The sequence below is a fragment of the Variovorax sp. WDL1 genome (assembly GCF_001541225.1).
Lineage (GTDB): Bacteria > Pseudomonadota > Gammaproteobacteria > Burkholderiales > Burkholderiaceae_C > Variovorax.
In genome coordinates, this window is the sequence record NZ_LMTS01000030.1 from 1 (window position 1) to 55,701 (window position 55,701).

At 61.6% G+C, this 55,701-nt stretch carries 57 protein-coding genes and 4 pseudogenes (1 of these 61 only partly in view); 31 read left to right on the forward strand and 30 right to left on the reverse strand.

The features are described 5' to 3' along the window. Position 1 precedes the first annotated feature (1 nt). From APY03_RS06385 to APY03_RS06395, 3 genes are all read right to left on the reverse strand, one after another. Complete coding sequence (locus APY03_RS06385; RefSeq protein ID WP_083944189.1) at positions 2–916, reverse strand: efflux RND transporter periplasmic adaptor subunit; 915 nt, start codon at positions 914–916, stop codon at positions 2–4. Then, positions 913–2,145, reverse strand: a complete 1,233-nt coding sequence (locus APY03_RS06390; RefSeq protein WP_068675184.1) for a TolC family protein — start codon at positions 2,143–2,145, stop codon at positions 913–915. Before APY03_RS06390 ends, APY03_RS06385 begins: the two co-directional genes overlap by 4 nt. Positions 2,146–2,221: 76 nt before the next feature. Beyond that, positions 2,222–2,656 (reverse strand): hypothetical protein, encoded by a 435-nt coding sequence (locus APY03_RS06395; protein ID WP_232081419.1) that lies wholly within the window; start codon positions 2,654–2,656, stop codon positions 2,222–2,224. A 1,420-nt stretch (positions 2,657–4,076) separates the two neighbouring features. Between APY03_RS06395 and APY03_RS06400 the strand changes: the two genes are divergently transcribed. After that, a complete protein-coding gene (locus APY03_RS06400; RefSeq protein ID WP_068675056.1) occupies positions 4,077–5,204 on the forward strand; it encodes a DNA-binding protein in 1,128 nt (375 codons plus the stop codon). Between the two features lie 118 nt (positions 5,205–5,322). On the opposite strand, the gene APY03_RS41250 is transcribed toward APY03_RS06400, so the two are convergent. From APY03_RS41250 to APY03_RS06410, 3 genes are all read right to left on the reverse strand, one after another. Beyond that, positions 5,323–5,493 (reverse strand): hypothetical protein, encoded by a 171-nt coding sequence (locus APY03_RS41250; RefSeq protein WP_157103381.1) that lies wholly within the window; start codon positions 5,491–5,493, stop codon positions 5,323–5,325. An 82-nt stretch (positions 5,494–5,575) separates the two neighbouring features. Continuing rightward, positions 5,576–6,652 carry an alkene reductase gene (locus APY03_RS06405; RefSeq protein WP_068675058.1) on the reverse strand — a complete coding sequence of 359 codons (1,077 nt, stop codon included), beginning with the start codon at positions 6,650–6,652 and terminating at the stop codon, positions 5,576–5,578. Between the two features lie 145 nt (positions 6,653–6,797). Next, complete coding sequence (locus tag APY03_RS06410) at positions 6,798–7,583, reverse strand: SDR family NAD(P)-dependent oxidoreductase (RefSeq protein WP_068675060.1); 786 nt, start codon at positions 7,581–7,583, stop codon at positions 6,798–6,800. A 253-nt stretch (positions 7,584–7,836) separates the two neighbouring features. Between APY03_RS06410 and APY03_RS06415 the strand changes: the two genes are divergently transcribed. The 6 genes and pseudogenes from APY03_RS06415 to APY03_RS06440 form a co-directional block, all read left to right on the forward strand. Further along, positions 7,837–8,757, forward strand: coding sequence for a LysR family transcriptional regulator (locus tag APY03_RS06415; protein ID WP_083944190.1), 921 nt, complete (start codon positions 7,837–7,839; stop codon positions 8,755–8,757). Positions 8,758–8,955: 198 nt separating this feature from the next. Then, entirely contained in the window at positions 8,956–9,969 is a 1,014-nt protein-coding gene (locus APY03_RS06420) for a TRAP transporter substrate-binding protein (RefSeq protein ID WP_146039625.1), read from the forward strand. Positions 9,970–9,980: 11 nt separating this feature from the next. After that, positions 9,981–11,882, forward strand: coding sequence for a TRAP transporter large permease (locus APY03_RS06425; RefSeq protein WP_068675189.1), 1,902 nt, complete (start codon positions 9,981–9,983; stop codon positions 11,880–11,882). Positions 11,883–12,010: 128 nt separating this feature from the next. Continuing rightward, positions 12,011–12,931, forward strand: coding sequence for an NAD-dependent epimerase/dehydratase family protein (locus tag APY03_RS06430; RefSeq protein WP_232081436.1), 921 nt, complete (start codon positions 12,011–12,013; stop codon positions 12,929–12,931). A gap of 116 nt (positions 12,932–13,047) precedes the next feature. Next, positions 13,048–13,890, forward strand: coding sequence for a DMT family transporter (locus tag APY03_RS06435; protein WP_068675074.1), 843 nt, complete (start codon positions 13,048–13,050; stop codon positions 13,888–13,890). 30 nt (positions 13,891–13,920) lie between these two features. Beyond that, positions 13,921–14,625: pseudogene (locus tag APY03_RS06440) on the forward strand (IS5 family transposase); the annotation flags it as partial. A gap of 397 nt (positions 14,626–15,022) precedes the next feature. Here the strand turns inward: APY03_RS06440 and APY03_RS06445 are convergent. Both APY03_RS06445 and APY03_RS41255 read right to left on the reverse strand, forming a co-directional pair. Continuing rightward, positions 15,023–15,814 (reverse strand): cupin domain-containing protein, encoded by a 792-nt coding sequence (locus APY03_RS06445; protein ID WP_146039626.1) that lies wholly within the window; start codon positions 15,812–15,814, stop codon positions 15,023–15,025. Positions 15,815–16,500: 686 nt separating this feature from the next. Beyond that, positions 16,501–16,647, reverse strand: a complete 147-nt coding sequence (locus APY03_RS41255) for a hypothetical protein (RefSeq protein WP_157103382.1) — start codon at positions 16,645–16,647, stop codon at positions 16,501–16,503. Between APY03_RS41255 and APY03_RS06450 the strand changes: the two genes are divergently transcribed. From APY03_RS06450 to APY03_RS43370, 3 genes and pseudogenes are all read left to right on the forward strand, one after another. After that, on the forward strand, positions 16,646–17,875 hold the full coding sequence (locus APY03_RS06450) for an acyl-CoA dehydrogenase family protein (RefSeq protein ID WP_068675079.1): 1,230 nt from the start codon (positions 16,646–16,648) through the stop codon (positions 17,873–17,875). The two genes, APY03_RS41255 and APY03_RS06450, sit on opposite strands and share 2 nt — an antisense overlap. Positions 17,876–17,914: 39 nt before the next feature. After that, positions 17,915–18,460 (forward strand): annotated as a pseudogene (locus APY03_RS43365) (acyl-CoA dehydrogenase family protein); the annotation flags it as partial. Positions 18,461–18,612: 152 nt separating this feature from the next. Further along, positions 18,613–18,807, forward strand: a pseudogene (locus APY03_RS43370) (acyl-CoA dehydrogenase family protein); the annotation flags it as partial. A 57-nt stretch (positions 18,808–18,864) separates the two neighbouring features. On the opposite strand, the pseudogene APY03_RS42345 reads toward APY03_RS43370, so the two are convergent. The 11 genes and pseudogenes from APY03_RS42345 to APY03_RS06510 form a co-directional block, all read right to left on the reverse strand. Further along, positions 18,865–19,878: pseudogene (locus tag APY03_RS42345) on the reverse strand (CaiB/BaiF CoA transferase family protein); the annotation flags it as partial. Between the two features lie 30 nt (positions 19,879–19,908). After that, a complete protein-coding gene (locus APY03_RS06465) occupies positions 19,909–20,859 on the reverse strand; it encodes a Bug family tripartite tricarboxylate transporter substrate binding protein (RefSeq protein WP_162487241.1) in 951 nt (316 codons plus the stop codon). 31 nt (positions 20,860–20,890) lie between these two features. Continuing rightward, positions 20,891–22,543 (reverse strand): flavin-containing monooxygenase, encoded by a 1,653-nt coding sequence (locus tag APY03_RS06470; protein ID WP_068675085.1) that lies wholly within the window; start codon positions 22,541–22,543, stop codon positions 20,891–20,893. 276 nt (positions 22,544–22,819) lie between these two features. After that, positions 22,820–23,788, reverse strand: a complete 969-nt coding sequence (locus tag APY03_RS06475) for a PDR/VanB family oxidoreductase (RefSeq protein ID WP_068675087.1) — start codon at positions 23,786–23,788, stop codon at positions 22,820–22,822. Between the two features lie 86 nt (positions 23,789–23,874). Beyond that, positions 23,875–24,840, reverse strand: a complete 966-nt coding sequence (locus tag APY03_RS06480) for a Bug family tripartite tricarboxylate transporter substrate binding protein (protein ID WP_068675089.1) — start codon at positions 24,838–24,840, stop codon at positions 23,875–23,877. Positions 24,841–24,864: 24 nt separating this feature from the next. After that, the gene (locus tag APY03_RS06485; protein ID WP_068675091.1) at positions 24,865–25,614 is read right to left on the reverse strand and encodes a hypothetical protein; all 750 of its coding nucleotides are present in this window, start codon (positions 25,612–25,614) and stop codon (positions 24,865–24,867) included. A 139-nt stretch (positions 25,615–25,753) separates the two neighbouring features. Further along, complete coding sequence (locus tag APY03_RS06490; RefSeq protein ID WP_068675093.1) at positions 25,754–26,719, reverse strand: alpha/beta hydrolase; 966 nt, start codon at positions 26,717–26,719, stop codon at positions 25,754–25,756. Between the two features lie 391 nt (positions 26,720–27,110). Beyond that, on the reverse strand, positions 27,111–27,899 hold the full coding sequence (locus APY03_RS06495) for an SDR family NAD(P)-dependent oxidoreductase (RefSeq protein WP_332307378.1): 789 nt from the start codon (positions 27,897–27,899) through the stop codon (positions 27,111–27,113). A gap of 164 nt (positions 27,900–28,063) precedes the next feature. Beyond that, on the reverse strand, positions 28,064–28,972 hold the full coding sequence (locus APY03_RS06500; protein WP_068675191.1) for a LysR family transcriptional regulator: 909 nt from the start codon (positions 28,970–28,972) through the stop codon (positions 28,064–28,066). Between the two features lie 641 nt (positions 28,973–29,613). Next, entirely contained in the window at positions 29,614–30,513 is a 900-nt protein-coding gene (mmsB, locus tag APY03_RS06505; RefSeq protein ID WP_068675097.1) for a 3-hydroxyisobutyrate dehydrogenase, read from the reverse strand. 11 nt (positions 30,514–30,524) lie between these two features. Then, the gene (locus tag APY03_RS06510) at positions 30,525–30,911 is read right to left on the reverse strand and encodes a carboxymuconolactone decarboxylase family protein (RefSeq protein WP_068675099.1); all 387 of its coding nucleotides are present in this window, start codon (positions 30,909–30,911) and stop codon (positions 30,525–30,527) included. 541 nt (positions 30,912–31,452) lie between these two features. Between APY03_RS06510 and APY03_RS06515 the strand changes: the two genes are divergently transcribed. The 4 genes from APY03_RS06515 to APY03_RS06530 all read left to right on the forward strand — a co-directional run bounded on the left by APY03_RS06515 (position 31,453) and on the right by APY03_RS06530 (position 34,516). Then, positions 31,453–32,562, forward strand: a complete 1,110-nt coding sequence (locus APY03_RS06515; protein ID WP_068675101.1) for a DNA-binding protein — start codon at positions 31,453–31,455, stop codon at positions 32,560–32,562. 163 nt (positions 32,563–32,725) lie between these two features. After that, positions 32,726–33,403 (forward strand): YkgJ family cysteine cluster protein, encoded by a 678-nt coding sequence (locus APY03_RS06520; protein WP_068675104.1) that lies wholly within the window; start codon positions 32,726–32,728, stop codon positions 33,401–33,403. A gap of 103 nt (positions 33,404–33,506) precedes the next feature. Then, a complete protein-coding gene (locus APY03_RS06525) occupies positions 33,507–34,271 on the forward strand; it encodes a Fic family protein (RefSeq protein ID WP_162487240.1) in 765 nt (254 codons plus the stop codon). Between the two features lie 29 nt (positions 34,272–34,300). Further along, the gene (locus APY03_RS06530) at positions 34,301–34,516 is read left to right on the forward strand and encodes a hypothetical protein (RefSeq protein WP_068675108.1); all 216 of its coding nucleotides are present in this window, start codon (positions 34,301–34,303) and stop codon (positions 34,514–34,516) included. Between the two features lie 136 nt (positions 34,517–34,652). On the opposite strand, the gene APY03_RS06535 is transcribed toward APY03_RS06530, so the two are convergent. The 3 genes from APY03_RS06535 to APY03_RS06545 all read right to left on the reverse strand — a co-directional run bounded on the left by APY03_RS06535 (position 34,653) and on the right by APY03_RS06545 (position 35,607). Continuing rightward, complete coding sequence (locus tag APY03_RS06535; RefSeq protein WP_068675110.1) at positions 34,653–34,895, reverse strand: hypothetical protein; 243 nt, start codon at positions 34,893–34,895, stop codon at positions 34,653–34,655. Positions 34,896–34,996: 101 nt separating this feature from the next. Beyond that, complete coding sequence (locus APY03_RS06540) at positions 34,997–35,188, reverse strand: hypothetical protein (RefSeq protein ID WP_146039627.1); 192 nt, start codon at positions 35,186–35,188, stop codon at positions 34,997–34,999. Between the two features lie 80 nt (positions 35,189–35,268). Beyond that, a complete protein-coding gene (locus tag APY03_RS06545) occupies positions 35,269–35,607 on the reverse strand; it encodes a hypothetical protein (RefSeq protein WP_068675113.1) in 339 nt (112 codons plus the stop codon). A gap of 54 nt (positions 35,608–35,661) precedes the next feature. On the opposite strand from APY03_RS06545, the gene APY03_RS06550 reads away from it, so the two are divergent. After that, positions 35,662–35,865, forward strand: a complete 204-nt coding sequence (locus APY03_RS06550; RefSeq protein ID WP_068675115.1) for a hypothetical protein — start codon at positions 35,662–35,664, stop codon at positions 35,863–35,865. Positions 35,866–35,989: 124 nt separating this feature from the next. Further along, entirely contained in the window at positions 35,990–36,307 is a 318-nt protein-coding gene (locus APY03_RS06555) for a hypothetical protein (RefSeq protein WP_146039628.1), read from the forward strand. A 275-nt stretch (positions 36,308–36,582) separates the two neighbouring features. On the opposite strand, the gene APY03_RS06560 is transcribed toward APY03_RS06555, so the two are convergent. The 6 genes from APY03_RS06560 to APY03_RS06585 form a co-directional block, all read right to left on the reverse strand. Next, positions 36,583–37,818 (reverse strand): phospholipase D-like domain-containing protein, encoded by a 1,236-nt coding sequence (locus APY03_RS06560; RefSeq protein ID WP_068675119.1) that lies wholly within the window; start codon positions 37,816–37,818, stop codon positions 36,583–36,585. A 268-nt stretch (positions 37,819–38,086) separates the two neighbouring features. Further along, positions 38,087–38,359 (reverse strand): hypothetical protein, encoded by a 273-nt coding sequence (locus APY03_RS06565; RefSeq protein WP_068675121.1) that lies wholly within the window; start codon positions 38,357–38,359, stop codon positions 38,087–38,089. Between the two features lie 80 nt (positions 38,360–38,439). After that, positions 38,440–39,213: a hypothetical protein gene (locus APY03_RS06570; protein ID WP_068675124.1), complete on the reverse strand. Its 774-nt coding sequence runs from the start codon at positions 39,211–39,213 to the stop codon at positions 38,440–38,442. Between the two features lie 165 nt (positions 39,214–39,378). Beyond that, on the reverse strand, positions 39,379–39,675 hold the full coding sequence (locus APY03_RS06575; RefSeq protein WP_068675126.1) for a hypothetical protein: 297 nt from the start codon (positions 39,673–39,675) through the stop codon (positions 39,379–39,381). Between the two features lie 357 nt (positions 39,676–40,032). Then, on the reverse strand, positions 40,033–40,443 hold the full coding sequence (locus tag APY03_RS06580) for an MOSC domain-containing protein (protein ID WP_332112732.1): 411 nt from the start codon (positions 40,441–40,443) through the stop codon (positions 40,033–40,035). A gap of 109 nt (positions 40,444–40,552) precedes the next feature. Then, the gene (locus APY03_RS06585) at positions 40,553–41,227 is read right to left on the reverse strand and encodes a hypothetical protein (RefSeq protein ID WP_068675130.1); all 675 of its coding nucleotides are present in this window, start codon (positions 41,225–41,227) and stop codon (positions 40,553–40,555) included. A 111-nt stretch (positions 41,228–41,338) separates the two neighbouring features. Here APY03_RS06585 and APY03_RS06590 point away from each other — a divergent pair, with 111 nt between their 5' ends. The 3 genes from APY03_RS06590 (at position 41,339) to APY03_RS06600 (ending at position 43,555) form a co-directional block, all read left to right on the forward strand. Further along, entirely contained in the window at positions 41,339–42,157 is an 819-nt protein-coding gene (locus APY03_RS06590; RefSeq protein WP_068675132.1) for a metallophosphoesterase, read from the forward strand. 88 nt (positions 42,158–42,245) lie between these two features. Beyond that, on the forward strand, positions 42,246–43,286 hold the full coding sequence (locus tag APY03_RS06595; RefSeq protein ID WP_083944199.1) for a phosphoadenosine phosphosulfate reductase domain-containing protein: 1,041 nt from the start codon (positions 42,246–42,248) through the stop codon (positions 43,284–43,286). Positions 43,287–43,294: 8 nt separating this feature from the next. Continuing rightward, positions 43,295–43,555: a hypothetical protein gene (locus APY03_RS06600; RefSeq protein ID WP_068675134.1), complete on the forward strand. Its 261-nt coding sequence runs from the start codon at positions 43,295–43,297 to the stop codon at positions 43,553–43,555. Positions 43,556–43,709: 154 nt separating this feature from the next. Here the strand turns inward: APY03_RS06600 and APY03_RS42350 are convergent, their stop codons facing one another. Continuing rightward, complete coding sequence (locus APY03_RS42350; protein ID WP_174262852.1) at positions 43,710–43,856, reverse strand: hypothetical protein; 147 nt, start codon at positions 43,854–43,856, stop codon at positions 43,710–43,712. Between the two features lie 265 nt (positions 43,857–44,121). On the opposite strand from APY03_RS42350, the gene APY03_RS06605 reads away from it, so the two are divergent. The 8 genes from APY03_RS06605 to APY03_RS06640 all read left to right on the forward strand — a co-directional run bounded on the left by APY03_RS06605 (position 44,122) and on the right by APY03_RS06640 (position 50,164). Further along, positions 44,122–44,862: a metallophosphoesterase family protein gene (locus APY03_RS06605; RefSeq protein WP_068675136.1), complete on the forward strand. Its 741-nt coding sequence runs from the start codon at positions 44,122–44,124 to the stop codon at positions 44,860–44,862. Continuing rightward, positions 44,859–45,314 carry an HAD domain-containing protein gene (locus APY03_RS06610; protein WP_068675138.1) on the forward strand — a complete coding sequence of 152 codons (456 nt, stop codon included), beginning with the start codon at positions 44,859–44,861 and terminating at the stop codon, positions 45,312–45,314. Before APY03_RS06605 ends, APY03_RS06610 begins: the two co-directional genes overlap by 4 nt. Positions 45,315–45,427: 113 nt before the next feature. Next, positions 45,428–45,802, forward strand: a complete 375-nt coding sequence (locus APY03_RS06615) for a VVA0879 family protein (protein ID WP_068675140.1) — start codon at positions 45,428–45,430, stop codon at positions 45,800–45,802. A gap of 34 nt (positions 45,803–45,836) precedes the next feature. Further along, positions 45,837–46,184: a hypothetical protein gene (locus tag APY03_RS06620; protein WP_068675143.1), complete on the forward strand. Its 348-nt coding sequence runs from the start codon at positions 45,837–45,839 to the stop codon at positions 46,182–46,184. 173 nt (positions 46,185–46,357) lie between these two features. After that, positions 46,358–47,983, forward strand: coding sequence for a DUF4942 domain-containing protein (locus tag APY03_RS06625; RefSeq protein ID WP_068675145.1), 1,626 nt, complete (start codon positions 46,358–46,360; stop codon positions 47,981–47,983). Between the two features lie 176 nt (positions 47,984–48,159). Then, positions 48,160–48,414: a hypothetical protein gene (locus tag APY03_RS06630; protein WP_232324178.1), complete on the forward strand. Its 255-nt coding sequence runs from the start codon at positions 48,160–48,162 to the stop codon at positions 48,412–48,414. A gap of 5 nt (positions 48,415–48,419) precedes the next feature. After that, on the forward strand, positions 48,420–49,754 hold the full coding sequence (locus tag APY03_RS06635; protein WP_068675149.1) for a type II toxin-antitoxin system HipA family toxin: 1,335 nt from the start codon (positions 48,420–48,422) through the stop codon (positions 49,752–49,754). Between the two features lie 62 nt (positions 49,755–49,816). After that, the gene (locus tag APY03_RS06640) at positions 49,817–50,164 is read left to right on the forward strand and encodes a hypothetical protein (RefSeq protein ID WP_068675151.1); all 348 of its coding nucleotides are present in this window, start codon (positions 49,817–49,819) and stop codon (positions 50,162–50,164) included. On the opposite strand, the gene APY03_RS06645 is transcribed toward APY03_RS06640, so the two are convergent. Next, positions 50,127–50,672, reverse strand: coding sequence for an HD domain-containing protein (locus tag APY03_RS06645; protein ID WP_068675152.1), 546 nt, complete (start codon positions 50,670–50,672; stop codon positions 50,127–50,129). The genes APY03_RS06640 and APY03_RS06645 overlap by 38 nt on opposite strands. A gap of 85 nt (positions 50,673–50,757) precedes the next feature. Between APY03_RS06645 and APY03_RS06650 the strand changes: the two genes are divergently transcribed. The 4 genes from APY03_RS06650 to xseA form a co-directional block, all read left to right on the forward strand. Continuing rightward, entirely contained in the window at positions 50,758–52,041 is a 1,284-nt protein-coding gene (locus APY03_RS06650) for a site-specific DNA-methyltransferase (protein WP_198161218.1), read from the forward strand. A 256-nt stretch (positions 52,042–52,297) separates the two neighbouring features. Further along, entirely contained in the window at positions 52,298–52,897 is a 600-nt protein-coding gene (locus APY03_RS06655) for a response regulator transcription factor (protein WP_068675156.1), read from the forward strand. Positions 52,898–53,007: 110 nt separating this feature from the next. Further along, a complete protein-coding gene (locus APY03_RS06660; RefSeq protein WP_162487239.1) occupies positions 53,008–54,891 on the forward strand; it encodes a hypothetical protein in 1,884 nt (627 codons plus the stop codon). A 146-nt stretch (positions 54,892–55,037) separates the two neighbouring features. Beyond that, a protein-coding gene (gene xseA, locus APY03_RS06665; RefSeq protein ID WP_068675160.1) for an exodeoxyribonuclease VII large subunit crosses the window boundary here: on the forward strand, positions 55,038–55,701 show its beginning. The gene runs 1,124 nt beyond the window's last position; 664 of the gene's 1,788 nt are visible here — the first part of the coding sequence; the start codon lies at positions 55,038–55,040; its stop codon lies off the right edge, out of view.

The window sequence follows — 55,701 nt, forward strand, 5'->3', positions numbered from 1 at the left end:
CTCAAGCCAACAGGCCTCCTCGAAAGCCGGTGTGGTTCAAACTGACTTCCGGAAGTATTTCCTTGAGTTCGCCATCGAAGGTTTGAGAGGCATCAGCCTGAATCACTGCCGTGACTTTCTGACCTCGGGTCAGCCGTAGCGCCTGGGCTTCCGGAACATCGGCCACGGCCCAGACCTTGTCGAGACCGGCGATGCGAAACAGCGTCATGCCGGGCGTGACGGCAACCCCTTCCCGGACGCCCAACTCGGCGACGACGCCATCGGTCGGGGCGCTGAGGGTGAAGCGTGCCTGCGCGGTTCCTGTGCTTTCGCTCTGTCGGATGAGTTCCGCCGGAATTGACATCGCGCGCATCCGCTCACGCGCTGCCGCGATGAGGTCGGGTGCGACGCCGGCGCGCTGGAGCGCAAGCAACTCGTTCTGCGGTCCGAGCCACTCCGGCGCGAAGATGGTTGCCAGGGCCTGGCCCTTGCGTACCCGCTCCATGGGGGCGCGCACCGCCAGGCGTTCGACGTACCCAGCGACGCGCGACTGTACCGCCACGTTCAGCCGCTCGTCGAACTGCACGGAACCAATGGCGTCGAACGAGCTCGAGGCTTCGGCACGACGTACCGCAGCGAAGCGGATGCCCAGGTTTTGCTGCACCGTCGGACTGACCTTGACTCCAGAATCGCTGGGAGCGCTGTCGGCATACATGGGCACGAGTTGCATGTCCATGAACGGCGACTTGCCCGGCTTGTCGAAGCGTGGGCCTGGAACCATCGGGTCGTGCCAGTAGAGAACCTTGCGGCCTTCGGTCGAAGAGGCGGCATCGCTTCCCCCGGGATGCTGGCCGGTCTGAGGCCCGAGAAAGAAGCCCGCGCCAATCAGTAACGTAGCAGCTACGACAAGCAGTGTTGTTAGGCGAGCGCGTTTCATTGGGCGGCTCCCGGAGCAAGAGGTTTGAATGCAAGCTGGGCTTGAGCTTTTGCGAGGTCGCGCTGAAGCGAAAGCAGCTTTCGTTGCGCATCCACCTCGGCGTGCCTCGCCTCGAAGAGGGTCAGTAGCGTGCCCTGGTTCGACCGATAGGCGGCGGTGGCTACCGCGGTCCGTTGTAAGGCAGGCGTCACGACTCCAGCGCTATACCGCTCGATGCGTTCACGCAAGCGTTTCGAGTCGCTGGCGAGCGCTCGATATTCGGCGGTGGCGGTGCGTGTAGCCTCTCCAAGCTCCGCCTCGGCTTTGTCAGCCAAGGCGAACTTTGCTGCGGTCTCCCGGTCCTGTCGTTCGGACGGGGCTACCTGAAGCGGGATGCTCACGCCGAAAGTCGCCATGTCCGAATAGCCCGTGCGTTGCCCGTATGAAACCTCCCAGGTCCAATTTGGCTTGCGTTCCGAGGCCGCGACGGCGGCCGCTCGGGTGGCCACATCGATGTCGAACTGCTTTGCCAGCACAGCTGGATGAGCTGCGACGTATGCCTGCTCCGTCGGCAACGGAAACGGGGCGACGGGGGCCAATTCGTCGGCGTCGGTGCCGACCCAACGCTGGAGCGCAACTTGCGCGGCACTTTGCAACTGACGAACTTCGGCCGACTCGTCCTCGGCCAATCCGCGCGCACCAGTTAGGGCGAGCGCTTCCTGGCTGCTTCCTGTTGACGAAGCCAGGCGGGCACGTGCCGCCTCGAACTCTTCGTGGGCGTGATGCTCCATCAGGGTCGTGAGCTTCAGCGCCTCGCCGGCGTAGTAGGCGTCGAGGTAGGCGAGCGCCGTGTTCAGCCGGGTTTCGGCTTCAGCACCGCGAGCCTGGACTCCCTCGCGCGCAACCAGCGCGTTGGCAGAGGCTTGTCGGGCTGCTCGCTTCTCGCCAGACAGCCATTCCTGGCTGATGCCGATGCGCTTCATCGTCATTGGGTCGCGCGTGGTGCTGAAGCGGTCTGCCCCGGTTACCGGCAGGTTCTCGATGCCAGCGCGCAGCGTCGGGTCCGGAAGCTGGCCCGCAGCGCGGGCCGTCTCAGACGCGCTCGTCACGCCCGCGCGCACGGCGCGAGCCATATCGGAGCGCTTGACGGCAAGGTCAAGCGCCGTCTCGAGGGTAAGGGGGGCTGCCTCTACCAGGTAGGGAAGCAGTGTGGCTGCCAAAGCGGCGGCGCGCAACAGAAGGGATTGCATGAAGACTCCGAAGACAAATGGGGCATCGGCTGGCGAGCGGTCGAGCCGCACCAGCGCCATTCAGTCGACGGAGATTTCAGACCCGGAGTCTGAGCGTGGAGAGGAATACCGGGTCAGGCGGGGGCCGAAGCTCCGGTGCCGCTGCGACTGGAAACGCACCGGCAAGCTGTGCCTCAAGGAGAAGCGGCACGACCAGTACTTGCACGATGGCCGGCAGCGAGGGAGTCGCGAGCTTCACTGGCTCGAACGACAGAGACATGTCGGCTGCGTGCTGGTGGCAAAGCACCGGCTGGACCGTATCCATGCCTTCGCAGGGTTCGCCAGCCACCATCATGTCCGCCATTGCGGTCATGTCCGCTTGGCCCGGGCAGACGTAGCTGGCCAGCGCCAGTTGTGAAAACAACAGCGAAAGGACGACAGCGAGGGCGGTCGCGCAGCGATGAATGCCTTTACGGAACATACCTTTGAGAGTGTAGGCGCATCCATCGGTACGGTGCAGGTTCTCGAACACCTCCCTCTGACACCTCCGAGTGCCGCCGCCCACCCGAGGCCAGGCAAAGAGGAGGAGGGCACGATCGCGCTTGCCCTTCAACGACTCATCACAGGTTTCCAAAACCGTCTCCAGCGGCTCCTTGGTCAGCGCGCGCCTGCTTGTGGGGCAAGGCGTTGCGCTTGGCGTAGGCTTTTCTTGTCTTTCTCAGCAGCGCGTTCACAGCCCGCTTCTACGCACGGATTGGGCTTGGGGGCTCCAAGGACAAAGCGGTAGCGAGGTTGCTACCGCCGGGGAGCCGTCATCGGCCGGCGCGATCTCCAAAACCAAGGGTACGACCTCTTTTGTGTCGAAGTAGGGCGTCAGGTAGATGACGTCGGTGTTGGGCGTCAGCGTCTGGTTCCTCCAATCCAGCAGACGGGACCCGCAACTCGCTGGTTGTACTGCCGCTGGGCTTGGCGATCCCTGCGCGCGGTTCCTTGGGTGCCTGCGGTCATCGTCACCCAGACGTTGGTGGAGCTCGTGAGCGAGCTGGTCTCTATCAAGGCCATGCCGGCGTTAGGGCGCGGCAGGGCCACCAAGGTGGCGTGAGGTGAGCACGCTGGCGCCAGCTCGATCGGCCTGCTCAGTGCGCTTGGGAAGCACGGCGCCTGATGTCAAGCACAACGGCGAGCAGCCAGCCACGACCAGCGTCACGACCAAAGGTTCGCCCCGTTGGCCCGGTCTCAGGGACATCCTGGAGCTTCAACGAGTCGTTCATGAGCCGAAGCAGCCCACCACGCCTCCTGAGCCGACCCGCGAGACCGCCGACTTCCAAAGCGTTCGCGAACATTGCTCTGCAGCATGGCGACAAGACTTGGTGCGCCAACTCAGGAAGCCGTGGAGCGAGCATGAAGACGCGAACATTTTTGCGCAAAAACGACGAACTGATTCTGCACATGGACGGGGGGCCAAGCAGGCAAGAGCCATACCCCATTATTCATTTTACATAACCCGCATTGTATCCGCTAGGTCGTTGATTTATAACGACTTTCTCGGTTTGTTCTGAGCGGCGACCGGCCTAGTTTTGAGGCTCGAATCGTACTCCGGCGACGACGCGAGCATTTTCAAAACGGCCCCGTTAGCCCCCAGCAGATCCGCTTGGCTTATTCAAGAACATGCGCGCGTTACGCCCAGACGGCGACTTGCGCCGGGGGCGATCGAGGAGGCCCACCCATCGATGCCAAGCAGGATGCCCCCCGGCCGTGCGCTTGCCGAACGACGCAAAGGAATTGCCTGAGCTTTGTCAAACGAATTACTAGAACCACATCCAATCCTGATTCTTGAGGAGCTGTTGGCTTCATGGTTTCATATGTATGACGTATGATTTGCTACATCATACATCGATAAGTCCCGATAACGTTTTATTATCGCAAGTAATGACAAGCGCAAGGAGCAGGGTATGGATCCAAGAAGTTCGATCGCCCCCATCCACCCGATCCGCAGCGGCCGCGGCATCCAGGAAGCGCAGGTCTGGGAAGCCGCCGATTCGCTGCTCCAGGAAGGCCTGCGGCCGACGATCGAACGCGTGCGCCAGAAAATCGGCAGCGGCTCACCGAACACCGTCAGCCCGATGCTCGAGCGCTGGTTCGCCACGCTCGGCCAGCGCCTGGGCGGCCGCGGCGCCCGCTTGACCGATTCAGGCAATCCGAGCGCCGCGACCCATGGCAACGCACATCAGCTTCCCCTGACCATCCTCCAGGCCGCCGAGCAGCTCTGGGACGTCGCCCGGCGCGAAGCCGACCAAGTGCAGATCCAGATGAGCGAGTCAACGCGACGCGAACTCGAGTTGCAGCGCACGACCCTGGCGCAGCAGGAAGCCGAGCTCCTGAAGCGCGAGGTCTCATTCGAGCAGGCCCACGTCGCCCTCGACGAGGCCCTCGCCTCTTCGCGCCAGGCGGTCACCGCCATGGAGGCTCAGATGCGCTCGCAGCAGCAGGAAGCCGCTCGCCTGCTTAGCGCATCGGAAGCCGAGCTGCGACGCCTGCGCAAGGGGCTCGAGGAAGCCCTCGCAGGGAAGGAGGCGTTTCGCGAGAAGGCGGCGATGGAGCTGGCCGTGGCGCGACGCGACGCGCGGGAGGCCGAGGAACGTCATCTGGCGCACGAGCGTCGCCTACTCTCCGACATCGATCGCGAGCGCATGGCCGCGCGCCAGGCCAGCGCCGAACTCGCCAAAGAGCAAAAGGCCCACGCTGCCCATGTCGAGTCGGCGCACGCTGCTTCGACCGCGGCGCAGCAGGCGCTGCACAAAGCGACGGCGTCCCACAATACTGCCGTGGCCGCTTGGTCGTCGCGACTTCAGGAGGCACAGGTCGAGCTTGCGACCTTGAGAGAGCGTGCCGCGAGTACGGAGCTGAGAGCCACCGACCTCGGCGCGCTGCTCGAGCGCCTACAGGCACAGTCGGAGCACGAGATCGCGGCGCTGCAAGACAGCCATGCGGCGACCAAGGCCGCACTGCGTCGACTGGAGTCGCAGCGTGCGGGCGGCGAGAGGTCTGCAACGGGCCGCAGCAAAGGAACGCCCAAGTAGCTTCGACGACAAGGCGTGTTGGTGGGCGGACCGTCGCATTGGGGTTGCGGCGAAGCGGCGAGCCGCAGCAGGAGGCCGCGGTGCGCTGAGCGCGCGGCGCCGCCCAGGCGGCCCCGCCTCAACCCAGGCTCAACGCCCCCAGGGCGGTGCCCGCGATGACCGCCACGAGGCCGACCGCGTGCCACACCGACAGGCCCTCGCCGAGCAGCAGGGCCGCGAAGCCGACGCCGAACACCGGCCCCAATAAAACCACAGCGAGACCCTCGCGACCCGATCTTCGCGATCGCATGGATCAAGGCTAGGTTGCCGAAGGCAGTCGCGACCAGGGTGGAGAACAGCAAGAACGCAGCGATGCAGCCTCCCGACGAGGCTCAGGTTGCCGTCGGGTAGTCGGTGTAGCCCTTGGCTCCGCCAAGATACCAGGTCGCCATGTCATCCGGCGCTAGCGCCAGCTTTCGGGCCATGCGGGCAGGAAGGTCCGGATTTGAGATAAAGGGCCTACCGAATGAAATGGCGTCAGCCAGTCCGGCATCGAGTGCAGCCTGGGCCTTGAGCGCGTCGAAGTCGGAATTCAACACAAACTTCCCATCGAACGCCCGGCGCATTGCTGGGCCGATGGGTGGCCGCTCGGCTTGTCCATTGGTCCCCGAAAAGCCAGGCTCACGGATCTCGATGAATGCGATCCCCAATGCTGACATTTCAATCGATGCAGCTTCGAATAAGGCCGTCGGGTTACTGTCATTAACGCCTTTTCGTGCTTCATTGGGCGACAGGCGCACCGCCGTGCGCTGCGCCCCTACAGCGTCGAGGACCGCAGCCACGACCTCGCGTAGGAACCTGACGCGGTTGCTGATCGATCCACCATACTCGTCGTCGCGCAGGTTCACGCTGTCGCGCAGAAACTGGTCTATCAAGTAGCCGTTAGCCGCATGCACCTGCACCCCATCGAAATCGGCCGCGGCCGCATTCAACGCAGCGGCCCGATAGTCATCGACGATGCGCTGGATCTCGGCGCGCGCAAGTGATCGCGCCTCAACGGCCGGCTGTTTTCCGTTGTAGGTGTAGACGTCCTCGGGCGACGTGGTGGCGGAAGAAGACACTGGCTGCCCACGGCCGGGAAGACTGGGATGGACGACCCGCCCCATGTGCCACAGCTGACAAAAGATCTTGCCGCCCTGCTCGCGCACCGCGGCGGTGATAGGCTTCCAGGCCTCGATCTGTGCCTGGTTCCATATTCCCGGTGCATAGGGCCAGCCCAGGCCTTCGGCAGAGATTCCAGTTGCCTCGGACAGGATCAGGCCGGCGCCAGCACGCTGTGCGTAGTATTCGACCATCATGTCTGTCGGCACATGATCAGCGGTGGAGCGCGCCCTGGTCATTGGCGACATCAGAATCCGGTTTGACATTTCGGTCGCGCCGAGGCGGACGGGGTCGAACAATGTAGGCACGGGTTCTGGGCTCACTTACGTTGGAAGATGGAAACTGAAAAACTCGCTTGCGACAACGCCTCAGTCAACGCTGGATGAGGCGCGGGACGCAAGCTCAGCAACAAGCGCGGGAGTTGTGCACTAGGTCCAAAGACGGCGACTAGGGTCAGCTCGGGACCTGGCCGCCGTCCACGTTGTAGCACTGCCCGGTGATATTTCGCGCGCCCGTGGAGGCCAGAAACACCGCCATCGCAGCAATGTCCTCCGCAGAATTCGCGCGGCCGATGGGTATGCGTTTTTGCGCTTCGCTGACCATTTGCTCCAGCGTGACCCCACTCTCCCGGGCCGCGAGCTCATACACGCTGGTCGCAAGTTCGGTCAGGGTGGCGCCGGGGCAAATGGAGTTAACGTTGATGTTGTGGCGACCCAACTGCTGCGAGGCCGTCTTGGTCAGGGCAATGACGGCTCCTTTGCTTGCAGCATAGATCGCGTTGGACGCGCCTGAATAGCCACGACCGGCGATCGAGGCAATGTTGATGACACGACCGCCATCGCCTTGGCGGATCATTTCACGGGCCGCCGCCTGGATGCAGAAGAACACACCCTTGGCGTTCACGCGGTGGGTCTTGTCCCAGTCTTCCTCGTTGAGATCCATGATGTAGGCTGGCCGAGTTACGCCTGCATTGTTGACAATGATGTCCACGCGGCCAAACTCGGCAACCGTGCGCGAGACCATGTCGTTGATGCTTGCGACATCGCCGCAGTCTGCACGGATGCCCACCGCGCGCGCACCCAAGGCGACTGCCTTTTCGGCCGTCCGCCGGGCCCATGCCTGATCAATGTCGCTGATCGCCAGATCAGCGCCTTCGGCGGCATAGGCGATGGCGATTGCTTCACCGATACCCGACCCAGCGCCGGTGACGAGCGCGACCTTGCCTTTCAAAGTCTCCATTCCAGTTCCTTTTTTATGAGGCGTCGAGACGGTTAGAGCCATTCACAAAGTGTTCTCACTGATCGAAGTGCAGTTTAGGTGCGGGTGCCATCAGTGCCGACGCTTTAATCGCCAGCTCCATAGCATGAGGCTATATGGGCAGCTCGGGCGAGGCAGGATGCACGTAGTGCTCCTTCCCGCGCACCGAAACCATGCCGGCGACCCTATCGTTAGCCCTAAGCGCGCTGGCCACACTCGAAGTTAGCCTCAGGCAATGGCAGAATCCGCCAATTCCCGCTCCCGCCCAAGGGTCAGCGCCCGTCAGATCGAAGCGTTTCGCGCCGTCATGCTCAGCGGCTCGGCTCGCGGGGCCGCCGAGCTGCTCTACGTTACACAGCCCGTTATCAGCAAGCTGATCGCCCAACTGGAGAGCCGGACGGGTTTGACCCTCTTCGTCCGACGAGGCAACGCTATCGTCCCAACCGATAACGCGAAGCTATTGCTTTCGGAAGCCCAGGGGGTCTTTCATGGCATCGAACGCTTCGACCGTTTCGCTGCCAACTTGCGCGGCGGCGAGAAAGGCCGGCTCTCAATATTCGCGAGCCCAACGTTGACCAGTGCGGTTATCCCCTTCATCCTGAAAACACACCTTCGGCATGCTGCGCACCTGGAGATCTTCATCGCCTCCAGACTCATCCGAGACATGCCATCAGATTTGCTTGCCGACAATCAATCGCTCGGCGTGACGATCTGGCAATGCGAAGCGCCTGGCATCAGTTGCGAAGTGCTCGCCAGCAAGCGGCTCGTTTTGCTCGTCAATCCGGCAAGCCCTCTCGCCAACCGTCAGCGCCTTCAATTGAATGACGTTCGCTCAGAGCATCTCATCGGCCACCACGAGTCGATGCCGATCGGACAAAAAGTAAGGGAGGCCTTGCACAAGTTGTCACCCGACTGGCCCATCCGCGTCTCTGTCGACAGCAGTGAAGCCGCATTCTCACTGGTACAGAACAACCTCGGGGTTGCGTTCGTCGATGCGTTCTCGAAAGACTACCTTCATCAGCGTGGGCTGAAGACGCTCGAAGTCGACATCGATGTCTTCACACACTTGTGCCTCTTGAAGTCGTCCTTCCACCGACCGACCGTGCAATGCGAATCTTTCGAGCAAGCCCTCCGCGAGTGGGCTGGCACTGTATAGCCCGAAGCTATTCACCTGTTGAATTAAGAGCTTTGCTCCCCTCAGGCTTACCGATACGCTTGCGTTGAACAAATAGATGGGTCCATGCAGAAACCCGCCGCGAAACGGGCTCTGTCGTCACGGCAAAGGACCTGAAAGAGCAATCTGCATTTTAGGGCGCCGCAGCTCCCTGTCCGAATAGATAGCTTTGGAGACAACGTGAACACTGTAAATATAAATCGCCGTGATCTGATGACCGCGGGGCTCGTCGCCGCCACTGGATCTCTGATCTCATTCCCGACGCGGGCCGCACCCCTGAGCATGAAAGTCGGCCTCTCCGCGCCGGCGACGCACTCTTCAGCAGTCGGCTTGACTGCCGCAGCAACCGAGATCGCGAAGCAGACCAATGGCGAAGTTCGCTTGGAAGTCTTCCCCTCGGGCCAACTTGGCTCAGACCAAAGCATGATCGCGCAGACTCGGCAAGGCTCGCTCGAGCTATACATGGGAACAGCCAGCATATTGGACGGCATCGTCCCGAACAGTGCGATCTGGAACACGCCATTTGCATTCGCTGATTACGCGGCGATGTGGAAGGCCATCGATGGACAAGTCGGTGCCGTGGTCCGGAATGCCGCACCGCGCGCGGGCCTCAAAGCGTTTGACACGACCTGGGACAACGGCTTTCGCCAAATCAGCACTGCAAACAAGCCAATCGCAAAGGTTACTGATTTGAAGGGTCTGAAGGTGCGTGTTCCGGTCAGCGCTGGCCTTGTCATGTTGTTCAAGGCAATGAATGCCTCCCCAGTGGCACTGAATTTTGCAGAGCTTTATCCAGCACTGCAGACCAAACTGGTAGATGGACAAGAAAATGCCCTGTCGGTATTTGCAATTGCAAACTTCAACGAGGTTCAAAAATATATCTCGATGACGAATCACGTCTGGGATGGATACGTCCCGTTGACGAGTGTAGCCTTCTGGAAGACGATACCCGCTGATATTCAGACCATAGTTGCAAATGCAATCAACGGCGAAGCCAAGAAGCAACGACAGGTCTCTGAGGCGCTTGACAAGACGCTCCGCGCGACGTTGGCAGCTAAAGGGGTCACGTTTGTGGACCCCGATATTGCCGGCTTCAGGGAGCACCTCCGCAGTGTCGGCTTCTACAAGGAATGGCGCGAAAAGGTCGGTGAAGCTGCGTGGACGGCGCTCGTGCCGTACGCCCCCGGCCTGTAGAGGGATCGGGAATGACGACAGACTCCCTTCTGACTGGTCAAATCCCACCGCCAGCCGCCAAAAGCGCTGGACACCTTAGCGCTCGTGCACCGCGCTACGTCGCAAAACTTCTAATCGAACCGGTTTGCGTACTCTTGTTGATCTCGCTCTTTGGGATCGTACTGGCCGGCGCTGTTTCTCGCTATGCTTTCCACGCGCCTCTGGTCTGGGTCGATGAGCTCGCTGGCTTTCTGTTTCTCTGGTTTGCCATCTTAGGCGCATCCATCGCAAGCCAGAGATATGAGCACATGAGGATGCCATTTTCGGCAGAATTTTTCTCGCCCCGAACCACTCGTCTGCTGGACACACTCGGCGGGGTGCTCGTAGTGGTTCTGCTAGGCATCCTGCTGCCAGCCGCTGTTTCCTACACGGAATCGGAGTGGGTCGTCATCACACCAACGCTCGGATTGCCTAATGGCATCAAGGGGGTCGGCCTAGTAGTCGGTCTTGCGCTACTTCTGTTTTTTGATCTGTGCCGTCTCTGGTCACAGAGCTCAGCGCGAGATCTAATCATTTCCACGATCATCGTTGCCATCTTTTCATTTGTGGCGTGGAAGATGGCAACGCTGTTTGGCGATTTGGGAAAAGTGAATCTGGTCATCTATTTGGTGTTCGGGATTGCATTGTGCATTGCGATTGGTGTGCCAATCGGCTTTGCGTTCGGAATTGGGGCTACCTCCTACGTCGTTTTTGCGACGAGATTCTCAAGTGAAGTCATCGTAGGCCGGATGGATGAAGGCATGTCGCACGTCATGCTTGTCGCCATCCCACTGTTCGTTGCGTTGGGCGCCGTGATGGAACTTAGCGGCGTCGCGCGGGCCATGGTGAGGTTTCTATTTTCCATCTTTGGAAGTGTGAAAGGCGGATTAAATTACGTCATTATCGGAGCGATGATGTTGGTTTCGGGAATATCCGGCTCCAAGATTGCTGATATGGCAGCGGTGGCTCCTCCGCTTTTTCCTGAAATGAACAAGCGCGGCTCCTCCAAGCCCGAGCTTGTCGCCTTGCTCGCGTCCACCGGTGTTCAAACGGAGACGATTCCACCCAGTTTTGTGCTGATCATTTACGGATCGCTGACCGGGGTTTCCATCGGCGCGCTGTTCACCGGTGGACTGCTGCCTGCCCTGTTTGCTGGCCTGGTGCTCGCTGCCGTGTGCGCCTACAAGGCGCGGAAGACTACTGCAACCGGTGAAGCCATCAGCTGGGTTGAGATAGTCAGTAGTCTCAAGTTCGCCCTTCCAGCGCTCCTGCTGCCTTTCATGGTGCGTACGTTGGTCGTGGAGGGAGTGGCCACGGCTACCGAAGTCGCGACATTCGCGATTGTCTACTGTGCATTGGTTGGCATCTGTTTCTACCGAGCACATGACTGGAGTCAGCTATACGGGCGATTGGTACAGGCGACCTCTCTATCTGGCGCGATCATCCTCATCCTTGGCACGGCGACTGGCGTGTCCTGGGCTCTGTCTCAATCTGGATTCTCACGCGAGCTGGTGCAACTCGTGGTCGACTTGCCCGGCGGTCGGACCGCCTTCATGGGTGTATCGATCATTCTCTTTGTAATTCTAGGCTCGGTTCTCGAAGGTATGCCCGCGGTGGTCCTGTTCGCTCCACTCCTCGCGCCCATCGCTCAGAAATTCGGGATCAACGACGTTCACTACGCAGTAGTCGTTATTCTCTCTCTCGGACTAGGCCTCTTCGCCCCCCCGATTGGCGTTGGCTTCTATGCAGCTTGCGCCATTGGTGATGTGAATCCCAAACACGTAGTGAAGCTGATGTGGCCCTATCTACTGGCCTTGTTAATGGTCATTGTTGTGCTGGCAGCCTTTCCTTGGCTCACCACAGCGATGCTGCCCGAATCCATGCGCACTGTCTAGTCAGACCCGAGTTCCAAGCAGGGTGGTCGCGCCGCGGCGATCATTGACACACAGAAGGACGGTCTGTCAAATTCTAGTGACAGGGGTCGCAGACCCTTGTTGGTTACGAACGGAGGAACTACGAAGTGGTGATTTGTGTTGTTGGAGGAGCCGGATTTCTCGGCCGGCGCGTCATTCGCAAGCTGCTGTCCCGTGGACACGATGTGGTCTGCATGGACATTGCCGGCTTGCAACTCGATGTCCCTGGATCCCAGTTTCGCAGTATTCGAGTTGACGTCTGCGACTTCGAGAGCGTGTTGTCGAGTTTCCTCACGTATCGACCTGAAATAGTGATACATCTCGGTTTTCTTGTTGGAGACTATTCGCCGCGTCAAGCGATGAGAGTGAACGTCCTCGGATCGGACAATTGCTTCGAAGCAGCACATCTGGCCGGGGTTGATCGAGTGCTTTTCTCCAGCTCGATCGCAGTCAATGGCGGACAACGCCACTACGGCCATCGCCCGGTTGTTGAGGACGATGCGTTCGTTGCCGAGACCCAGTACGCCGTACACAAGGTATTCAACGAATGGCAAGCGAAGGAATACCGTGAGAAGCACGGAATGACAATCACCGCCATCCGCCCCGCGAATATCTCAGGAGTGGACAAGATTCTTGGATCAGTTGATCACGTGGCATGCATCGTCAACCCGGCCAAAGGAATAAGTGCACGGTTCAAGTATCGTGATCAAATGAGATGCATTGTCTACGGAGACGACATAGCCGAGCTATTCACGCGTGTCGCCGAGAAGCGGCGGCCCGCATTTTCCGTTTACAACTCCGGTGGCGAAACCTTGAGTCTCGGCCAGCTTGCCGATATGGTTAAGAAGTACATTCCCGACGCCGACATCGCATTCGATCACGAAACGGGTAGCGAGGAGAACCAAAAGGGTGCTGTGGCCTATGTCTATGACCGCACACGGATTTGGGAGGAGTTTGGGGTCGACTACCCTCCGTTTGAGCAGCGACTTGGTCAGATGATCGAGATGATTCGTCTCGACACTGTCACGTAGTTGCATCGATGCGCAGTGACAAACAGAGGCTTGCTGCCGGAGATTCGGTTCGGTGATGCATCTTCCAGGCTGACTCCATGAGAGTTCCCGCAGGTGCAACAGGCCGCGTCTTGCCCATGGTCATCGTACTGACCTTGGTGTGGGGCACCAGTTGGGTGCTGTTCCCGATCGCTCTGCGCGAGATCTCGATCTGGACCTTCCGCGCGGTGTCGTTGCTTGCATCTGGTGTTTTACTGCTTCTGGCGGCACGTGCCAAAGGACTGTCACTGTTCGTGCCGGTTGAGCAGCGCTGGCCACTGACGCTTGCGGCGTGGGTCTACCTGGTGATCTGGAACATATGCACGACCTATTCGTCCCTCCTTATTCCATCGGGCCAGGCGGCAGTTCTCGGCTTCACGATGCCGATCTGGGCGGCGCTGATCTCATGGCTGCTGCTGGGTGAGAGGCCTTCCACACGGCTGTTCGTCAGCATTCTGCTGGCAGGAACCGGCGTTGCGTGCCTTGCCTATGCCGCACGCGGCACCTATGCCAAAGCACCACTTGGTTTCTTGCTGGGGCTGTCAGGAGGCATCGCTTGGGCCGCTGGCACCTTGATCCTCAAGCGCGCGGGACTGACGGTCCCGCTGATCGTCTCGACAGGCTGGCAACTGATCATCAGTGGCATTCCGATTGCGATCGCCGCCCTGTTGATGGCGAACGGCCATCCCTTTGCTCCATCGTGGAGCACCGTGATTGTGATTGCCTATCTAACGGTCGTGCCGATGGCCCTGGGTGGTGTCGTGTGGTTTTCAATCGCTGGCGCACTCTCGCCTACGCTTGCTGGCCTTTCCACCGTCATGGTGCCGATGGTGGCGATGGTGACCGGCGCTTGGGTGCATGGCGAGCCGCTCGGGCCGATGCAACTGACAGCGATGGCTTGTTGTGGTGCATCTCTCATGTTGGTTCTTGTCAAGAGCTAGGGAGACGCTGGTTAATTGATCGATCCCGGCGACTTGTCGCGCGAGTCGGTGCCCGACGCCACCACGTTGCTGAAGTTCAGGCGCCTGCTGCTGGACAACGACCTCACCAAGGGCTTGTTCGAGGAGATCAACGCCCATCTTGCCGAGCAAGGGCTTCTGATGCGCGCGGGCACCATCGTGGACGCGACCATCATCGCCGCGCCCAGCTCGACCAAGAACGCAGGCAACACACGCGATCCCGAGATGCACCAAACCAAGAAAGGCAACGCCTGGCACTTCGGGATGAAGGCCCATGTGGGCGTGGATGCCGGATCGGGGCTGGTGCACACGGTGGTCGCCACGGCGGCCAACGTCAACGACGTGACGCAAGCCGGCGTGCTGCTGCACGGCGAGGAGACCGTGGCCTTCGGCGACGCGGGCTACCGGGGCGTCGACAAACGCGAAGAAGCGCAAGGGCCGAAGTGGCATGTGGCGATGCAGCCGGGCAAGCGTAGGCAACTGGACCCGCAGTGCAAGTGGGCGCGACTGCTCGAGAAGGTCGAGCAGCTGAAGGCGAGCATCCGGGCCAAGGTCGAGCATCCGTTCCATGTGATCAAGAACCTGTTTCGTCACAAGAAGGCGCGCTACAAGGGCCTGGCCAAGAACGAAGCGCAGCTGTTCAGCCTATTCGGACTGGCCAACTTGGTCATCGCCAAAAGGTCGCTCCTGCGCGTCGCAGCCCGAGGTGCGTCTTGAACAGCGGAAGTGGCCTCGAACGAGGTGTAAAACCTATGTGGCGAAGGCCGCGCACCGCGAAGTCGACGGATTTCTCGGCTGCATTCCTTCGTCATGTCTTCAACTCTGGCTGCGACGCTAATAGTTCAGCGTCTCCCTAGCGTGCAGAACTGGCTCGTGCTGGGACTTGGAACTCTTTTCAGGGCAGGTGTACGTCGTGGTCGACGCCCTGATGCGATGGCGTCCTGCTTCGTCTTTCTTTTTAGTGGCGTGGGCACTCTTCCCCTTCGCGCCGACGTCAGTCGGTGGGCGCAGGACGGCAATGAGCTTGCCTTCGTCATGCAGAGGAGGACCACGCCGCGCGAGGCCGCATGCCATGACCGCGACGGAAGTCGCGATGATGGCGGCGCCGCGTCAATCAGAAGCCAAAAAGGTCAGGGTTGGCGCTATCCAGCCATTGGACGGGCGCTTCGGACCAGGCGATCAAAAATGCGCCGTGGCTGCTCGAGAGCTGCACTTGCGTGCCGCCCTCGATGATGCAGAAGCCGCCAGACTCCGCATGCTGTCCGTTGATTTCGAAGCTGCCGGCAATGAGGAAAATTTCGATGGGCGCACTGACGACGAAGGGTGGCACCCGTGTACCGGGAATCAGCGTCAAGGCTGCGTTCCGGAAGTTGTGCGCAGTGCCTCGGTAATCAGAAATGAGCCGCCTCGAAAGACCCGCAACACGGGTGACGGTGGCCGGGATACTTTCCACCGCCACGTTGAGCGTCGGAGGATCTTCCGGACGCTTGTTGGTGAAGTTTCCGACTCGTCCTCCCGCATGCAGATGCGGCGCATCGTCGAAATCCTCGCCCACATATAGCACGTGACCGTCCAGGCGCGAGGCGACGGCGCTGGGCACATAGGCGATCGCGTCGTGGGTCGCCCCTGGCAGGTTGATGCCCATCTCACCGGGTTCTGTCTTGCCGGCGTAGTCGCGAATGCTGCCACTTAGCAGATAGCTGAAGCCAACATCGCCATGCTGGTGCAAGCCGGAGGAAGTCATGGCTTCGAAGCCAAGAAGCCCGAGAAAGCGACCGGTGTCGCGGTTCTCGTGCACGGGTGCTAGGCGCAACCCGGGTTTGGAAGCATCCTTCCAGTTCAGAGCCTCTCGGCGGCTGACGTAGACATCGCGAGGGACGCTGACGGGTGGGAGTCGTGAATTCATCTTGTCTCTTGTGAAGGCCCTTCCGGCCATAAGCAGGTCGCCGAGACGCTGGCTGTGCCAGCGGGATCTCGTCGACCGGCCTATGCATCCGATAGTTCCTTCGCTCCTATGTTGTGCCCTAGGTTGTTGACGATGCTGCCTGCGGTTTCGCGCTGCAGCCACTATCGCGGAACGGAACGTCCGCTCCGCTCTCGATCACCGCCCTGCACCTCTGCTAATCGGCCCGAGGTCGGGCAGATCGCGTAGGCTCAGGGCGCACGCACCGAAGTCTCCGGCGGACCACGCGGCAAGCTTTTGCATCTGCGTTCCGCGCGCCCGCCGCCATAAGGTGACTGGCGGCAGGTAGGCGAATCCTACAGCGCAGGTCGCCGGTATCCATTCAGTTTCCGGCAATAGTGCTTGCCGAATTGGCCGTGACCATGCCTTCGTGGCATGGCGATGGGGCCGACGGTCTTTGCACGCGCGTCTTTGCCTGCGAGCGGACACTAGAGGACTCGATGCATGTCGTCGTCTCGAGGTCGAGCATGAGGTCGGGCCAGGTTCATCCGGCCTCCAAGCAGAGGCCCAAATGCCTCTGACAACAACGTCGGTGCCCAAACGCCTGCGCTGCCTTCCAGAGAATTCTCTCAGGCCCTCTGGATCCACGACTCCGTAGTGGATGAGAGACGCTCGGACATCCATGGATTTCATTGTTCAATGGAGCTTGACGGTTCGTCCAGTGTTCTTGTGATTGTCAAACCAACCAACGCACCAAATAATTCAAGTCCCATTTCGGGGGACATAGACAACCCCGCTTCACAGCCATCAAGACCAGAGAGAGCAAACACAGTCATGGATCTTTCCTTCACGCCGAACGAAGAAGCATTCCGGAAGGAGGTTCGCGGCTTCCTCCAAGCTCGATTGCCGAAGCGGATCTCAGACAAGGGGCGCCATGGCATGCGACTGACGCAGGGCGACATGACCGAGTGGCATAGCATCCTCAACAGCCGCAAATGGCTGGCCAACCACTGGCCCGCGGAACACGGCGGACCAAGCTGGAGCGTCATCGAGAAATCGATCTTCGAGGACGAGTGTGCCATCGCCCATGCTCCACGCATCGTGCCCTTCGGCGTCAACATGCTTGGACCCGTCCTTATCAAGTTCGGCACGGACGCGCACAAGAAGCACTGGCTGCCGCGCATCCTTGATGGCACCGACTGGTGGTGCCAGGGGTATTCGGAACCGTGCGCAGGCTCGGATCTGGCCGCCGTGAACACCACTGCAAGGCGTGGGGCCGACGAGCAGGGCGAGCACTATATCGTCAACGGCGAGAAGACCTGGACCACCTACGGCCACTACGCAAACATGATCTTTTGTCTGGTACGCACCGACCGCGATGCCAAGAAGCAGGCGGGCATCAGCTTCCTGCTGATCGACATGAGAACGCCCGGTATCGAAGTCCGGCCTATCACCACCCTCGATGGCGGGCACGAAGTCAACCAGATTTTCCTCACCGACGTACGCGTGCCGGTCGAAAACCTTGTCGGTGACGAAAACGAGGGATGGACCTGCGCGAAATACCTTCTGACCTACGAGCGCACCAATATCGCGGGCATGGGCCTCTCAGTGGCAGCGCTCGAACGCCTGCAGATCGCCGCAATGCAGGTCCGGCGGAACGGTCGGCCACTGGCAGATGACCCCGCCTTCGCGGCCCGGCTGGCCAGGGTCGAGATCGACCTGGAAAACATGAAGGTCACCAACCTGCGCGTCATAGCAGCCGTGGCCGACGGGGGCGTGCCGGGCGCCGAGAGTTCGATGCTGAAGATCCGAGGCACCGAAATACGACAGGAGATCTCCTCCCTGCTGCGTCGGGCCATGGGTAGCCATGCGGCCTCCTGGGAGCCTGGCATGCTGGTCGGCCCTTATGTCGAGCGCACCGAAGGTGGCAAGCACCATTTCCCGGGCCCGCCGGACGCGATGAGCGTCGCACCCCTCTATTTCAACAACCGCAAGCTGTCGATCTACGGCGGCTCCAACGAAGTCCAGCGCAACATCGTCGCCAAGGCGCTGCTGGGCCTGTAAGGAAAAGCGATGAACTTCGAACCGACGCAAGACCGACGCATGCTGGCTGATACGTTGAGCCGATTCATATCGGACCGCTATCCGATTGAGCACCGCCATGCCATCGCCTACAGCAAACCCGGCTTCGACGAAGCGACGTGGTCGGGCTTCGCCGAACTCGGCACGGTCGCGGCGCTGTTTCCCGAGAGCCACGGTGGCCTGGGTGGGAGCGGATTCGACATCGCCACCGTCTTCGAGGCTCTGGGCCGAGGCCTGGTCGTCGAGCCTTTTCTAGGCAGCCTGATGGCGGGACAGGCGCTTCTTCACGCTGGTGGGCACGATGCGCTGTTGGAGCGAATCGCATCGGGCGAAGTGCGAGCAACCTTGGCATGGGAGGAAGCCGACGGGCGCTACGTCCCGGCTTTCGTAGCTGTCACGGCTCGGCGCAGTGACGATTCAGATATTTGGAGGCTGGATGGCAGCAAGTGTGCGATCCGACAAGGCCTGTCCGCGCACTGGTTCATCGTCTCTGCGCGCACCTCGGGCGCCGTCAATGAGGAGGATGGCATCAACCTCTTTTTGGTGGCAGCCGATGCGGAAGGTCTCGCGATGAGTTCTCTGGGCACCATCGACGGCGGCAGCGTGTCCAGCCTCGAGCTGCAGAATGTCCAGGCAATCGCCCTGACCGGCGGCTTCGATCATTGGAACGCGCCATCGGAGCTGGCCTGCTCGCACTTTGCGCTGAGAGCGTCGGAGCCATGCATGTCGCATGCGACGCCACTGTCGAATTTCTACAGACCCGAAAGCAGTTCGGCGTCACTATCGGCAGTTTCCAGGCTCTGCAGCACCGCATGGCGACCGTACTGCTCGAGATCCAACAGGCCAACTCGGCGGTCATCAACGCGGCCGCGGCATTCGACGGCAACGACCGCATCCAACGGGAGCGCGCTTTGTCGGCCGCCAAGTTCTCAATGGGCCGTATCGGGACGCTGGTGTCGGAAGAGGCAATCCAGACCGGCTTCCCGAACACGCGCAGAAGTCAATGCCTGGTGAAGGCCCAACACCTCACCGCAGGGAATGGATGCCAGCGTCAGCCTCTCCATCAACAATGCCCTCGGCAGCCTTTTCAAGGCAGACTCGATTTGCGGGAGCAACCGTTCGCGATGGATCGAACGGCCAATATTTGTCTTGAATTCCGCAGTCTCCGCGAGGTCAGGACGGCCGATGACCTCCCTGCAAAAGCGCTGGTACTGTGCGTTGTTGCCGACAGTGATCACCAGCGGACCGTCCACCGCGTCGAACACTCCGTACGGCACGATGGAGGGGTGTGCGTTCCCGTAGCGCGGGGGATCTTCACCGATATGCAGCGCCTCGAGTCCGTAGTAAGCGGTGATCATCACCCCACAGTCGAACAGCGCCAATTGAATGTGACGACCCCGGCCAGTCCGCTCGCGTTGGTACAGCGCCGCCAGCACGCCCTGTGCCGCATACATGCCGGTCATCAGGTCGACGGCGGCGATGCCGAACTTCAACGGCGGCCGATCCTGCTCGCCATTCATGGCCATCAGACCGGCCTCGCCTTGCACCACCAGGTCGTAACCGGGCCGAGACGCCTCGCTGCCGTCACTGCCATAGCCGGAGACCGAACAGTAGACCAGGCGGGGGTTGACCTTGCGCAGGTCTTCATATCCCAGGCCGAGCTTCTCCATGCCACCGAACTTGAAGTTCTGGATCACAACATCGCTCTTTGCTGCAAGTGACAGCGCCAGCTCGCGGCCGAATTCACTCTGAAGGTCCAAGGCAATCGAGCGCTTGTTGCGGTTGACGCTGTTGAAGTACGCCGTTTCGGTGTGTCCGATGCGTACGCCCCAGTCCCGAGTGTCGTCCCCCCGATCGGGATGCTCGACCTTCGCCACATCAGCGCCGAGGTCCCCCAGTGCCATCGCGCAGAGCGGTCCGGCCAGCACTCTCGAAAAATCAAGCACACGCAGCCCGGAAAGCGGCAGCGCGAGTTCTTCAGACATGAACGGATCCCATGCGCTGGCAAGCGCGCATCAGTCGGTGACGATGTTGGCAGCCTTGGCCACACCGGTCCAGAAGATCAGGTCCTCGCGATTCATTTCCCTTACCTTTTCCCCTTCGATGAACCCTGGAACGATACCCTGATTCAGCATCCATGCTTTCACCTCCGGGCTCTCCACCGTGGCCCGCAAAGCCTTCGCAAGTGGTGCGGATACAGCCGCCGGCGTACGGGCCGGTGCATAGAGCGTCCACCGCGGCGGCGTCGGCCTCTTGCCGGCAACGTCGACATCGAGGTCGCTGTAGCTCGCGACTTCCGGGAGGCTCGGGCTGCGATCGCCGCAAGACGCAACGGCCTTGGCCTTGCCACCCTTGACCATCGCGGTACCGGTACCCATGTCGACAAAGGCCAACTTCACATGTCCGCCGATCAGGTCCGTCTGGATCTGGGCTACAGACTTGTAGGGAATGTGGGCCATGCCCAGCTTGAATCGGTAGTTCAGGAGCTCCCCACAAAAGTGTCCGGACGAGCCGTTTCCCCAGGAAGCATACTGAAGGGGTTCCTTGCTCCTCTTCGACAGGGCGACCACTTCATCTAGGTTGTCTGCGGGGTAGTCCTTCACCGCGATCAGCAGCGTCGCGGCCGAGCCAACTTTCCCGATAGGTGTGAAGTCCTTCACTGGGTCATAGGGGACATGGCGGCTGGACGCGGGGCCCAGGATGTGAGTCGAGTGGCTCCCTAGGCCCAGCGTGTAGCCGTCGGGCGCAGCCCGGGTGAGCATGTCCATGGCGATGGTGCCGCCGGCGCCCGGTTTGTTTTCGACGACGACAGTGCCGTTGAGTTCGCGCGCTAGCTTCTCAGCCAGCAGCCGGGCCAGTGAGTCGCCACCGCTTCCGGGTGCTGCATTGACGAGCAGGCGAATCGGCTTGGCCGGATAAACGGGCTGGGCATGCGCGCCATGGACGCCAACAAGCGCCAGCGCCACGGCAGATTTCCTCATGATTTTCTGGCCCCTCTCATGCGCTCTTTGCGCTATCCGACAAGACAGGGGTCTCGTTGAAGCAAAAGCCGACATACCCGAGCGCGGCGATCTCCGCACATTTTGTCCGATACCCCTCCCCGACATAGGGCATGAAGACCCTGGGTTTGCCCGGGATGTTTGCGCCCAGGTACCAAGAATTGGCGATCGGGAACAGTGTCTTGTCAGCAACGGCCGCGACGTGTGCAACCCACTTGTCCTGTGCCTCGGCGGTCACGTCGATCGTTGGCTCCTGCTTTCCCGCGGCGTGCTCGATCAAGCGCAGCACATAGTCCACATGATGCTCGCCATGCAGCAACACATTGCCAATCACCGAGGGGCTTCCGGGTCCCGTGATGGTGAACAGGTTGGGGAATCCGTGGACCATGAGGCCAAGGTAAGACTGTGGACCGGCCGCCCATTCGTCCCTCAGCTTTCGGCCGTCCCGACCCTGGATATCCATGGCGAGGATCGCACCCGTCATGGCGTCGTAGCCGGTAGCGATCACCAGTTCGTCGAATTCGTATCTCCCGGTTGAGGTCATCAATCCGTTGTGGGTGATGGTCTCGATCGGCTCTTGCCGCAAATTCACCAATTTGACGTTCGGCCGGTTGAACGTGGCAAAGTAGTTGGTGTCCACGCAGACCCGCTTCACGCCAAATGGAGAGGTCGTTGCGCTCAGGGCCCGTGCTGTCGCCGGATCCTTCACAATGGTGCGGATCTTCTCGCGGACGAATGCGGCGGCACCGTCATTGACCTCTTGACTGGTCAGCAAGTTCGGGAAGGCCACAAGGAACGACTCGCCACCATTTTCCCAAAGATGGTTGTACCGTGCGCGCTGTTCTTCATCGGAAGGCACTGGCGCCGAGTAGGCCGAAGACGGCACACGGCCGAAGTTCTCCAGGCTCTTCCTGAATTTCGGAAGGTCCGCCTCGAACCGCAGGTGGTCCTCATCGGTCAGCGGACCGTTGTGGGCGGGTACGGAAAAATTGGGCGTGCGCTGAAAAACCAACAGTTCCTCCGCTTCCTCGGCAATTATCGGAATTGCCTGAACGCCCGAAGATCCCGTGCCGATCACCCCGACCCGCTTGCCGCGAAAATCCACCTTCTGATGTGGCCATTTGCCCGTGTGGTACACGGGTCCCGCGAAATCTCCCAGCCCTGGAACCTTCGGATAGTTCGGCACCGACAGATTGCCGGTCGCCAGCAACACATAGCGAGCCTCGATACGATCACCCGCGCTTGTCTTCACATACCAAGTTCCAGCATCCTCATCAAAATCGGCTGCGGTAACGCGGGTATCGAAAAGATAGTCCGTGCGAAGGTCGAATTTGTCCGCGACAAATTGGATGTAGCGCAGGATCTCCGGCTGCGTCGCATACTTCTCGCTCCAGCGCCACTCACGACGTACCTCTTCGCTCCAGGTGTAGGAATAGTTGAGACTGGGCACGTCGCAGCGCGCGCCTGGGTAGCGATTCCAGTACCAAGTGCCGCCCACGTCACTGGCCGCATCGATGCCAAGCACGGTCATGCCCTGCTTACGCAAGCGATGCACAGCGTAAAGCCCGGCGAAGCCAGCTCCAACGACGACCGCGTCCACGCGGGCCGCCACAGGCAGACGTGACTTCGAATCTGACGTCGTGGTTTGCATTTTGAATGTTTCCTTTGATGTTTCAAGGCGCCAGAAGCGATCTTCCGACCGTCGTCATCTCGCCGTTTCGCCGACCTTCAAACGAGAAGTTGTCCGCCGACTGCCCGCAAGTCTTGAAGGGGTATGCTAAATCCGCACAACTTCAATAACCGCCGTCCTGCCTTGCTTTGTTGAATACATCCATGCCTTTGACCCATGGAAAAAACAAGCCGGCCGGGACCGAAGTGAGCACTCGGCCAGCACGCCACGGTTGCGCGTGTCAGGCCATCTCCGTGATTACAGGTCCAGCACGAGCCGCGCAGACTTTGCGCGCGAACAGCATGGTGTGAACTGATCATTGGCGGCCTGCTCGTCCGGTGTAAGGTAAAAGTCGCGGTGGTCCGGAATACCCTCGATGACGCGCGTCAGGCAGGCACCACAGATGCCCTGCTCGCAGGACACGGTGATACCAACACCAGCCGCCTGGAGCGCCTGCACAACAGTCAGATTCGAATCGACTTTGATCACCCTGCCTGAGCTGGCTAGCTGAACATCGAATGCCGATCCAGGACCCGCCATCGCGTCACCGGCCGAGAAATACTCATAGTGAAGCGCGGCTTCATCCCATCCTTGCAGGCGAGCTGTCGACAACACGGCTTCCATGAAGCCCGCAGGACCGCAAACATAGAGGTGGGTGCCTTGCTCAGGATGCAGCAACGCCTTAAGGTCAAGCTGCTGCTCTGGTGCGCCGTCGTCGAAATGAAAGGACACATTCTTTCCAAGCGCTGGAGAGGCCGCGATCAACGCCCGGAACGCAGTGCTTTCAACCGAGCGCGTGCAGTAGTGCAAGTCAAAACTGCTTTGGAGTGCGGCCAGCCGCTGCGCCATGCAGAGAATCGGGGTCACTCCGATGCCCCCAGCAATCAGCAGGTGGCGCCTGGCGTCGGATGCCAGCGCAAAGTGGTTGCGCGGTGCGCTGATCTCCAATACATCGCCCTCATTGACCAGTTCGTGCATCGCGCTCGATCCGCCTCGCGATGTCACTGTTCGCAAGACTGAGATCAGATAGCGGTGGCCCTCGGACGGATCGTTGAACAACGAATACGACCGGGTGATGCCTCCCGGCAGGTGGACTTCGATGTGTGATCCGGCCGAAAACGGCGGCAGGATGCCGCCAGTCGCCGCAACGAATTCGAAGGTCTGTATGCCGGAGGCCTCGAATTGCTTGCGGGCGACGCGCACCAACAGATTCGATCGATTCTGCAATTTTGTTCCTTGGCGAATGCAAATCCGGATGTGTCGTGCCCTGTTTGTCCGACGCACGACCGCGGCGCCTCGTGTTCCTCGGGCTGCTACTGCTTCGATGCCTTGGCAATCTGCAGCCAGCGCGCCACATTTCCGGGTATCTGGGCGTTGAAGGCCTGGGCATCCGCAAAGTCGGGCGCGAGTTGCTGCATGGCGCAGAACTCCTTGAATGCGGAGGTGCCGGCGATCTTTACCAAACTATCTGACAGCCTGTTGATGATCGGCGCGGGGGTACCTACAGGCGCGAGCAGTGCTAGAAAGAACACGGCCTCGTAGCCCGCGACACCCGCTTCGGCAACCGTTGGGACATCGGGTATCCCCTCCAGCCTGCGCTTGCCCGTTTGACCGAGAGCGCGCAGGCGGCCAGCTTTCACGAGAGGCAAGGCCGTCGAGGTGCTTTGACACGTGAAGTCGACTTGTCCGCCAACGGCATCTGTGGTGGCGCCCGCTGTTCCCCTGTACGGAATGTTCTTCGCTTCCGTGTGCGTCATCTGGTTCAGCAAGGCACTGCAAAGATGCGTCGTACTGCCGCTGCCAGACGATCCGAACGTGACCTGTCCGGGACGGGATTTCATGTCCTGCACCATGTCCTCCAGGGTCTTGTAGGGCGAGCTTGCAGGGACGACGACCATGTTCGTTCCATTGGCTAGCCGTGCAACCGGCGTGAAGTCCCTTTCAGGGTCATAAGGCAACGCACCTTCTGCGACGACCTTGCTCAGATAGTGGTGCACAGAGGTCAGCAACAGCGTGGTGCCGTCCGGCGTCGACTTCGCAACGAAATCCGCTCCGATGACGCCGTTTGCGCCGACCTTGTTCTCCACAACGACGTCCGTTCCTAAGCCGTCGCGGAGGGGCCCCGACAGATAGCGGGCCATCAAGTCTAGAGACGATCCGGGCGAAGCCGGCACGATGATGCGAATGGGACGGCCCGCAGGCTGCGCCCAAAGGCACGGGGTTGCGAACCAAGACGCGTGGACCGCGTATTGCAGCAGGGCTCGGCGATTGATTTTCATTTTTTCCTCTTCGCTCTTGTGTCGTCAGGAATAGGCCGACGCCCGTGGCGGAGTGAACAGAAAGATCGCCTCGGCGCCCTCCGGTCCGGCTGTGAGGCGAGGCAAATCGTCAGGGCTGGAGGCAAAGACGCTTTCCCAAGCCGACATCTGCCCTTGGGCATGCTCGAGCTGGCCGGCTAGCAGAACCACAAAGGCGCCCTGAGCCGCAGCGGGGAATGGTGTCTCCGCGACAGCGCCCGGAGGCAGTTGAAGCAGGCGCGCACCCACGCCGTCCGAGCCCACAGGAATGGCCTCGACGGTCCGGGTCGCCCCCAGCGCGATTCGTTCGGCACCTGACATTGCGACAAGAGGAGCAGAAGTGGCGTTGCGCTTGGGTCCTCGCTGCATCTTCTCGCGTGCCTCTCTCGCAAACAATATGCCGGTGTCCAGCACCGGGCGTATCGTGAGATACTGGATACCATTTTCCCCGGCCACCAGGGGTCCGTAGCCGGTATAGGCACCCGCGTAGTGCACGGTCACCGCCTGCAATGTCTCCTGTCCGATGCGGCCGCCGCCGCCAACGAACAGCTGAAACTGGTTCTGGCGATGGAAGTGCGGTTCAACGACCGTGTTGGGTGGTTGCTCGATGAGGAAAATCGTCGGAGAGAGCGTTGGATCAGCACCGCTTTCCATCCACTCCGATTTGTGATACGGCAAATCACCAGTTTCTTGCGTTATTGCAAGCTGCCGCCGTTTGCTTGCGGCCTGCGCCCGGGTAGAACTGAATACGTGCATGTATGTCTCCTATCTACAAGAAAATTTGAAAATTCTCATTCGGTTGCCCAAGATGCGACAGCGGCGCCCCTCGAACTACGCCTTATGGGCGCGAAATTGCATTTCAACGCGGTAATTACCGAACGCTCAAGGAAAAATATCAGCGGTCGTCTTTGATATCGCCATTGCAGAAAGAATTTCTGACGGCCGCACGGTAGTCATGCTTGAGGCGCTTCAGGAATGAAGTATCACCGGCGCGCTGAAAACTGTGATAGGCGCCCGGATAAACATGAATTTCGGCTGATACCCCCGATTGATTGAGCCGCAGTGCAAAATCAACATCCTCCTCGAGGAATAAATCCAGCGAACCGACAGCCAAAAACGTTGGAGGAAGTCCGTTCAAACTACATGAATTGCCGGCGGCGGCATATGTCGGAATATCGACCTGCCCATACAAATTACCGAGATAGGCTTTCCAAGCAAAAATATTGCTGCCTTTGGTCCATATGAATTCTCCTGAAAATGGGTTGCTTTTTCTTTTTATTTGATCCATGGGGTACTCGAGCATAGGTGCGATCAGGATCAGGAGGACGATCGAATAAAGACCCTCATCTCTCGCACGCAACGCCAGACTGGCCGCCAGACCACCACCCGCACTCTCGCCTTTAATAGCAATACGCGTCTTGTCGATCTGCAGCAGCGCCGCGTTGTGATACAGCCAGGCCAGCACTGCATGACAATCGTCCAGTGCAGCCGGGTATGGAAATTCCGGCGCAAGACGATAGGCAACGGAAACAATTGCACAGCCGCACGACAAGGCAAGTTCGATGTTTTCCTGAATATTGTCTTCGGGTTTGCCCAATAAATAGCCGCCGCCGTGAATATGAATAATTACCGGAAGCGCCATCTTTTTAGACACTGGCCGAAAGACAAGCACGCGAATAGGCTGGCTTCCGCTATTCCACTCGATGTAGCGCTCCTCCACCTGAACTTCTTCAGTACCCCTGATGTCGGCCGCAGGGCGGCTACCGCGTAGAAAGACGAGGCGTTCCTGCGTCATCTCGAGCGTGGGATATTGATCCAAAAATCCAGTCAACTCGGGATGCACCAAATGACGAGTAGTCATGTTTTGTGTCTCTTTGATTCTTGATTCCGACTGGGGGCATTCAATAGGCACGACACCAAGTCGGAGGCATCTGAGAATACGAATGAGCAGAACGCTCAATATGGCCCAACATGCGCATGAGCAAATGCTACATGTTCATTGAATCAACGCAATCCGCACTTGGGGTCCAAAGGGTTGCAGAATTAAGCGTCGCCATGCCTTGGGGTCATGGCTTCGTCGACCTGTCGTCGATTGCGCAGGTAAAATTTAGAGGCTTGAAAAAGGAGGGTTCAGAAGGATGTCCAACTTCTGACCCGTGCAGAGGTTCTCGAGCAGACTACGCAAGAGTCTGGAGCGAGGAGTTTCTGCCGCGCCTGCGTATCGTCAATGTAGATCGGCGCAGACGATGCGTTCAGCGTTCGAGAAGCCCGCCAACGACAAAGCCGCCGTCCACAGCCAGCACCTGCCCGGTGATGTATGAACTTTGCTCCGAAGCCAAAAAAGAAACTGCAGCAGCAATTTCGTCTGCCGTCCCATAGCGGCGCATGGGAATTTGGCTGTGATAAAGCGCCCGCGTCTTGTCGGAATGACTCGCGCGTGTGAGGGGCGTATCGACCGGGCCCGGTGCGACTGCATTGCAAGTGATTCCGGAAAGAGCAAGTTCAATCGCTATCTGTTTGGTAAGCGAAATGATCGCCGCCTTGGACGGGCCGTATGCGGTACGCCCTACTGATGCCTTGATCCCCGCGATGGAGACAACATTGACAATGCGGCCCCAGTTCTCGCGCGCCATCATTCGTGCGGCATGTTGGGAACACAGAAAGGTCCCGGTGACGTTGACTTGCATCACCGCTTCCCAGTCTGCGAGAGAATAGTCAAGAAAGTAATTACCGCGCGCTATACCTGCATTGTTGACCAAGATGTCGCAGCGACCGAATTCGCTTTCGATCTTGGCGAAGCCAGTAGACACCGATCCCGAATCACTGACATCCATGCAGAGGGATGCAGCCTTAAACCCGGCTGCATGCATTCGCTTCACGGCGTTCTGTGCTCCTCCATCGTCCTTGTCGCCAATGACCACACTTACACCGCTGCGGCCGAGGTGATGGGAGACGGCCTCTCCGATGCCGCCAGCGCCACCGGTTACTAGGGCGACTCGATTTTTGACAACTGGCTCTTCCATGGTATCGGCGACTTTCAAGTTTTATGCAGCCAATCCGACTCACACATTTCAAGGTTGCTGCAAGCATGAGATTGCTCAAATATAGTGCTGGTCACAGGGTCCGGGTGCGAAGATCCTTATGTCGGTTTGAACATAGCCATGCCTGCTGAACATACCCAACCCAGGCAGCCGTCATGGCTGCTTCAGGGAAGACGCTCGTAACCGAAGGATTCGGCGGAATTGCACAGAAATTCAACAAAGCGTGCGGACAGGGAGGACAGCGGCGAGAACTTCGAAGTGATCAGGTATGCGAAAACCGGGATGTCTACGTGGATGTCCCGCACTTCCAGTCCAGCCCATGCGTCGTCATCCACGCTAAAGCTGTATACAAGCGCCACGCCGACACCCCGCCTTGCTAGCGCACAGGCGATGTCAGACCGGCTGACTTCCACGATGGGATCGGCGACTGCACCTGCGGCCTGGAATCGCTGGTTGATCTGGCTGGTGACGAACTGATCACTCATGAACGAAATCAGGGGCAGGTCCTTGAGATCGTCGATGGCCACGCGGTCCAGGGCTGCCAACCTGTGCCCCTTAGCGAAGGCAACCTTCAAGCGCCCAGTGAAAAGTGGCACGCAGTCGAGATTCGGATGATCGATCGGCCAGATGGAAAGACTGAACTCGGAAGATTTTCCAAGGAGCTCGGACGGCATCTCCTGGATCAGAGACGTCTTCACCGAAAACTGGACGCTTGGATCAGATTTGACAAAGTCGCTAATTGCAGAGGGAATGACGCTGAAGCTCAATGACGGGCTCGCGCAAAAAGCTACGCGCCCCCGCGCTGGGAGGCCCATTTTCTGAATCACCATTTCAACGCGTTCGGCCGCGTTGAAGACCTCACTCACGTCCCTGAACAGGGCGAGCGCATTCTCGGTCGGGCGCAAGGCGCCGCCAGTCCTGATGAACAGCGCGAATCCGATGCGCGACTCCAAGTGCGCCAGAGTTCGACTGACCACCGACTGGGAGACGAAGAGCATACGGGCAGCTGCGCTGACCGAGCCGGCCAGGATGATGGCTCGGAAGACCTCCATGTGGCGAAGCGTCATTTTCATCAGAACATGCCCTTGGATTCGGAAGATCCACAATATTTGATCATCGAGGTCCTCATCCACGAAGACCTGTGCCTGTCACACCTGCTACGCTGGCTTGGTTCGCGAACTACAGCATGTGGACATCACGCTCTACTTGTAGCCGGGCTTCGCGTCAGGGTGGAGATGAGATCGTCCTCGATGGCTTCGCTGACCCTGCTCAATGACATGGCCGAACCCGATGCCGGCGCAAGGAAGCCGGGGCGAGGCCCGCCCGATATGCGTACGCGAGGCAAAAAGGGCCGATAAATCCGCAGCGCCCGCGTCGAACACGACAAACGAACGCTTCCTAGACTGGCCTCCACCTGGATGGCGCAGGCGACATGCACCTGTCAGGCGTTGCTTCCTGGCCTTGCGGGGCTTGCCGACCATCCCGCAGCATCTCTCGGCCCCTGCCTCAGCGGGCTCCCTTCTATCGCGTGCTGCCACGCGCCTACGAGCGGTGCCGCAGCTGCGATCCTTGCGGCGGAGGTCTTTCGACGTAAGTTGGGTCGCCGGCTTGCGCCATTGCAAGCGCGGTGCGAGCCCTTGCCGTGAAGCAAGCGCCAGCCAGCGATCCGATCGTCGCAGGGATGTTCCGATTCGGCTACGCGGTTCCGCAAACGTCACCTTGCAGGCTGTTGATTGAGCAGGAACTGATAAACGATTCCGTTGTCCTGGTCGCCATGGCCTGCATTGGCGCAGAGCTGGAACAGGTGCGTCGCAGCGCCGCCCAGCACCGTGGCCGCGCCGGCTTCCATTGCTGCTTCTTGCGCCAACACCATGTCTTTCAACATCAGCTTTGTGGCAAAGCCGTTGCTGTAGTTGCGGCTGCTCGGCGATGTCGCGACGAGACCCGGGACGGGGCAGCTTTTGGTCAAGGCGAAGGACTGGGCGCTGCCCGACGATGCAATGTCGAAGAAGACCTTGTCTTCAACACCCAGCTTGCGCGCTAGCACGAACGCTTCACTGATAGCGATCTTAATGATGCCCGCGGCCATGTTGTTGCAGATTTTGGCCGCCTGCCCGGCTCCAGCCGGGCCCGCCAGCACGAGGTTCCTTCCAATGCCTTCAAGGACTGGCTTCACCAGGGCAAACACTTCAGCATCGCCGCCGACCATAATGGCCAAACTGCCCGCCTCCGCGCCACCAACCCCGCCCGACACAGGTGCGTCCAGCATGCGAACGCCTTTTGCCTGCGCCATGGCGTGCAACCTGCGCGCGCTGGGCACGCCCGTGGTTGAACAGTCGATCAGGATATGCGACTTCGTGGCGTTGGCGATGATGCCGTCTGGTGCCTCGAACATGCCGACCACGATCGGGCCATTCGGCAACATCGTGAAGATGATCTCCGAACGGGCCATGAGGTCGGCGATGCCAGTCGCGACGGTTCCGCCATGAGATGCAAATCGAGCCAGGGACTTCTGCGACAGGTCAAAGCCGCATACGACGTGCCCTTTGTTCAGCAGGTTTTCGGCCATGGGCAAACCCATGGCGCCGAGGCCGATAAAGCCGATGTTTGCCATGGTCGACTCTCTTACGCCTTGGGAATCAAGTTCAGCTGGTTGAGAACTTCCTCTGCAGCGCGAAAGGCCTCAACGCCGGACGGCACTCCGCAGTAGATGGTGGCCTGAAGAAGTACTTCCTTGATCTCGTCCACCGTACAGCCATTGTTGATTGCACCAAGCACATGCATCTTGAGTTCAGCGCCTTTGCCGAGGGCCGTCAGCATGGCTAGCACCAGCATGCTACGTGTACGGGCGTCAAGTCCAGGCCGACCCCAGATCGTTCCAAAACAGTATTCCTCGACAAGGCCCCGCATTTCGACGTTGAAGGCATTCTGGGAAGCTTGGCGCTTCGCAAAATACTCCGCTCCAAGCACCTTCTGCAGTATCGAGAGGCCTAGTTCTTTGGTTTGATGCATGCTGTACGTCCCAAATTTGATGGAGTTCTGAGAGGCAATCACTTGCCCGAAGACAGAATCTTAGTAACGACAGCAGAAGGTGGATTGGCGTTTTTTGAAAGCTGTATAGCCTCAGGGATGCCTGCGGAGTTCGCCCACGACCACGGCACGTCTCATGCAGGCTAGGTGTGGTGAGGCGAGGCGGCCCCGACCTAAGCTTGGGCTGACGTCATTCAGCTAGCAGTGGCCGCCTCGTCCTCTGCAAAATCCGACACATGCTGGCTGACGGCCAAACGTAAGGACGCTAGGGGATGAGCGAATGAGAGCGCCACGAGGCCACGAGTACCAAGAGAGAGAAGACTGCTCTTGAATCCCACGGGGCCTTCACGCGTCAAATTGCGCTAAGCCGTCAATAGCCAGCTACCGGCAACCGGTCTGCAACGGCTACTCCGGGCGCTGACAACGTGACCACGCGCTACCTTTATTATCGTAAGTAAACAGGGCTGTGATGCAACGACTGGGTTTGAGCCTGTCCGAGCGCCCATAGCCGCCAGGAGCACCCATGGAAAGCATCAGTTCGAACGTCACCACCTTCGCGCCACGCGGCGGCCGTGGGATCCAGGAATCGCAGGTCTGGGAGGCCGCCGACGCGCTCGTGCACGAGGGTCTGCGCCCGACCATCGAGCGCGTGCGCCAGAAGATCGGCAGCGGCTCGCCCAACACCGTGAGCCCCATGCTGGAGCGCTGGTTTGCCACGCTCGGCAAGCGCCTGGACGGCCGCGGCGCCAACCTGGCCGACGGCGAGGCGCACCAGTTGCCCCTGGCCGTCGTTCAGGCCGCCAAGCTGTTCTGGGAGGCCGCGCGCCGCGAGGCCGACCAGGTGCAGATTCAGAAGACCGAAGCGGCCCGGCGCGAGCTCGAGCTGCAGCGCGAAGCCCTTGCCCAGAAGGAATCGGAGCTGACCCAGCGCGAAGCCTCGTTCGAGCAGGCCCGCATCGCGCTCGATGAGGCGCTGGCCTCCTCGCGCCAGGCGGTCGCGGCGATCGAAGCCCAGATGCACACGCAGCAGCAGGAATCCGCACGCCTGCTCAGCGACTCGGAAGCCGAGGTCCGGCGCCTGCGCAAGGCGCTCGACGAGGCCGTGGCCAGCAAGGAAGCCCTGCGCGAGAAGGCAGCCATGGAACTGGGCGCGGCTCAGCGCGACGCGAAGGAAGCCGAGCAGCGCCACGTCTCGCACGAGCGCCGGCTCCTTGCCGACGTCGATCGCGAGCGGGTGGCCGCGGGCCAGGCTGCCGCCGAGCTCGCCAAGGAACAGAAGGCCCGGGCCGCAGAACATGAGGCTGCACGCTCCGCGCTGGCCGCGGCAGAGCAGGCGCTCCAAGCCGAGAAGTCCGCGCACCGCGAGGCGGCGGCCGGATGGTCCCGCCATGAGCAGGAGGGGAAGGTCGAACTTGCAATGTTGCGAGAGCGGGCCGCCGGGGCAGAGCACCGGGCGAACGACCTTGCCGCCCAGCTGCAGCGCCACCAGGACCAGGCTGAGAGGGAGATCGCGCAGCTGCGCGAGAGCCAAGCAGCCACAACTGCTGCGCTGCGCCAGATCGAGGCACGTAGTGCAGAGAACAATAAGTCTCCCACTGGCCGAACATCGCGAGCCAGGAAAGCCTCGGAATGACGCGGCGGCTCTTTCTACCGGGCGCCGCCAACAGAAGCGCGTACGCGACGCCAAGGGGTCATATTCGGACTTTCGTGACCTATTCAATCAAGCGATAAAAGAATGCGGCTCGCGGCCTTTCAGCTGACGTTTGCCAACCTCTCCTCCCAAAGAAGCGCCCCCAATGACCAACGTCCCCCTTCCCTCCTATCCTTTCATCTCCAAACACGACGAGGAACACAAAGCCGCGTGCGAAGAGCGCTCCAGAGGCTTGGAAATCAGGCTCGAGTCGAAGCTGCAGGAGATGCGGGCTGCTGAGGTAACGCAGCGCGCGCACGAACGGTCAACCGAAATGCTCGACCGAGCTGCAAGAGCGAAGAATGCCGCGAGCAAGGTTGAGTGGCTTATGAAAGCCATCGATATCGCCGTCGCTCCGTCGAAGGGATTGACTGCGTGTAGCAAAGGCTGCTCACACTGTTGCCACATTTCACTTGATATAAGCGAAGCCGAAGCCCGTGTCATTCACAAGGCGACCGGCCGCCGACTTGACGCGAAGGCTGGAATCGCAGGGGAGGAAGCCGAACGGGGCATCTCCGAGCGGCAGAAGCGAGCTACGGGCGTTGCTTGCCCGTTCCTTTCCAGAGTCGGCACCTGCACCATCTACGACGTGCGTCCATTCAATTGTCGCTCCCACGTGAACGTCGATCAGGACGATCTCCTGTGCCGACTAACCACGGCCGAGGAAGATGAGAAGGTGGCCCGGGTGCCGTACTTGGAAATGCGTCATTACAAGGCGTCATATCGCTCGATCCTGGGTAGCGAGCAACGCTTCGCCGATATTCGCGGTTGGTTTCCGCGCTGAGCCGTTGCCGCTTGGCGGAGGGATGGAGAAAGAATTCCAGGGTTCGGACAGAGCCCTTACCGGTGCATCGAAGACCTCGCACGATCCTGCGACGATCGCCCTCATGACCATCGCCTTCGTCCCCTCTCGCCTTGCTAACCTGGAGGTCTTCCGCGATGCCGAGTTGGACGAGTTGCGCCTCCTAGCGCAGCACACCCCGCTTCACGACCTCCTTGACGATCCAGCCTGGCGGGAGGCGTCGGCGATCGACTTCGCCTACACGTCGGGCCGGGTGGAAGGGAACACCTACTCGCGGGAAGACGCGAACGCGTTGTTGACGGCGGGGACCATCGCCGCGGGCAAGAGCCCCCAGGAAACGCAGATGCTGCTGAACCTGCGCGATGCCCACACGCTGATCCTCGACAACGCGCACGAGATCGTCCAGGCCGGACTCGCAGGCTTTCGGGAGATCCACCGGGTGCTGATGCGCCAGATCCTACCGGCCGAGCAGCTCGGCGCGACGCGCACGACCAGGCATGTCCGGATCACCGGCACGGACTACATGCCCCCGCATGGCGCGGCCTACCTCGATGGGCTGGCGGCCGAGATCTTCGCGGGCCTGGCCCGCGCGGCCAACCCATTCGATGCCTGCCTATATGCCGCATGCAACCTGTCTTACCTCCAGCTGTTCGAGGACGGGAACAAGCGCGCATCGCGGGTCATCCAGAATGCCCTGCTCGTCGCCGCCGGCCTGTCGCCGATGCTGCTTCCCGAGTCGATGGTCGGCGCCTACCTGGATGCGCAGCTCGTTTACTACGAGGCCGGCGACTACCTCATGCATCGCGGGCTCATGCTCGAGGCGTTCAGGTTCCGCGCTGCCCTGAACTGAGGGGCGTAGCCCGCCGCTACGATCGGCGCATGACCGACTCCTTTGACCTCTTCGCCCGATCCCCTGCCCTGCTGCGCATGCCCTCATGGCTGGGCCCGGATGTGCATGAGGAGATGGAGCTCGCGTTCGAGCCGGGCGACTACAAGATCACCCCGGGCGATCGCTGGAGCGTCGTGCTGCTCAAGACAGGCGAGACGGTGTACTCGGGCATCGGGCCCGTTGAGATCGTGCGCTCGCCTCACTGATGCGGCCTGAGGCCGCTCGCCGCCGAAGGACATGCCCATGGGTGATCACATCACCGTTCTATCCTTCGGACGAGCCCTCGGACCGTACAGGCGAACGAAACGCGTGAGAGCCAGGCGAACCAGCGGATCCGATTCGCTACGAACGCGCCAGCTTGAGGGAGATGCCAATCCCTTCCTTTTTCAACGCCGCAAGCACCATTTCATCGGGCGCCGTCGATGGCTTGCGCGGCAGGCGCACGACAAGCTCATCGCCCTTGAGCTCGGCCTCGAGAAGGCACTGCCCGACGGCGGTATAGGACCCGCCCGCGCGCACTGTGTCAGCGCGCGCCACCAGGCGATGGCCTGGCTGCTCCAGATGGGCGTCGATCTTCTTCAGCATTTCCCGATTCATCGGATGCGGCGGCCACCGAGCAAGGTAGTCCCGGACCTGCGCTAAGAACGCGAGCGTTTCTGCGTGTCGTTCGTCACTGGAGAACTCCATCACGCCGCCCTTTCCGCCCAGGGGTGCATCAATGGCATCCCGGAGCCGCCGAAGGTCTTCGCGCTGCGTTTCACGACCGCTTCGCGAAGAGCCGCGCCGCGTTGTGCGTGTCCGATGGCACCTCCTTTGGACGCCGTGAAGAGGCGGCGTAGCGCCGCGGCGCCACGCGTCTCGATGATGTCCCTGTCCACGGCAACTCCTCTTTCGATCAGATCCGCGGATGTTAGTAGCGCATTGTCATCGTGAGAATCGGTGACGGCCTGGCGCATCTCTAACGTACTGCCTTGAGGCGGCCGACCACTTCCGCCACTTTGAGCGGCGGCCGCTCGACGGTGGAAACGTCGCTGGCGGCAATTGGGCGGACGACCTGGAAGCTCCAGACGAGCGGCTCGGTATCTGCCTCTGACGCGGTGCTGTAGGCGCGGCCCTCGTCGTCGATGAGGATCTCCGCATCGTGGATGTACAGCGTCGCCCCGTCGTCGAGGTCCACGTAGGGCTTCAGCAGCGCTTCCGGTGTCTGATCCAGCATCTTGCTCACGACCTGGTGCCCGTTGCAATGAACCGTTGCGGCGGCCTCCAGCGCCTTGAAAAGGGTCGTCTTGAAACTCATGCGGAGATTGTCCCCTCGCCCTGCGCAGAATTGCCTCCGGGTAAAATAGCGCCGATGTCCAACACACAGCTCACCCAGGACGGCCTTCGCTATGTCAAGAAGGCACAAGGCTCCATCATCACGACCCCACGCGCCGAAGCCATGATGTCGTGCTTCAAGTGCGGGAAGTTCGCGCTACGTACGGAGATGGCCACCCGGCGTTTTCTCGGAAAGAACCATCTCGTCTGCGCGCCGAAGTGCGGATCGACGGCGCCGTGACGCCCCGCCGTCCTCCGTCTCGATAGCGACTGAGTGTGGGAGGCGTGCCACAGACGCACGCTTTATGGCTCAGTGTGCGAAAGTTCGCAGCGATTCTGCGCCGCAGATCCCACAATTTCTGCTCATGAACTACCGCCGTTTGCCGCTCTGGTATCGCCACGCCTGGTGGCTACCTGGCACCGTCACCGCCCTGGCGGTGGGCTTGGCAGCGGCGACGCAAAGCCCAGCGGAACACGGCGTCATGCTGTTCGTGGCGATCTTGTGCGCGCTGCCCTGGTCCCTGGCACTTCTTCTCCTGGACTTTGGACAAGGTTTCGCCGAGCGCGGCGCAGTGATCGTGTCCCTCGGGTTGGCCACGAACACGGCGCTGGTATGGGGCACGACCGCCCTCCTTCGCGCTCGTTTGCGCCGCCGACTGGGACTTGCTCTAGTCGGCGCATAGCATCGGACGCGGCCCATTCTTGCAGGCTGCGGCGGCATGCGGCCATGAACGGTACTTCAGAGGCAATGCTCCGAAGGTCGGCTGACATTTGCGAAGCGGTCACGCGAAGGGGCCCCTATTCTTAGGAGATGTGCCCATTGCTGAAGTTTGAACGGACTCGACTCCTGCCTGCCTGGGGCCGGGAGCGGTACTTTAGACGCCGGGCGCTGGAGGTTGGGTAAGAGGCTTGTCGCTTCCGGTGCAAGAGAGATCGCGAAACGCCGCCCGCGGCCGGCTCAGGTCTGTTTAGGGACGTAGTAGAGGGCGTCAAGGAACGCGGCGCGGCCGTCCCATAGTCTTTGCTCGTCGCCGGCCTGAGTCGGCCGTTCGGCTCTCCACCAAGGGGTCTCCCGAATCCTCTCGATGAGGGGCCAGTACGTCTGCGTTGTGAGCGCGCCGCCCTCCATGCCGAAGCCGAATGCGCGCGCGAGGCCGACGCTGTTTCTTTCACTCACGCACACGAACACGTCCGGCCGCTTCATGGCGAGCAGTCGCGATCGTGCCGGGATTGCGAGATTCCCTTTTGCAGGATCCTCCTGCAGGAATTGCCGGTAGTGGTGCTCCTCTACCAGGCCAATGGTAGGGATCGCCTCGAGGGCATCGGACCACTTCGCAGTCTGCTGGGCGAGGGACTCTCGAAACGGCGGGCTCTTCATTGCGCCGAACCAGTGCCAGTTGGGCTCGCTCGCGGGCCAGGTTCTGACGGTGCCAGCGATTCGTTCGTGAGCGTCGGGCGGGAGCCCCGCGAAGGTGGTTGCGTTCGCGAAGAGTTCCTTCACCTTTTCGAGCACCTTCGCGCGCCCATCGAAAGTGTGCGATCCGATCGCGGAGCCATCCTCCTTGAAGACTAAATCTGCGTAGGTCGGCCAGTCGAGCTTGTAGGGATCCGGCAGATTGAGCCCTTGCAGTAGCGGAGGCGTCACCTTCACCTTCGGCTTGGCTACGAATTCTTTCAGGGGCTTCGTAGCCTGCTTGCGCTGCGCGTAATGGTGGCTGTAGTTGAAAAGCCAGCCATCGTCCGGCAGCTGTGCTTCGGGGCTCATGAAGACATCCGAGACGTATTTCCACATCTTCTTCATCTGCTCATCGCCATGTGCGGCCTCAATCGCAACGCAGGCCTCGTCGTTCCGGTGGAATGCGCCGCGCGTCAGGTTATGGCTGCCGATGATGGCCACCGCGCGGACGTCATCGGTGAAGAGGTACATCTTGCTGTGGAACATGGGCAGGCGATCGGGCTCGAGCACCCGGAACTTGTCGCCAACGGCATCCCGCATGGCGGCGATGGCTTGGGGCGCCGTGATCCAGTCGGCTGTCCCGGTGAGCAGGAACTTGAACTTGCCCGCATGCTGCATCGCGGCCTCGAAGACGTCGCTGTTTCCCGTCGTCCAGGCAACGGCCCAGGCGGCGCGCTTGCACGTCTCCAGTTCGGCAGTGAGGTGCTTGACCACTGCCTGGCGGTCGGACAGGAACAAAAATTCCATAGGTTGGCCCAAATGCGACCGCAACGGTCGGGTTGACTCACCTGGCCGGACGGGGATCGCCCTGCCGAAGGCCCTTGCGGCCCGCACGCGGCTGGCGCGTCGTTCCGTGTCGGGGTGTTCTGATTCTCGCCGGTGCTACCCGGTTCATTGGTAGCGCAGCGAATGGCGACGGGAAGGCTAGGACCGCTTGCCGCCCGAGACCCGGCGTTGCCCTTGGGGCTTTGACAGGTCCGCAATGGGGCCGATTGCCGTCCGTTGCTCAACCAGCGCCTTCAAGGGCTGCAATATATGGCAGGACTTTCGGATGCGCCTGGACCCACTGCTCGCCCAAAAACGCCGATACCGAGCCAGAGCCGATGACGCTCACGATTGAACCGAACTTGGACGCGGCCTGCAGCAGCTCGTGGGTCGCATGCATCGCGTGCTCGCCCGCAGCCGACTCCGGCTCGCCAGCTTCAATGTCCCATTCCTTCTGAATTGCCGCGATGAGCTTGCCGGCGGCAACCTCAAGAGGTGTTCGTGAACGTGTCATACGCGCAAATCTAACCTGCTGGCGAACGTCTGCTCGTGGCCGACTCTATCCCCTCCTTGCTGACGGCGTCATGGGCCTTTTTACTTCCGCCCCCCGGACGAGCGGCCTTCCGGGACGACTGTGCGCACCTCAAATCCATCCTCGACCTCGTTGAGCGGCATCCTCGCTTTGAACATTCGCTCTGTCCGCTGATCACGCACCGCAACGCTCAGCAGCGAGAGGTATCGAACCTTCTGGGCAACGGTAACCTCCGGGCTAGCGTTCGAGGCCATCGCGACCTCGGTAAAGTCCAAGACCTCCTCCGGGCCGTATGCCTGAACACCGAGCCGGTACTCAATTAGATGTTGGGTTGCGCCAGCTGTCATGTAAACGGAACGAGTCGACGTTTTCTTTTCCTGAGCTTTCGTACCGAGCTTGAGAGGCGGCGGCGAACCTTCGCCGTCACCGTCTGCGCCCCCGGAAGACTCCTTGAGGGTCGCCTCGGCCGAGCGAGCTTCGAAACCGAAGCCGGCATCGAGAAGGCGACTATTCAGATACCCGTCGTCGTAGTCGTTCAGAATTTCGAAACCAGCGAGTACGCCATCGTCAGATACGGTGTACCAACCGTGCATATTGTCGAGAGGATAGGAAAGTGGGCGCCGGCCGTTAATAGATGCGAAGCGCGCGTCAGCCGACTCGCATACAAACGAGACGCAGCCGTCCAAGCCGCAGTTGCACCGCCCCACCAGGTGCAGCGACCCGAGCTGTTCTAGCAGTTCGGGCCGATCAAGGCTGAGGGTCTCCTCCACGTGTGCGTAAAAACGCGGCATTGCGTTCTTAATGAAGACTCTGTCATCGCGGTTCTGCGTTGTCATTCAGCTCCTGGGTCGAGGTATGGGCGCTCCGCCGTCGCGCGGCCGGTATGCATTCTGGCAGGGCTTTTCAACGCCACAACCGCTGCCCTGAGCAATGGGCTCGGATGGCCGGTGTTTGGCCGCAAGCGGCCAATGGCGTTGTGCGACCACCCCGGTTTTCCAGACTCAGCTAACCGCCTTGCAGCGCACCAGAACGCTACGGCTCACGACTGAGCCAGCCGTGAATGAGCCACCAGAGCCAGCGAAGAAAAAGGGCGTCACGGAGCCGTCCTGTTTGGCAATGTCGTAGCCCGCGCTCCCGCAGATTTCCCCCGCCTTCTCGTAGCAGGCATCAATGCTCAGCACCGAGCCGTCGCACGAGATTTTGTGCAGCGGCTTGCCGTCCTGGCCAATGATCGTCCGAGAGGTTGCGCAGCCGCCGAGCGCGAGCGCCGACGAAAGGAGGAGGATGATTTTTTTCATGCTGCTAGCGTAGCGGCACGCACTGCCACCCGCACGGCACTTTTCCACAGTCGGCGGTGAACGTCGCCACTTGGACCGGAACCGATGCCCGGTGGATGCGTCTCTGCTGAGGCCATTCGAGTCGCCCACCGTACCGGCCTTCCAGAACGAAGGTTTGGAGACCCCAGGCGCTGCTGCGGCGCGTCGCCGCCGATGCAACTTTTCGACACAAGGCATCCTGCCGGGGAAGAAGCACATCACGGCTTGACTAGGTCTTCCACGCCATGGGCCGAGTCATACCGAGCGTTTGCTTTGCGGTTTAAGTCAAGGTGGCGAGAAGAATGTCAGGCTGAACGCGGCCGTGGCGTCGAGCCGAACTCAAGGCTCAGCAGCAAGCCGGCAGATCACCTGGTCGCCGACGCGCAACGTTCCGCCTTGAAGCACCCGCGCCGTAAACCCTCCATGCCCTCGCATCAGGTTGTAGCCGCCCGGCCCGAGCACCTCCTCCATTCGAGAACATGGCTCACAAGGTCCAGTGATCTCCAGACGGACCTCGTCCCCAATCGCCACTTCGAGAGGCTGATCCCGAAAGAGGGAACGTGCTGCCGTCAAGTTCAGGCCCGAAATCACCAGGTTGCGTCGCAGCAAGGCCGGGTCCAGCTGAGGCAGTTCCGCAAGGGCGGCCACGACCGGCAGATGCTCGGCTTGGATCAGAGTAATCTGCCGGCGGCCACCAGCGCGGCCGCTGGAGCTGTGGTCTCCTTCGAGCCCTTGATCGACAAGGGCCATGACTTGGCCCACCGAAATTGTCGGAGCGCGCCGGGAGGGACGGAGATGAATGGAATCGACGCGGCCCGCCCGGGGGAAGCGGCGGGTCAGAGCGCGGAGGTCCTCCATGCTAAAAGCCGCCCGCGGCGAGGTGACGCAGGGCGGGCGCCAACTGCACCCCCCGTGCCTGCCTCACAGCCGCATTGATGATGTTGCCATCCGAGGCGACATCCATCTCGACCATAGTCCCGACGTACTCGACCAGCATCTCGTGTTCGCGCATGCCGGGGACCGGGTCATCGATGTGGCCAAACCCAGCGAGCACCTCGCCGTCGATCAGACGGTACAGCAGCAGGATCCAGTGGTGGTTGTCGAGCTCCGGTGACTGCTCGGCCGTGGCGATGAACCCCGGCGCCGCGGCGATCGCGCGCAGGCCTGCAGCGAACGCCTGCAACGTCTCCGGCAACGCCATCGATCCCCCGTTCGGCTGAGCCGCCTGGATGGCTCTGGCCATGGCCGCTGCAGCGAGGGCTCGCAAAGCGGTGCTGCGGGCTTCATCGACCTCGTGCCTCAGTGACGCCAGCTGCGCCGGCAAGATCGCCGCGGCCGCGACCCAAAGATTGCCCGTGTCGATCAGGTAGACGAACGCATCGGTCGCCAGCGGCTGCCGTCCCGCGTGGAGATCGAGGCCCCAGTTCGGCCTGGGCTCCTGCGCCAGCGCGCCAATGGCCTTCCAGAACGAACGCTCCGGGCTGGACGTGGCGGCGACGCGCCGCAGCAGCGCCTGGGTCTTGAACGACGACAACTTTCGGCTTCCTTGGAGGGACTCCCCGGCATGCTACTCCTCCCATTCATCGGTTACCGGCGCCGCTGCCCTAGCGAGATCAAGAGCGCCTCCCGTAAAGTTGGTGGCGACATGAAGCTCCTCGCCCTTTCAGACCTGCACCTCGAGTTCGGCACCTTCCGCGTGCCGAAGTTCGAGGCCGACGTCGTGATCCTGGCAGGCGACATCGCGGCGACGGCGGCCAAGGCGCTTCGGTGGGCCCAGCGGCCCGACAACTTCGGTGAGCAGACGCCCATCGTCTTCGTACCCGGCAACCATGAGTTCTACGGCGGCGTGATGGACACGACGCTCGAGGACATGGACCGTGCCGCCTCTGGCAACGTCCACGCGCTGAATTCCGGCGAGGTCGTGCTGCAGGGTGTCCGGTTCCTCGGAACTACGCTCTGGACCGACTTTGCGCTCGCGATCAAGACAGGCGAGGGCACCATGAGCGACGTTCCTCGCGCGATGGAGGCCGCACGGTCGAGCATGAATGACTACCGGCGCATCCGAGTGGTTGAGGCCGTAAGCCGTCGTGGCGCCACCAAACGAGAGAAGCGCCGCTTGGCTCCGGAGGACACAGCCGCTCTTCACCTCAGACAGCGGCAGTGGCTCGCCGACAGGCTTGTCGAACCTTTCGACGGGCCCACGGTCGTCGTCACGCATCATGCTCCTCATCGCGGCTCGCTGCATCCGAGGTTCGCCTCGAACTGGGTCTCGACGGCGTACGTGAATGAGCTCCCTGAGAGCTTCTTCAAGGTAGCGGCCTGCTGGATTCATGGACACACGCATGAGAGCATGGACTATCGCGTCGGCAACACGCGCGTCGTGTGCAACCCGCGCGGCTACGCGAGCTCATTCGAACCCGAGCTGAATCCCGCATTCAATCCGGCGCTGATCATCGAGATCTAGCTTCTACTTCGCGCCGAGCCGACTGCGCGAACATATTTTCTCGATCTGCCCTAGCGCGATTCCGAGTGCGGTACGTATGCTGGTCTGCATGACCCTGCTTGCCACCGAGCCCACCTCCAAAGCCGAGGACGAACTCACCTACATCGAGGACGACGGAACGCCGGACCTCAGGTCCTACGACCGATTCGTGTGCTTCTTCTCCACGGGTAAGGACAGCCTGGCGTCGGTGCTCCACCTGCTCGATCTGGGTGTGCCGGCAAGCAAGATCGAACTGCACCACCATAACGTCGACGGCGACCCCGATGCGGGCGAAGGCCTGATGGATTGGCCTGTGACGCTCGCCTACGGCCAGGCCGTGGCGCGGCACCTGGGCATGGAGTTCGTCACATCCTGGCGAGAAGGTGGGATTGAGCGAGAGATGTGTCGTCAGGACACGCGCACCGCGCCGGTGGTGTTCTACAAGGATGGCAAACGCATCGAAGTCGGCGGCGTGAATGGCCCTTTGGGCACGCGGCGCAAGTTCCCGCAGCAAAGCGCCTCGCTCTCGACGCGCTGGTGCTCGAGTGCCGCCAAGATCGATGTGGGCGCGTCATACCTGCGCAATGACCTTAAGTTTCGCAATCAGCGCACGCTCGTGGTCACCGGGGAACGCGCCGAGGAATCCAGCTCGCGGGCGCGCTATGCCACCTTCGAGCGGCATCGCACCGACAGCCGCCACGGAAAGACTGCCCGGCATATCGACCATTGGCGAGCGGTGCATGGGTGGTCAGAGGCACAGGTGTGGGCCATCATCGAAAAGCACCGCCTGGAAGTCCACCCAGCGTACCGTCTAGGTTACGGACGTGTCTCATGTCAGTTTTGCATCTTCGGATCCAAAGACCAATGGGCCACGAATCGTGCGATCGCGCCACGAGCCTTCAGCCGGATTGCAGCGTACGAGCAGGACTTCGGCGTGACGATCCATCGCAAGCTCGCCGTCGGCGCACTGGCTGATCTGGGCGCGCCCTACCCCGCGGCAACGGGCTTCTGGCTCGAGTGCGCGATGTCGACCACCTTTGATGCGCCGATCGTTGTGGAAAGCTGGAAGCTACCTGCAGGAGCGTTCGGCGAGAGCTGCGGTCCTACCTGAACAAGAGCATGGCAATCATCACCCCTTCCGAAGTGCCGCGGTCATTGCGGCCCTCCGTGCGCAACCCGCTGATCGAGTTGCCAGCGGCGCGCGAGATCCAGTCTCTGCCTGAGGACACACGCAAACACCTGCGCGCCCTGCTGCTCGACATCCGCGCAAGCGCTCAGATGAAAGCGCAGCATTCGTGGCGCTTCTCGAAGGCCCCGATGGCCTTCTACTGGAAGGTAGTCGCGGTCTACGCGGGGCACATCGCGCGCTTGCTCAGGTAACGGCGTGCGAGGGGCAATGAACGACCGCTTCGCAGAAACTCGTTCGGCCGCTATCCGCCCTACGGTCGCGCCGCGCAGCGTCCACAATGCGGCCCGCGACCGACCACTCGCAACCGCGGCTCGAGGAACAAACCTCCTCCGATGCGAAGGACGGCTACGACCGAATGCCGAACACCGACAGAATGATCGCGGCCAGAGTCAGTGCTACCGGAAGCTTCTGAGCGGCGAGCACGCGGGCCTGCACGCTTGACAGCTTCGATGGCAATGCAAGATTCGCTTCGGAATGAAGAGGCGTGGACATGGTGGCAACTCCTTAGATGTCGACGAGCCGATTGCTCGCATGCCTCAAAGGTAATCCTCACGGCGCGCGTCAGAGCGCGTCTGCCGGCGACGCGGTGTTTCCGTTTCTGTATCAATCGGACCTCCCGGGGTCAGGGGCGGCCGATTCCTCCATAACGGAACTCCCCTGCCGACTTTCCCATCCTTACTCCAAGAGCTGACAAACTCGGCTCCACCAAATGATCAGTTCCCAGCAACCTCCATCCTCGCGGACAGCCAGCAGCGCGGTGCCGAAGCTGATGTTCTTCGGTGATCCGCACGGGGACTTCAAGCCCATCATCGCCGCGGTCCAGCGCTATCGGCCCGAGGCGATCATCCTGCTCGGCGATGTCCAGGCGCGGCAGCCGCTGCACGTCGAGCTCCGGTCGATCCGCGACCTCACGCAGATCTGGTTCATTCACGGCAATCACGACACCGACTCAGATGCCGACTATGACAACCTGTGGGGCTCGGAACTGGCCGATCGGAACCTGCACGGCCGAGTCGTCGAGATCGCTGGCTACCGGGTCGCGGGCCTGGGCGGCGTCTTTCGCGGGAGGATCTGGAATCCTGACGAGCCGAAGGCTAACGCGCCTTTCCGCTCCCGCGCCGACCTCCTGCGCCATGTGACTCGAGGCGGTACGGTGGAGGGCCCATGGCGCGGTGGCTTCGCGCGCAAGCACCTGTCCAGCATCTTCCTCTACGAATACGAGGCGATGCTCGGGCTGGAGGCCGATATTCTTGTGTCGCATGAGGCGCCGGCGGCGGCCCCCGGAGGCGCCTACGCGGGCCGTCATATTGGCTTCCAGGCGATCGACCATCTCGCAGTCTCCATGGGTGCATCTTTAGCCGTGCATGGGCACCACCACCGAGCTATCGACTACGTCCACGAGGGGCTGATGTCGGCGTCCGCGCCTTTCCGGGCCTTCGGCGTGGACATGGGGTCGCACCTGGCCTGGCCGCTCGTCGACGGAAGAGGGCCGCGTTGATCCTCTTCCTGGACTTCGATGGCGTCCTGCATCCGGAAGGCGAAGGGCACCTTCCCAACGACGGCACCGACTTCTGCTTTTTGCCCCGGCTGGAGGCGCTGCTGCGCGAGTTCCCGCACGTGCGCATCGTCATCAGCTCGATGTGGCGCGAACGCCTCTCGCTCGATGAGCTGCGCGAGTTCTTCTCGCCCGACATTGGCCCACGCATCATCGGGGCTACGCCGCTCCCAAAGCGCGACAACGCCGGCTACGTGCACGCTCGCCGGGAGGGCGAGATCTGCGAATGGCTCGCGGCGAATGGAGGCGTTGAACAGCCGTGGGTCGCCCTTGATGACGCGGAGTGGCAGTTCGACCGGCACGTCAATCGCCTGGTCGCGTGCGGATCGTTCGTTGGGTTCGATGACGACGCGACGCAGGCCCTCCGCGCTCACCTCGACGCGTCACGCCTGTAGGCCCGACGGCCGCCCGTAGCAAATCGCGATCGGCGAAGTGAAGCAGCTTCTGCCTTGCGCGAATCGATCGCGGATCAGCATACTGTTTTCACATCTCGCGTCAGGCCCATACCGTGAACACAAATCAGACCTCCCAGCCCATCGGGGCCAACGGCCTTTCCGACTCGATCCTCTCCGCTGAGCAATGGCGCGCCGAAGCCTCCCGGCTGTTCGGGCCAGATCCCCTGAAGTGGCGGTTTGTGTGCCCGAGCTGCGGCCACGTTGCCGCCGTCGAGGATTGGAAGAACGCCGGCGCGAAGGACACACAAGCCGCGTTCTCCTGCCTCGGTCGCTTCCTCGGCGCCGACGACTCACACACCTTCAAGAAGGATGGCGGCCCGTGCAACTACGCCGGCGGTGGCCTGATCGGCCTGAACCCGGTCGCGGTTCGCAGCGAGAGCGGCGCGATCACGCGCGTATTTGCCTTCGCCGGGCCCGCCCATGCTTGATGTGCAACCGTTCACCGACAAGCAATGGTGGAGCATGTGCGATGCGCAGATGTCGATGCCCGAACCGCTCGCCAAGTCCGACTTGAACCGGCCGTTCGTCTACGACCGGCGCTATGGCGTCTTCTACGTTCCACCGGGCCACCATCAGCACGCGATGAGCATCCTGCTCGCGTTCAGGCATGGCCACACGAAGGGAATCGCGGTGGCCAAGCACCTGGGCCTGAAATTCTCGCAAGGGACCGCCGACGAGTGGCTCCGCACGACGCCGGGCGCCTGCTTTCTCAGTTCTGTAGGGAAGGACGTCCTTGCTGGCACCCGCGACTCGCTGAGCGTGCTCGAGAAGCGGATCATTGGAAGAAGGATTGCGTATGCGTTCGAATGAGGGCGTGGTCCAACCAGCTGCGCACCCGCGCCAACTCGAGCTGCATTGCCAGCGCTGGAATCACCGTCGCGCAAGCTACAGGCCCGCCGGCGAAGTCTTCGATCCGCGCCGCGCCGGCGTCGAGCCGATCGAAGAGCGCGAGGCGAAGGCCTTCGTCGAAATCTTGGTTCGCAATGAACCGCAACGCCCAAGAACTACAGGCCGTCGAGCGCGCCGAAACCGAGCTGGTCGACGAGAGCGCAACCTTCTTTGCGCCGGTGAGCAGCGACGTGCTCGACGAGCTGCTCGGCCAGTACCAGGCGCGAAAGCGCAGCATCGAACAACTCGCCGACGCGTTGCTTGGTGAGGAGTTCAGAGCGGCGATGAGCTATTTCCTGGAAGCCAGCGAGATCAGGCGCGGGCACCACTTCTCCATCAGCTCGCTGGCCGACGTGGACGGTGCGATGTCCGTGCTCGATGCGAGCTACTGGTCCAAGGCCCTCGCGCTCACCGACGTCCTGGATTGCATGCCGCAAAGCCGCCGCGACCAATGGAACACAGCGATCGCCGATCGCAAGACGGTGCCATTCACTGAAGAGGCGGTCAGGCCCACCATTGCAGATCTGCTGGCCTCGCGCCACAAGTTCTTTTGCGAGCGCGTGGACGGCATCTTCCGAGGTCTCTCGGGGACCCATGTCACGAATCAACCGCAGGGATTCTCGAAGCGGATGATCCTCAGCTACGTCCTCAGCGATGGTTACCCGAACCACAGCCGCGCGGGACTCATCAACGACCTGCGCTCGGTTATCGCGACCTTCATGGGCCGCCCGGGACTGAAGCACTATGAAACGGCCAACGTGCTTCGCCGCATCGCCGAGAGCGGTGCATGGGGCGAATGGCACGACATCGATGGCGGCGCGCTGCGCATCCGCATCTATCGGGGGGTTGGGACCGCGCACCTCGAGATCAACCCGGAGATCTCCTACCGGCTCAACAGCGTGCTGGCCAGCCTGTACCCCATGGCCATCCCGGCCAAGTTCCGGGCGCGCCCGACGTCGAAGCCGAAGACCTTCAAGCTGATGGAGCGTCCCCTGCCCTTCGCGGTACTGCGCCTGCTGGAAGCTGGCGGCGTGGGTCGCCACGAAGCGGCAGGCACCTGGGAGTTCTCGCTCTCCTACAGCGGAAAGGACGAAGGTAAGCACGCCCTCCGCGAGGCCGAACGTGTGCTGGAGGCGATCGGGGGCGTGCCCTCGAGGTACGGCTACACCTTCGACTTCAACCCGACCGCCGTGCTCAACAAGATCCGCATCTCCGGGTGCATCCCGGATGCCGCGTCCTTCCAGTTCTACCCAACGCCGAGCACAGTCGCAGAAGCTGTCTACGAGATGCTTGGTGCGGACGGCCCCGAGGACAACTATCTCGAGCCGAGCGCCGGCATAGGCGGTCTTGCCGGGCTGCTGCCAGCCGAACGGACCACGTGCGTCGAGATCTCGGGCCTGCGGTGCGACGTTCTGCGCGCAAGGGGCTACCAGGCGCACCAGGCGGACTTCATCGCCTGGGCGACCGCTCAGCGCGCCGGCAGCACCAGGTGGACGAAGTGCCTGATGAACCCGCCCTTTGCGGACGGCCGTGCGCTGGCGCACCTGCACGAAGCCTCGACCTTGGTCCAGGCCGGCGGCCGGATCGTGGCCATCCTGCCGGCGTCCATGCGCGGCAAGGATCTGCTCGAAGGCTGGGCGGGGGAATGGTCCGGCGTGTTCTCGAACGAGTTCGCCGGTACCGGGGTCAGCGTGGCCATCTACGCTGCAACCAAGCCGTGAGCCAGGGCGAGGCGCGAGGCGAGCCGCCGCGGAGCGTGGTAGGGTCTTCGATAAAACGCCATATTTGGCGTATTATGGAGACCATGCCTGCCCTGTCCATCAAGGCTGAAACTGCTGTCATCGCTCTTTCGCAGACGTTGCGTTCCTTACGCCTGCAGCATGGCGAGTCACAGGCCATGGCTGCACAGCGAATCGGTGTGGGTCTGCGCACCTATCAGCGCATGGAGTCGACCGAACCCTCCGCCGGTCAGATCGGCGTTCCGGCCGGCGGAGTTGCCATCGGCGACTTCATCATGGCGCTGGAGGTCTACGGCGTCGATGTGGTCGAGGCGCTCACACAGCTGCCCCAGAGTGCGTCGCCAGTATCTGGCGCGCGCCGAGAGCGCGGGCGCACGCCCAAGCCCTGCCGGCCGAGCATCCCTTCCTCCTGAGGCACATGCGCAATTCCACACCCTCAGCAGACGCCAAATCTGTCCCCGCCCGGCTGTTCGTACACATTGACCGCCCGGACGGCGTGCGCCCGGTCGGCGAGATGCGCTTCGATGCTTCAGTGGTCGGCGGCTTCTCGGCGAAGTTCCGCTACGTGGCCGAGTGGCTCGCCAACGAGCGGCGACGCTTCCCGCTCGACCCGATCAACTTGCCATTGACGGCCACGCCTCGATGGATCGAGACCGACAGCAAGTTCGTGAACCTGGGTGTCCTCTTCGACGCCGGTCCCGACATCTGGGGCCGCCAGGTCATGCGCCACAAGACCGGCATCGCGAACCCCGCCGAATCGGCCCTGCTGCTCATGGGCCGCGGCAACGGCGTGGGCGCCCTGCTCTTCTCGACCCGTCCGGATCTGAAGCGTAGCGACCTGCCCGGCTTCGACACGTTGCCCCTGATCGAACAGGATCTCCTGCGGGTCCACCAGGCCGCGCACAACGTGTTTGCGACCACGCCCATGCCCGAAGAACTGCAGGGCCTCCTGGCGGGCTCCTGGTCGATCGGCGGCGCGCGCGCGAAGGCGGTGATGCGAGACCGGGACAACGGCATCTGGATCTGCAAGTTCAGCGAGCCCGGAAGCACGGTCGACCGGCAGCGCGTCGAGTACGCCAACATGCGAATGGCGGCCGCCATCGGCATCGAAGTGCCCGAGGTGCGCCTGGTCGAGACAGAGCTCGGTTCCGTCCTGCAGGTGCGCCGTTTCGACCGCAATCCCCAGCTTCAGCGCCTGCACTACGCCAGCGCCATCTCCCTCGTGAGCGCGGTTCCCGACGACAAGCGCCTGAGCAGCTCGCGCGACCAGCGTGTCTTCTCCTATGCGAACCTCGCCCACATTGCATCGGCGGTATCGACTGATCCCGTTCACGACCGCACGAGCATCTTCGCGCGCATGGCCCTCAACGTGGCTGTCAAGAACACTGACGACCACCTGAAGAACACCGGGTTCATCGAGACCGAGTCCGCAGGCCTGAAGCGCTTGCGTCTATCGCCGGTCTTCGACGTCGTCACACAGGCGTCCTCGCACCACTACCTGCGCATCGGCTCCCAGGGCCGCCTGGGCTCGATGGAAAACGTGCTGTCCGAGTTCGACTACTTCAAGCTTACGGATAGAGGTGCGTATGCCGTCGTGGACCGGGTCGTCGACGTCGTCGCGCACCGGCACCAGTTCTATGAGGAAGCGGGCCTGTCAGGCAGGGACATCGACGCTCTGGACGCGCTGATCGAGCCGATCGTGCCGGCGGCTGTCGACGATGCAGAGGTCGAGCCAGCGCCGGCGCCGAAGTGAAGTGTGGCCGAGAGCATTCGAACGTTCCTCCCTTCGGCAGGCACAACCCCAACAGACCTCACATGACGATCCGATCGACCTCAGCCAGCCAGGATCAGTTCCTGGAGATGCTCGCTCAGAACGGCTACACACACGTGCGCCGGATCGGCGAGAAGTACCTGGGCCTGTTGCGTTTCAATTTCACCATCGGCCTGGTCGTTGGTCTGGACTGGGCCGGCCACGAAAGGCGCTACTGCTACGAGCTCGCCGAGGACGCGATCGCAGCGCTTGATGCATGGGATGGGCAAGGCCACCCAGGTGGACCGTGGATCAAGTGCAAGGGGGCGGGGATCGATCTGCTCAATCCCTCTTTCGGCCTCGATGTGGCAAGCCTCAGGCCGGCTGCCGCCGTCCCTCGAAATCGGCGCTGATCGGCCGTTCGACAAGCTCGTCCAATTCGCTCCAGATCTCGTCGCAAAGCCCCGGGCGAAAGGCCGCTGCGCGAAATGCTGCATGCTCGCTGCGGTAGACCTCCAAGAGGCGGGCGCTGCCGTCAGCGATGCAGGCACGCATGTTCGCCAGGCGGTCGCAGGGCTTGACGATGAGGGCGAGCCGGTTGGCAGTCGCCGCGAGCCGTGAATAGGCCATTGCCTTGCGTTCCTTTCGACTGTCAGCCAGAGGGTCGCTCAGCAGATCCACCGCCTCCGTCACCTCATCGCCAAAGATCTCGCTCAGCAAGGCGAAGGTCATCCCCGGGACATCCTCCTTCACGTCGTGCAAATAAGCCGTCACCGCTGCGTCCTCCCCATAGGGTCGGGCGAGCTGCGCCACCGCATCAAGGTGATGGACGTATGGGTGGCGTCCATACATCTGGTCGCCGTGGGCTTCGACGGCGAACGCCCGGGCGATTGAGACCGTGGGTGCAGGGGAAGAGGACATTGCCCATTGTCACGGGGCCGCGCCAAAGCCAGGCGGATCTTTTTTCGCGAGCTGCCCTTGCGGGTTTGAGTCCGAGTGTGCGATCTTGTTCTGCGGTAAGCCCCACCGGCAAACAACAAGAACGATGCAGCAGTCAGACCTATTCGAACCTATCCTCGCGGCCTATCGCAACGTCCAGATCAACGACGAGGGAATCACCAACTCGGCGCTCTACCAAGCGCTGAACCTCACCGGCGGCGATCGCAAGCCCGTCGGTCGCGCGCGGGAACCCCACAACCTCCAGCACAGGAAAGTGCGTTGGCAACAGCAGACGCTGCGTCGGCTAGGGCTGCTCGAGCGGATTCCTGGTCAGAGAGGCAAGTGGCGGCTCACGCCAAAGGCTCAGAAAGACGGCGACCTTACGCCCGCACCAGAAGGCGTCGCCCTGGTGGCATTCAGCACGGATCTTGGCCTCGCGATATGGACGCGCACTGAGACGCTCGCCGGCAAGCTCACTGATCAGATCTCCGCGATCATCACTTCGCCGCCCTACCCTTTGCGCGAGGCACGGGCCTACGGCAACTGCTCCGAGGCAGAGTACGTCGACTTCATCTGCGGCGCCCTGGAGCCGCTCCTGAAGAACCTGATCACCGGGGGCTGTATCGCGCTGAACGTCAGCAATGACATCTTCCTGTCCAAGTCCCCTGCCCGATCGATGTACGTCGAGAGGCTCACGCTGGCGCTGCACGACCGGCTGGGCCTGCAGCTGCTCGAGCGCGCGATCTGGCACAACCCGACCAAGCCCCCAGGACCGACATATTGGGCGTCGATTAAGCGCCAGCAGCTGAACGTCGGCTACGAGCCGGTGCTGATCTTCTGCAACGACCCGGTGCGCTGCATCGCCGACAACCGGCGCGTGCTGCAGCCGCATTCGAAGCGCCACACCCAGCTTCTGGCCGCCGGGGGCGAAGTCCGCACCGCCACGTATGGCGACGGCGCGTTCAAGCTCCGGCCCGGCTCCTTCGGCAATGTGACCGCTGGGAAGATCCCCAAGAATGTGATCTCCATCGCGCATGTCAGCAGGGAGGTCGAGAAGACCCGCAAAGAGGCGAAGGCGCTCGGCCTGCCAGTGCATGGGGCGTTGATGCCGGTGAAGCTCGCGAAGCTGCTGGTCGAGTTCCTTACGCCCCCTGGCGGCCTGGTGCTCGATCCCTTCGGTGGCTGGTGCTCCACGGCATTGGCCTGCGAGGAAGCCGGCTACCGTTGGATGGCATTGGAAATGATGGCCGAGTACGCCGCTGGCGGCGGCCTTCGCATGAGTGATCGTCCGGGGTTTCTCGCATCCTTTGACCTGGAGCACTGGAAGCCTGCCGGCGCGAAACGAAACTGATGGCGCAAAGCGCGCAAATGTTCGCGTTCGCGAACACTGTTCTTGCCCGAAAAGCGCCGTCCGGGCCATTTCTGCGCCAGACTCCTCGACGGAAAAGAATGCGTCGGACCGAACCATCCCAACCCTGAGCAGCTCGCCTGCTCGGCACGCCTCTTTTCGCGTTGTAGAAGCGCCTCTGCAGCGACGTCGGAAACGACACTCACATTCATTTTGCCGACCCCCAGAGTCAGGGGTCAGGAGGGCTATTTTCGTGCCGATGACGATATACGCCGTCGACGACCATCCGATGCTCCTCGATGCAGTCGTCATGGCCATGAGGCGCCTGCGGCCGCACTCGAACATCGTTGAGCTCAGCAGTCTCGCCGGCTTGGACGACGCTCTGATCAACCACGGCCCGCCCGACCTCGTTTCGCTGGACATCAACCTCCCGGACAACGACTCCGACGACGGCGTTGCCAAGGTCCGGTCCATGTTCCCCAAGGCGCAGATCGCTGTGTTCTCCGGCCGCCCATCAAGCGAGATGGAGGAGGCCTGCGTTGCGTCGGGCGCCGACATCTACATCGAGAAGGCCCGGGGCCGCAACGAGTACGCCGCGGCGCTGCGGGCCCTCTTGGCGGCGGCGCCCAGCTCGGACGATTTTCCATCGAATGGCGCTCCCGATTTCAAGCTTTCCAAGCGCCAGCGACAGCTCGTGACGATGATGGACCGCGGCATGACCAACGCGGAAATGGCAACCTCGCTCGGCCTGATCGAGAGCAGCGTGAAGGTTCATCTCTGGCGTTTGTACCGCAAGCTTGGCGTGAACAATCGATCGCGGGCCCTCTTCATCGTTCGAGCCAACCACCTTCTCGACTGAGTACGACTTGGCCCCTTGCCCCTGAGACCGGGCGAATAGGGCGGAAAATCGACTGAACTGGTTCACGCCGGAGTTTCGCCCTGCGTGAAAAACTCAGTATCCTCCGCGCCATGTCATCCATCCTTCCTCTGCCGCCCGCTATCGCCTACGGACTGCCCTGGAGAATGGTGTTCCCCACGAAGCGCGCCCCCGTTCTGCTGGAGCGCTTCGCAGACCCCGACTTCGTTGCAACGCTGAGCCCCGACGAGCACGCGCATAGCGAAGCAGTGATCACCGCCTTGCTGGCGAAGATGCTCGCGAACCAGAAAGCTCCAAAGACTCTCACACGTGCGCACGTGAACCGAGCCACCGCCGAGATCCTGTGGGCGGAGCGCTCGCCCGCCGGGCTGAAGGTGTCGCTTGGCAGCACCCGGTTCACCCTGTTGCAAGCCCTCGTCTGGATCGGCACCAGCGTGAGCCGCCTGGTCAAGGCGCTACGCCCGGACCCGGGCACGCGGCAGCCCGAGTATCCGAACCAGTTCACCGATTCGGATTGGGTCGACATCGGAGTCGGTGGACTGTCAGCGGCCGGTCCAAGGGGCCCCAAGCCGGGATCGGCGCCCGTAAGGCGCCCTGCCGAGCTGAATCTGTCGCCACCTTCCAGCAGCGCCGAACGACGCAAACGCCGGGACGAATCCTTCAGGCTTCGCTCCAAGTCGGGGCACGTGATCAAAGGCAATGACCATCGGCTGGGATGGCTGCTCTTTGAGGCACACAAAGTGGTGTCCCTGAACCGGCCCGAGCTCTTCGATGCGGACCATGTCATCGGAAAGCTCTCCCGCAGCATCATTCCTGGCGCAGCAGAGCTCGCAACGATCTTCCAGGCGCAGCTCGACGCGGTGGAGACCATGGATATCGCCCACGAGATACGTTGGGTGCTGAGGGAGCTCCTAGCGAATGCCTCCGCCCCGGAGCCGTGGACAGAGGAGAGCCTCCTTTGGGCGTTCGGAGTTTCCGAGGACGGCAAGTTCGATCCGCACTTTTGGTCTGCAGCCGCGCCCCCGAGCACGTTCCGCCTGCGTCGGACGCTCGCGAAGATCATCAGTCCATTCCTCGCTACCACCTTCTATTCGCCCGCCTTGGCCGAAATGGCCGACCACCTCACGTCCCTAGGCTTCATGGGTGCTCGGCACCTTCAGACCAGGCTCGCGCCGGTCATCGGCGATTCGCAGATCATCGGCGTCGCGAAGTTCATGACCGACGTTTTCCAGATGAAGATTGGACGCATGGACAACGTCCCCGTCGCAGTCGACGGCCTCAATTGCGACCTGTTCTACTGGAATCAGGACGTCAAGCCCGTCACCATTCTGGAGGTCTGCGAGCTGGCTAAGGATCTGACCGCGGCGAGGGGCGCGTTCCGCTTCGAACACCTCGCGGACGCTTTCGGAGATCGCCACGAAGGACTTCGAAAAGAGTTGCTGCTACGCGAAATCCTCAACGAGTGGAGCGCTGTCCGATGGTTGGATGAATCAGGCTACGGCGTAGTCATTGGCGCGAGCCCGATTGTCGACGTCGTTGAGCATATGCTCAACGCAACTTGGCCTCGGCCCTTGTCCGTCGAGAACATCACGCAGGGCCTGCGATCCCTGAGAGCCCCGCCGCGAGGGATCTCCTCGGCGCGCGCAAGGCTCCAGGAGCCAGTGCCAGGTTTCGTCGAGGACGACGTGCTCCTCGAAGCCCTGATTGCGTCCGGCAGAATGCGCCGGGTCGGCCGCGCATCGGTCGCACTCAAGAACAAGCCCGCGGCCGACTACTGGACCTGGCGGCCCGTTGAACGCGATCTGATCGACTATCTGCGGTCGGTCGGCGGCTCGGCTCCGAACCGGGCCATCTACCAGCATTTCAAGACCGACAAGTCCGTTGAGCCGCATGCGCTGGCGGAGGCAATGAAGACCTTGCCTTATCTCCACGCGCCAACAGTCCAAGGCACCGCTTTGTGGCCCTGGGCGATGTGAGGGGCGTGAGGTGATGAAGCTCACATAAAGAGCCTCACGCACCAAGGGGACCAGCGATATAGGGTCCAAAAGGGCCGAGTGGGCGTACGCATCATGACGTAGGCATCTGCGCCACTCGTCCTGCGGAATGCTCGAAAATCTCCGAAATGGAAGAGCGCCACTACCTCAACGTTCCCTACAAGGAAAAGGACGCCGCGAAGGCGTTGGGCGCCCGGTTTGACCCCGAGACCAGGCGCTGGTGGGTCCGCCCGGATCTTGACCTGTCGGCATTCGCAAAATGGAACTTGCTGCCGGGGACCTCGAACGAAGCTCCGGTGCCGGCCCGCGCCGCGCCGGCGGCCGGCGCACCCGCGCCCGACCTGTTCGCCTCGCGAGAGGTCGCCCCACCCACCGCACCCGTCAGCGGCGAGCTTGCAGCGCCAGCGAAGGGCATTCCACTGTCGCGCCTGCTCGGCGGCGTGGCCACCGCGATCGCACAGGCCTTCAAGGGCGGTGTCTGGACAATGGTCGAGGTCGTGAACGTGAAGCTCGGTAACGGACACGTCTACCTCGAGCTGTCTGAGCGGGATAAGGCCGGCCAGGTGCTCGCGAAGGCGCACGCCATGATCTGGGCGAATGTCGCGGGCAAGATCCTGCCTGAGTTCGAGCGCGCCACCGGTGCGACGATCGGCGCCGGGATCAAGCTGCTGGTGCGCGCCAAGCCGACCTTCAAGGCACAGTACGGCTTCAGCCTTGAGATCGACGCCATCGACTCGGAATACACGCTGGGCGACCTGGAAGCGCGCAAGAAGGAGATCCGAACTCGGTTGC

What these genes read in the sequence shown, in the direction of transcription:
- APY03_RS06555 (WP_146039628.1), top strand. Translation starts at nt 35,990, where the DNA reads ATGAACTACCGCCGTTTGCCGCTCTGGTATCGCCACGCCTGGTGGCTA.
- APY03_RS06535 (WP_068675110.1), bottom strand. Translation starts at nt 34,895, where the DNA reads ATGCTGAAGAAGATCGACGCCCATCTGGAGCAGCCAGGCCATCGCCTG.
- APY03_RS06470 (WP_068675085.1), bottom strand. Translation starts at nt 22,543, where the DNA reads ATGCAAACCACGACGTCAGATTCGAAGTCACGTCTGCCTGTGGCGGCC.
- APY03_RS06550 (WP_068675115.1), top strand. Translation starts at nt 35,662, where the DNA reads ATGTCCAACACACAGCTCACCCAGGACGGCCTTCGCTATGTCAAGAAG.
- APY03_RS06640 (WP_068675151.1), top strand. Translation starts at nt 49,817, where the DNA reads ATGACGATCCGATCGACCTCAGCCAGCCAGGATCAGTTCCTGGAGATG.
- APY03_RS06580 (WP_332112732.1), bottom strand. Translation starts at nt 40,443, where the DNA reads ATGGCCCTTGTCGATCAAGGGCTCGAAGGAGACCACAGCTCCAGCGGC.
- APY03_RS06575 (WP_068675126.1), bottom strand. Translation starts at nt 39,675, where the DNA reads ATGAAAAAAATCATCCTCCTCCTTTCGTCGGCGCTCGCGCTCGGCGGC.
- APY03_RS06385 (WP_083944189.1), bottom strand. Translation starts at nt 916, where the DNA reads ATGAAACGCGCTCGCCTAACAACACTGCTTGTCGTAGCTGCTACGTTA.
- APY03_RS06620 (WP_068675143.1), top strand. Translation starts at nt 45,837, where the DNA reads ATGTGCGATGCGCAGATGTCGATGCCCGAACCGCTCGCCAAGTCCGAC.
- APY03_RS41250 (WP_157103381.1), bottom strand. Translation starts at nt 5,493, where the DNA reads ATGCGATCGCGAAGATCGGGTCGCGAGGGTCTCGCTGTGGTTTTATTG.
- APY03_RS06630 (WP_232324178.1), top strand. Translation starts at nt 48,160, where the DNA reads ATGGCTGCACAGCGAATCGGTGTGGGTCTGCGCACCTATCAGCGCATG.
- APY03_RS06500 (WP_068675191.1), bottom strand. Translation starts at nt 28,972, where the DNA reads ATGAAAATGACGCTTCGCCACATGGAGGTCTTCCGAGCCATCATCCTG.
- APY03_RS06600 (WP_068675134.1), top strand. Translation starts at nt 43,295, where the DNA reads ATGGCAATCATCACCCCTTCCGAAGTGCCGCGGTCATTGCGGCCCTCC.
- APY03_RS06485 (WP_068675091.1), bottom strand. Translation starts at nt 25,614, where the DNA reads ATGCACGTATTCAGTTCTACCCGGGCGCAGGCCGCAAGCAAACGGCGG.
- APY03_RS06660 (WP_162487239.1), top strand. Translation starts at nt 53,008, where the DNA reads ATGTCATCCATCCTTCCTCTGCCGCCCGCTATCGCCTACGGACTGCCC.
- APY03_RS06390 (WP_068675184.1), bottom strand. Translation starts at nt 2,145, where the DNA reads ATGCAATCCCTTCTGTTGCGCGCCGCCGCTTTGGCAGCCACACTGCTT.
- APY03_RS06525 (WP_162487240.1), top strand. Translation starts at nt 33,507, where the DNA reads ATGACCATCGCCTTCGTCCCCTCTCGCCTTGCTAACCTGGAGGTCTTC.
- APY03_RS06625 (WP_068675145.1), top strand. Translation starts at nt 46,358, where the DNA reads ATGAACCGCAACGCCCAAGAACTACAGGCCGTCGAGCGCGCCGAAACC.
- APY03_RS06515 (WP_068675101.1), top strand. Translation starts at nt 31,453, where the DNA reads ATGGAAAGCATCAGTTCGAACGTCACCACCTTCGCGCCACGCGGCGGC.
- mmsB (WP_068675097.1), bottom strand. Translation starts at nt 30,513, where the DNA reads ATGGCAAACATCGGCTTTATCGGCCTCGGCGCCATGGGTTTGCCCATG.
- APY03_RS06410 (WP_068675060.1), bottom strand. Translation starts at nt 7,583, where the DNA reads ATGGAGACTTTGAAAGGCAAGGTCGCGCTCGTCACCGGCGCTGGGTCG.
- APY03_RS42350 (WP_174262852.1), bottom strand. Translation starts at nt 43,856, where the DNA reads ATGTCCACGCCTCTTCATTCCGAAGCGAATCTTGCATTGCCATCGAAG.
- APY03_RS06570 (WP_068675124.1), bottom strand. Translation starts at nt 39,213, where the DNA reads ATGACAACGCAGAACCGCGATGACAGAGTCTTCATTAAGAACGCAATG.
- APY03_RS06530 (WP_068675108.1), top strand. Translation starts at nt 34,301, where the DNA reads ATGACCGACTCCTTTGACCTCTTCGCCCGATCCCCTGCCCTGCTGCGC.
- APY03_RS41255 (WP_157103382.1), bottom strand. Translation starts at nt 16,647, where the DNA reads ATGACTGTGTTTGCTCTCTCTGGTCTTGATGGCTGTGAAGCGGGGTTG.
- APY03_RS06545 (WP_068675113.1), bottom strand. Translation starts at nt 35,607, where the DNA reads ATGAGTTTCAAGACGACCCTTTTCAAGGCGCTGGAGGCCGCCGCAACG.
- APY03_RS06415 (WP_083944190.1), top strand. Translation starts at nt 7,837, where the DNA reads ATGGCAGAATCCGCCAATTCCCGCTCCCGCCCAAGGGTCAGCGCCCGT.
- APY03_RS06480 (WP_068675089.1), bottom strand. Translation starts at nt 24,840, where the DNA reads ATGAAAATCAATCGCCGAGCCCTGCTGCAATACGCGGTCCACGCGTCT.
- APY03_RS06450 (WP_068675079.1), top strand. Translation starts at nt 16,646, where the DNA reads ATGGATCTTTCCTTCACGCCGAACGAAGAAGCATTCCGGAAGGAGGTT.
- APY03_RS06400 (WP_068675056.1), top strand. Translation starts at nt 4,077, where the DNA reads ATGGATCCAAGAAGTTCGATCGCCCCCATCCACCCGATCCGCAGCGGC.
- APY03_RS06590 (WP_068675132.1), top strand. Translation starts at nt 41,339, where the DNA reads ATGAAGCTCCTCGCCCTTTCAGACCTGCACCTCGAGTTCGGCACCTTC.
- APY03_RS06595 (WP_083944199.1), top strand. Translation starts at nt 42,246, where the DNA reads ATGACCCTGCTTGCCACCGAGCCCACCTCCAAAGCCGAGGACGAACTC.
- APY03_RS06655 (WP_068675156.1), top strand. Translation starts at nt 52,298, where the DNA reads ATGACGATATACGCCGTCGACGACCATCCGATGCTCCTCGATGCAGTC.
- APY03_RS06510 (WP_068675099.1), bottom strand. Translation starts at nt 30,911, where the DNA reads ATGCATCAAACCAAAGAACTAGGCCTCTCGATACTGCAGAAGGTGCTT.
- APY03_RS06435 (WP_068675074.1), top strand. Translation starts at nt 13,048, where the DNA reads ATGGTCATCGTACTGACCTTGGTGTGGGGCACCAGTTGGGTGCTGTTC.
- APY03_RS06425 (WP_068675189.1), top strand. Translation starts at nt 9,981, where the DNA reads ATGACGACAGACTCCCTTCTGACTGGTCAAATCCCACCGCCAGCCGCC.
- APY03_RS06520 (WP_068675104.1), top strand. Translation starts at nt 32,726, where the DNA reads ATGACCAACGTCCCCCTTCCCTCCTATCCTTTCATCTCCAAACACGAC.
- APY03_RS06635 (WP_068675149.1), top strand. Translation starts at nt 48,420, where the DNA reads ATGCGCAATTCCACACCCTCAGCAGACGCCAAATCTGTCCCCGCCCGG.
- APY03_RS06490 (WP_068675093.1), bottom strand. Translation starts at nt 26,719, where the DNA reads ATGACTACTCGTCATTTGGTGCATCCCGAGTTGACTGGATTTTTGGAT.
- APY03_RS06565 (WP_068675121.1), bottom strand. Translation starts at nt 38,359, where the DNA reads ATGACACGTTCACGAACACCTCTTGAGGTTGCCGCCGGCAAGCTCATC.
- APY03_RS06645 (WP_068675152.1), bottom strand. Translation starts at nt 50,672, where the DNA reads ATGTCCTCTTCCCCTGCACCCACGGTCTCAATCGCCCGGGCGTTCGCC.
- APY03_RS06445 (WP_146039626.1), bottom strand. Translation starts at nt 15,814, where the DNA reads ATGAATTCACGACTCCCACCCGTCAGCGTCCCTCGCGATGTCTACGTC.